General features: G+C 45.8%; 51 protein-coding genes (2 of these 51 running past the window's edge). 25 read left to right on the top strand and 26 right to left on the bottom strand.

Features of this window, described 5'->3' with window-relative positions; genetic code table 11:
• Positions 1-227 carry the 5' portion of a pentapeptide repeat-containing protein gene (locus QUA74_RS01910; RefSeq protein ID WP_333324438.1) on the bottom strand. 559 nt of this gene lie to the left of the window's left edge, so 227 of the gene's 786 nt are visible here — the first part of the coding sequence; its start codon is at positions 225-227; its stop codon lies off the left edge, out of view.
• A 148-nt stretch (positions 228-375) separates the two neighbouring features.
• Here QUA74_RS01910 and QUA74_RS01905 point away from each other — a divergent pair, with 148 nt between their 5' ends.
• Positions 376-816, top strand: coding sequence for a hypothetical protein (locus QUA74_RS01905; protein ID WP_333324436.1), 441 nt, complete (start codon positions 376-378; stop codon positions 814-816).
• 216 nt (positions 817-1,032) lie between these two features.
• Positions 1,033-1,947, top strand: a complete 915-nt coding sequence (locus tag QUA74_RS01900) for a PPC domain-containing protein (RefSeq protein ID WP_333324434.1) — start codon at positions 1,033-1,035, stop codon at positions 1,945-1,947.
• 562 nt (positions 1,948-2,509) lie between these two features.
• Here QUA74_RS01900 and QUA74_RS01895 read toward each other — a convergent pair.
• The gene (locus QUA74_RS01895; RefSeq protein ID WP_333295025.1) at positions 2,510-3,133 is read right to left on the bottom strand and encodes a DedA family protein; all 624 of its coding nucleotides are present in this window, start codon (positions 3,131-3,133) and stop codon (positions 2,510-2,512) included.
• 346 nt (positions 3,134-3,479) lie between these two features.
• On the opposite strand from QUA74_RS01895, the gene QUA74_RS01890 reads away from it, so the two are divergent.
• Positions 3,480-3,824 carry an STAS domain-containing protein gene (locus QUA74_RS01890; RefSeq protein ID WP_333324433.1) on the top strand — a complete coding sequence of 115 codons (345 nt, stop codon included), beginning with the start codon at positions 3,480-3,482 and terminating at the stop codon, positions 3,822-3,824.
• 57 nt (positions 3,825-3,881) lie between these two features.
• Here the strand turns inward: QUA74_RS01890 and QUA74_RS01885 are convergent, their stop codons facing one another.
• From QUA74_RS01885 to psbN, 7 genes are all read right to left on the bottom strand, one after another.
• Entirely contained in the window at positions 3,882-4,532 is a 651-nt protein-coding gene (locus QUA74_RS01885) for a hypothetical protein (protein ID WP_333324431.1), read from the bottom strand.
• Complete coding sequence (locus QUA74_RS01880; protein WP_333032327.1) at positions 4,525-5,079, bottom strand: Npun_F5560 family protein; 555 nt, start codon at positions 5,077-5,079, stop codon at positions 4,525-4,527. Before QUA74_RS01880 ends, QUA74_RS01885 begins: the two co-directional genes overlap by 8 nt.
• 262 nt (positions 5,080-5,341) lie before the next feature.
• A complete protein-coding gene (locus QUA74_RS01875; RefSeq protein ID WP_333324429.1) occupies positions 5,342-5,941 on the bottom strand; it encodes a class II aldolase/adducin family protein in 600 nt (199 codons plus the stop codon).
• Positions 5,942-6,810: 869 nt separating this feature from the next.
• Positions 6,811-7,734 carry a hypothetical protein gene (locus tag QUA74_RS01870; RefSeq protein WP_333311473.1) on the bottom strand — a complete coding sequence of 308 codons (924 nt, stop codon included), beginning with the start codon at positions 7,732-7,734 and terminating at the stop codon, positions 6,811-6,813.
• Between the two features lie 632 nt (positions 7,735-8,366).
• Positions 8,367-9,278 carry an MBL fold metallo-hydrolase gene (locus QUA74_RS01865; RefSeq protein WP_333048652.1) on the bottom strand — a complete coding sequence of 304 codons (912 nt, stop codon included), beginning with the start codon at positions 9,276-9,278 and terminating at the stop codon, positions 8,367-8,369.
• Between the two features lies 1 nt (position 9,279).
• Positions 9,280-10,380 carry a chorismate synthase gene (gene aroC, locus QUA74_RS01860; protein WP_190659307.1) on the bottom strand — a complete coding sequence of 367 codons (1,101 nt, stop codon included), beginning with the start codon at positions 10,378-10,380 and terminating at the stop codon, positions 9,280-9,282.
• Positions 10,381-10,624: 244 nt separating this feature from the next.
• Entirely contained in the window at positions 10,625-10,756 is a 132-nt protein-coding gene (psbN, locus tag QUA74_RS01855; protein WP_006633693.1) for a photosystem II reaction center protein PsbN, read from the bottom strand.
• 212 nt (positions 10,757-10,968) lie between these two features.
• On the opposite strand from psbN, the gene psbH reads away from it, so the two are divergent.
• From psbH to QUA74_RS01835, 4 genes are all read left to right on the top strand, one after another.
• Positions 10,969-11,172 (top strand): photosystem II reaction center phosphoprotein PsbH, encoded by a 204-nt coding sequence (gene psbH / locus QUA74_RS01850; protein ID WP_015176007.1) that lies wholly within the window; start codon positions 10,969-10,971, stop codon positions 11,170-11,172.
• Positions 11,173-11,323: 151 nt separating this feature from the next.
• On the top strand, positions 11,324-11,584 hold the full coding sequence (locus tag QUA74_RS01845) for a TatA/E family twin arginine-targeting protein translocase (protein WP_333324427.1): 261 nt from the start codon (positions 11,324-11,326) through the stop codon (positions 11,582-11,584).
• Complete coding sequence (pth, locus tag QUA74_RS01840) at positions 11,585-12,247, top strand: aminoacyl-tRNA hydrolase (RefSeq protein WP_015176009.1); 663 nt, start codon at positions 11,585-11,587, stop codon at positions 12,245-12,247. It abuts the gene before it with no gap.
• On the top strand, positions 12,244-12,510 hold the full coding sequence (locus QUA74_RS01835; RefSeq protein WP_333156302.1) for a DUF3146 family protein: 267 nt from the start codon (positions 12,244-12,246) through the stop codon (positions 12,508-12,510). The genes pth and QUA74_RS01835 overlap by 4 nt, the downstream gene beginning before the upstream one ends.
• A gap of 81 nt (positions 12,511-12,591) precedes the next feature.
• On the opposite strand, the gene QUA74_RS01830 is transcribed toward QUA74_RS01835, so the two are convergent.
• A complete protein-coding gene (locus tag QUA74_RS01830; RefSeq protein WP_333324425.1) occupies positions 12,592-12,969 on the bottom strand; it encodes an S-layer protein in 378 nt (125 codons plus the stop codon).
• Positions 12,970-13,025: 56 nt separating this feature from the next.
• On the opposite strand from QUA74_RS01830, the gene QUA74_RS01825 reads away from it, so the two are divergent.
• From QUA74_RS01825 to QUA74_RS01815, 3 genes are all read left to right on the top strand, one after another.
• The gene (locus QUA74_RS01825; RefSeq protein WP_333324423.1) at positions 13,026-14,798 is read left to right on the top strand and encodes a bifunctional serine/threonine-protein kinase/formylglycine-generating enzyme family protein; all 1,773 of its coding nucleotides are present in this window, start codon (positions 13,026-13,028) and stop codon (positions 14,796-14,798) included.
• Positions 14,799-15,217: 419 nt separating this feature from the next.
• A complete protein-coding gene (locus tag QUA74_RS01820) occupies positions 15,218-15,682 on the top strand; it encodes a hypothetical protein (RefSeq protein WP_333324421.1) in 465 nt (154 codons plus the stop codon).
• The gene (locus QUA74_RS01815) at positions 15,672-15,923 is read left to right on the top strand and encodes a hypothetical protein (RefSeq protein WP_333324419.1); all 252 of its coding nucleotides are present in this window, start codon (positions 15,672-15,674) and stop codon (positions 15,921-15,923) included. The genes QUA74_RS01820 and QUA74_RS01815 overlap by 11 nt, the downstream gene beginning before the upstream one ends.
• A gap of 245 nt (positions 15,924-16,168) precedes the next feature.
• Here the strand turns inward: QUA74_RS01815 and QUA74_RS01810 are convergent, their stop codons facing one another.
• Positions 16,169-16,999: a CPBP family intramembrane glutamic endopeptidase gene (locus tag QUA74_RS01810; protein ID WP_333324417.1), complete on the bottom strand. Its 831-nt coding sequence runs from the start codon at positions 16,997-16,999 to the stop codon at positions 16,169-16,171.
• A gap of 215 nt (positions 17,000-17,214) precedes the next feature.
• Here QUA74_RS01810 and QUA74_RS01805 point away from each other — a divergent pair, with 215 nt between their 5' ends.
• The 3 genes from QUA74_RS01805 (at position 17,215) to QUA74_RS01795 (ending at position 21,510) form a co-directional block, all read left to right on the top strand.
• Positions 17,215-19,323: a hypothetical protein gene (locus QUA74_RS01805; RefSeq protein WP_333324415.1), complete on the top strand. Its 2,109-nt coding sequence runs from the start codon at positions 17,215-17,217 to the stop codon at positions 19,321-19,323.
• A gap of 126 nt (positions 19,324-19,449) precedes the next feature.
• Complete coding sequence (locus QUA74_RS01800) at positions 19,450-19,860, top strand: hypothetical protein (protein WP_333324413.1); 411 nt, start codon at positions 19,450-19,452, stop codon at positions 19,858-19,860.
• A gap of 180 nt (positions 19,861-20,040) precedes the next feature.
• Entirely contained in the window at positions 20,041-21,510 is a 1,470-nt protein-coding gene (locus tag QUA74_RS01795) for a GTP-binding protein (protein ID WP_333324411.1), read from the top strand.
• A 124-nt stretch (positions 21,511-21,634) separates the two neighbouring features.
• On the opposite strand, the gene QUA74_RS01790 is transcribed toward QUA74_RS01795, so the two are convergent.
• Both QUA74_RS01790 and QUA74_RS01785 read right to left on the bottom strand, forming a co-directional pair.
• Entirely contained in the window at positions 21,635-21,871 is a 237-nt protein-coding gene (locus QUA74_RS01790; protein WP_333324409.1) for a hypothetical protein, read from the bottom strand.
• A gap of 154 nt (positions 21,872-22,025) precedes the next feature.
• Positions 22,026-22,964: a trypsin-like peptidase domain-containing protein gene (locus tag QUA74_RS01785; protein WP_333324407.1), complete on the bottom strand. Its 939-nt coding sequence runs from the start codon at positions 22,962-22,964 to the stop codon at positions 22,026-22,028.
• 302 nt (positions 22,965-23,266) lie between these two features.
• Between QUA74_RS01785 and QUA74_RS01780 the strand changes: the two genes are divergently transcribed.
• Both QUA74_RS01780 and QUA74_RS01775 read left to right on the top strand, forming a co-directional pair.
• Complete coding sequence (locus tag QUA74_RS01780; RefSeq protein WP_333324405.1) at positions 23,267-24,745, top strand: 3' terminal RNA ribose 2'-O-methyltransferase Hen1; 1,479 nt, start codon at positions 23,267-23,269, stop codon at positions 24,743-24,745.
• A gap of 15 nt (positions 24,746-24,760) precedes the next feature.
• Entirely contained in the window at positions 24,761-27,403 is a 2,643-nt protein-coding gene (locus tag QUA74_RS01775) for a polynucleotide kinase-phosphatase (RefSeq protein WP_333324404.1), read from the top strand.
• A 618-nt stretch (positions 27,404-28,021) separates the two neighbouring features.
• Here QUA74_RS01775 and QUA74_RS01770 read toward each other — a convergent pair.
• On the bottom strand, positions 28,022-29,230 hold the full coding sequence (locus QUA74_RS01770) for an argininosuccinate synthase (RefSeq protein WP_333324402.1): 1,209 nt from the start codon (positions 29,228-29,230) through the stop codon (positions 28,022-28,024).
• A gap of 308 nt (positions 29,231-29,538) precedes the next feature.
• Between QUA74_RS01770 and QUA74_RS01765 the strand changes: the two genes are divergently transcribed.
• The 3 genes from QUA74_RS01765 to argZ all read left to right on the top strand — a co-directional run bounded on the left by QUA74_RS01765 (position 29,539) and on the right by argZ (position 36,693).
• Entirely contained in the window at positions 29,539-30,477 is a 939-nt protein-coding gene (locus QUA74_RS01765; RefSeq protein WP_333324400.1) for a glycosyltransferase, read from the top strand.
• Between the two features lie 571 nt (positions 30,478-31,048).
• Positions 31,049-34,201, top strand: coding sequence for a PAS domain-containing protein (locus QUA74_RS01760; RefSeq protein ID WP_333324398.1), 3,153 nt, complete (start codon positions 31,049-31,051; stop codon positions 34,199-34,201).
• A gap of 377 nt (positions 34,202-34,578) precedes the next feature.
• Positions 34,579-36,693, top strand: coding sequence for a bifunctional arginine dihydrolase/ornithine cyclodeaminase (argZ, locus tag QUA74_RS01755; protein ID WP_333324397.1), 2,115 nt, complete (start codon positions 34,579-34,581; stop codon positions 36,691-36,693).
• 353 nt (positions 36,694-37,046) lie between these two features.
• Here argZ and QUA74_RS01750 read toward each other — a convergent pair whose 3' ends face one another.
• From QUA74_RS01750 to QUA74_RS01730, 5 genes are all read right to left on the bottom strand, one after another.
• The gene (locus QUA74_RS01750) at positions 37,047-38,192 is read right to left on the bottom strand and encodes a citrate synthase (protein ID WP_333324395.1); all 1,146 of its coding nucleotides are present in this window, start codon (positions 38,190-38,192) and stop codon (positions 37,047-37,049) included.
• A 233-nt stretch (positions 38,193-38,425) separates the two neighbouring features.
• Positions 38,426-38,920: a phosphohistidine phosphatase SixA gene (gene sixA, locus QUA74_RS01745; protein WP_333324393.1), complete on the bottom strand. Its 495-nt coding sequence runs from the start codon at positions 38,918-38,920 to the stop codon at positions 38,426-38,428.
• A gap of 67 nt (positions 38,921-38,987) precedes the next feature.
• A complete protein-coding gene (locus tag QUA74_RS01740; RefSeq protein ID WP_333324391.1) occupies positions 38,988-42,629 on the bottom strand; it encodes a diguanylate cyclase domain-containing protein in 3,642 nt (1,213 codons plus the stop codon).
• Positions 42,630-43,347: 718 nt separating this feature from the next.
• Positions 43,348-44,622 carry a bifunctional oligoribonuclease/PAP phosphatase NrnA gene (locus tag QUA74_RS01735; protein WP_333324389.1) on the bottom strand — a complete coding sequence of 425 codons (1,275 nt, stop codon included), beginning with the start codon at positions 44,620-44,622 and terminating at the stop codon, positions 43,348-43,350.
• Positions 44,623-44,868: 246 nt separating this feature from the next.
• Complete coding sequence (locus QUA74_RS01730; protein ID WP_333132866.1) at positions 44,869-45,366, bottom strand: HNH endonuclease; 498 nt, start codon at positions 45,364-45,366, stop codon at positions 44,869-44,871.
• 344 nt (positions 45,367-45,710) lie between these two features.
• Here QUA74_RS01730 and QUA74_RS01725 point away from each other — a divergent pair, with 344 nt between their 5' ends.
• Positions 45,711-46,175 carry a COP23 domain-containing protein gene (locus tag QUA74_RS01725; protein ID WP_333324387.1) on the top strand — a complete coding sequence of 155 codons (465 nt, stop codon included), beginning with the start codon at positions 45,711-45,713 and terminating at the stop codon, positions 46,173-46,175.
• A 72-nt stretch (positions 46,176-46,247) separates the two neighbouring features.
• Here the strand turns inward: QUA74_RS01725 and QUA74_RS01720 are convergent, their stop codons facing one another.
• Positions 46,248-48,935 carry an AAA-like domain-containing protein gene (locus QUA74_RS01720; RefSeq protein ID WP_333324385.1) on the bottom strand — a complete coding sequence of 896 codons (2,688 nt, stop codon included), beginning with the start codon at positions 48,933-48,935 and terminating at the stop codon, positions 46,248-46,250.
• 117 nt (positions 48,936-49,052) lie between these two features.
• Between QUA74_RS01720 and QUA74_RS01715 the strand changes: the two genes are divergently transcribed.
• Positions 49,053-49,811 carry a 5-formyltetrahydrofolate cyclo-ligase gene (locus QUA74_RS01715; protein WP_333324384.1) on the top strand — a complete coding sequence of 253 codons (759 nt, stop codon included), beginning with the start codon at positions 49,053-49,055 and terminating at the stop codon, positions 49,809-49,811.
• Between the two features lie 13 nt (positions 49,812-49,824).
• Here QUA74_RS01715 and QUA74_RS01710 read toward each other — a convergent pair whose 3' ends face one another.
• The gene (locus QUA74_RS01710) at positions 49,825-50,424 is read right to left on the bottom strand and encodes a Uma2 family endonuclease (RefSeq protein ID WP_333324382.1); all 600 of its coding nucleotides are present in this window, start codon (positions 50,422-50,424) and stop codon (positions 49,825-49,827) included.
• Between the two features lie 274 nt (positions 50,425-50,698).
• The gene (locus QUA74_RS01705; protein ID WP_333324381.1) at positions 50,699-52,564 is read right to left on the bottom strand and encodes an AAA-like domain-containing protein; all 1,866 of its coding nucleotides are present in this window, start codon (positions 52,562-52,564) and stop codon (positions 50,699-50,701) included.
• A 276-nt stretch (positions 52,565-52,840) separates the two neighbouring features.
• Here QUA74_RS01705 and QUA74_RS01700 point away from each other — a divergent pair, with 276 nt between their 5' ends.
• From QUA74_RS01700 to QUA74_RS01690, 3 genes are all read left to right on the top strand, one after another.
• Positions 52,841-53,014 (top strand): hypothetical protein, encoded by a 174-nt coding sequence (locus QUA74_RS01700; protein WP_006633667.1) that lies wholly within the window; start codon positions 52,841-52,843, stop codon positions 53,012-53,014.
• A 44-nt stretch (positions 53,015-53,058) separates the two neighbouring features.
• Positions 53,059-53,391 carry a hypothetical protein gene (locus QUA74_RS01695; protein WP_333324379.1) on the top strand — a complete coding sequence of 111 codons (333 nt, stop codon included), beginning with the start codon at positions 53,059-53,061 and terminating at the stop codon, positions 53,389-53,391.
• Between the two features lie 291 nt (positions 53,392-53,682).
• The gene (locus QUA74_RS01690) at positions 53,683-55,014 is read left to right on the top strand and encodes a serine hydrolase (protein WP_333324377.1); all 1,332 of its coding nucleotides are present in this window, start codon (positions 53,683-53,685) and stop codon (positions 55,012-55,014) included.
• Positions 55,015-55,100: 86 nt separating this feature from the next.
• On the opposite strand, the gene QUA74_RS01685 is transcribed toward QUA74_RS01690, so the two are convergent.
• A complete protein-coding gene (locus tag QUA74_RS01685; RefSeq protein WP_333324376.1) occupies positions 55,101-55,481 on the bottom strand; it encodes a DUF4342 domain-containing protein in 381 nt (126 codons plus the stop codon).
• Positions 55,482-55,924: 443 nt separating this feature from the next.
• Here QUA74_RS01685 and QUA74_RS01680 point away from each other — a divergent pair, with 443 nt between their 5' ends.
• Complete coding sequence (locus tag QUA74_RS01680) at positions 55,925-56,065, top strand: AraC family transcriptional regulator (protein ID WP_333324475.1); 141 nt, start codon at positions 55,925-55,927, stop codon at positions 56,063-56,065.
• Between the two features lie 84 nt (positions 56,066-56,149).
• Here QUA74_RS01680 and QUA74_RS01675 read toward each other — a convergent pair whose 3' ends face one another.
• From QUA74_RS01675 to QUA74_RS01665, 3 genes are all read right to left on the bottom strand, one after another.
• Complete coding sequence (locus QUA74_RS01675) at positions 56,150-56,428, bottom strand: nucleotidyltransferase family protein (RefSeq protein WP_333324473.1); 279 nt, start codon at positions 56,426-56,428, stop codon at positions 56,150-56,152.
• A 131-nt stretch (positions 56,429-56,559) separates the two neighbouring features.
• A complete protein-coding gene (locus QUA74_RS01670; RefSeq protein WP_333324374.1) occupies positions 56,560-56,907 on the bottom strand; it encodes a DUF5615 family PIN-like protein in 348 nt (115 codons plus the stop codon).
• Positions 56,897-57,280 carry a hypothetical protein gene (locus tag QUA74_RS01665; RefSeq protein WP_333324372.1) on the bottom strand — a complete coding sequence of 128 codons (384 nt, stop codon included), beginning with the start codon at positions 57,278-57,280 and terminating at the stop codon, positions 56,897-56,899. The genes QUA74_RS01670 and QUA74_RS01665 overlap by 11 nt, the downstream gene beginning before the upstream one ends.
• A 43-nt stretch (positions 57,281-57,323) precedes the next feature.
• Here QUA74_RS01665 and QUA74_RS01660 point away from each other — a divergent pair, with 43 nt between their 5' ends.
• Positions 57,324-57,671, top strand: the 5' portion of a protein-coding gene (locus QUA74_RS01660; RefSeq protein ID WP_333324370.1) for an RNA-binding domain-containing protein. It continues 741 nt past the right edge of the window; the window shows 348 of its 1,089 coding nt (coding positions 1-348); its start codon is at positions 57,324-57,326; the stop codon falls past the right edge of the window.

Below are 57,671 nucleotides of genomic sequence, written 5' to 3'. Positions count from 1 at the left end.
GACTTGAGATTATCTTTTTTGACTTTTTCTCCTAGTGCTTTTGAAAGTAGTTTCCATAGTTTAGCACCAGCATATTTGATATAATCATATTCATATTCAGTGCTGGCTGCAATTTCTTTATAAGACCGTCCTTCCCAGGATGGACGAAACACTATCTCTTGAACTTTGTTGAGGCGATCGTAGTTGAGGGCTGTTTCTGCGATCGTTATGGCTTCGTCAACGGTCATGTGTTAAAGTCCCTTACTAGCGGAGCGTTAAGGTAGGATTGGTACAGATTGTACCGCAACAGGGAGCTAATCTTACTTTTTGATTACTTTTTCTCACTGTTGAAGCTGCTATTAAGTCGTTATAGTTTAAAAAACTAAGGAATTTTATATGGAACCTGTAACAATGACAGCCGGGGCGATCGCAACTTTAGTATTAGTCAAAGCCACGGAGACAGCCACAGAGAAGGCTACTGAAAAGCTAGGTGAGCTAGTCGTTGAGAAAGCTGATAAGTTGCTATCACTGCTTAAAAGCAAGTCACTAAGTACAGCAACGGCTATAGAATTCTCTCAACAGCAGCCCTTAGATTATAGCAAAGCTGTTCGTGAGTTACAAGAAGCCACGGAAGACCCGGAAATCGCTAAAGCAGTCAAGGAAGTAGATACAGAAGTAGGTAAAGATGCAAAACTGGCTGAAGCCGTTAAAGCTTTGACGAATGCACTTCAGTCTCAGCCACCAAGTGTCCAGAACTTTGGGAAGATAGCAGAGGAAATTAAAGAAATGAAAACTCATATTAATGGGAATGTTTATGGTGGAATTAACTTCAACTGACTGAATCCACCCGATAGCCAAAAAATCCCAAAAGATCGTGATGACGATATAACCAAGTTAGTAATTGGTTTATTTGGTCTGGTTATATTAGGAATTATAGCACTGGTAATAGTAGCTGCACCACTCAGTTTGTCACTTCCAACACAAACAACACCTCCTCATTCTACTGAATGAAATCACGCGTTATAAAAAAAATAAAAAGGTAGTGATAAAAAAATGGGGCAATTAGTAATTGGTTTATTTGGTGTGGTTATATTAGCAATTATAGCACTGGTAATAGTAGGTTCGTCACTTCGTTTTCCACTTCCAACACAAACAACACCTCCTCCTACTAAATCAAATGCTGAGTCTTATCCATCGCCTGCCCTTAATCCTTTCCCTATAAAGGAAACTTCATCGATAGCATCACCCCCACCTTCCCCTGTAGAAATTCCTGCCGATCAGAATCCTTGCAAAGCAGAGCAAAATGGCAATACCGTTAACCTTGGTTTTTTGGAGGATTTTTGCCCATTTGTTGGTAATCTTAGCTCTAATAATCGAGAAATACGTTACCGTTTTACTATAGCTAATCCCAGTAATATAAGCCTGTTTTTAGATGACGTGAATAGCACAGTAGAAATGTATCTATATTCCGATAAAGATGGCACAGGAATAATGGGAGCTAATTATGGATATACCTCTGCTTATAAGTCTCAATCAGCAAAGATTAAAAAACAATTGGAGGAGGGTAGCTACATTGTTGTTGTGAAATTAAAAACTAGAGAGACCAAATACTCACTTCAAATTGTTAACGATACAAGTCAAGTTGAAAATGTTGGTTTTTTGGAGCAAAAGACAATTCCCAAAAATGGCATTGTTAGTTTAAAAAAACGAGAAAAGTTTTACGGTTTTCAACTAGACAATCCTAGCAGCATTAGTCTATCTTTAGATGGCGTAACTAGCGAAGTAGAAATGTATTTATACTCATCAGAAAAAGGTGGAGTAATTGGAACAAACTATGGATATACATCTGCTTCCAACTCAACGCCAGGACTAATTAAAAAACAAGAGTTGGGAGCTGGTTATTACATTGTTGTTGTGCGGTTCCAAGCTAGAGAAACCCATTACACTCTTACTATGTCGGCTCCATAAACTTACTATTTAACTCAATGCAGGAACATCCTAATACTCAGCAGAGATTGGACACTGAAAATTCATACTAGCCAACTCCAGACAGTGCCCCTCACGGTAGGGATAAAAACCCCAACGTTCGGCCACATCGCGACGGTAGCAATCCACATTCATCCCTTGTTGACCGATTAATACCTATTCTTGTAGAATTGATAGCGATCGATAAGCCGCAAATTTATCTGCTCTGTCAAAAGCCTCAGTTGTGGGAGATAAGACTTCCACTTTTTTATATGATGTTATGTTAATTACCAATAAAAATATTTGGTAGTAAGGACTTTAGTCTTTGTTGACTAATATTTTCCCTATTCATGACATAATTACTCACTACAAACTTGATGATTCTGATGGCAGAAACTATCGCTACAAACTTGATGATTTTGAGGACAGAAGTCCTGACTTATTAATAGGTGATCGCCAATCATTAGACTTTTTGCAAAAATAGATAATATCTGCGTTCATTTGCGTGTATCTGCGGTTAAAAACAGAAAATCTAGAACTCTTGCAAAAAGTCTAACCACTAATCTTACTTAGTCTTGTCCAAACTCCGCGCCTCCAACCAAATAGGAATTGCAATCCAAGCAACTGCTAACAGCAAAGCAAATACCGCAAATTGAGCAGCCCAAGCTACCAATTTCTCTAAAGACACAACTTGTCCCAAGAAGTAGGATAAACTCACCATTACAGATGCCCAGCTTGCAGCACCCAGAACATTGAACAGCGAAAATTTCCAAAAAGGCATTTCTGCAATACCTGCTAGGGGGCTAGCAAAAATTCGCAGCAATGCGATGAAACGGCCCAAAAATACGGCCTTAGCTGCATTTTTGCTAAACTGTTCTTTTAGGTCAAACAGTTGTTCTTCTCGAAAGCGGAAAAATTGTCCCAGCTTCAACAGCAGTGGCCAGCCGCCGTACCTGCCGATCGCATAACCAAAATTTCCCCCCAATGTAGCACCAGCGATCGCACTGCCGAGTACAAACCAGTAATTCAGTTCTCCGCTGCCAGCTAAAAACCCGCCAGCAATCGTAATTGTCTCGCCTGGAAGAGGAACTCCCAGATTTTCCAGCAGAATTCCCAGAAATACTGCCCAGTAGCCGTAATCACGCGCAAACTGCTGAATAGTCTCTAACGATAAAAACTCAAAAGACATTCGATACTGCCTTCGTAAACTTTTGCAAAGCTCAATACATTTATATATTGGCTCGATTCAGCCAATAGTGCAATCTTTCGCTGTGATGAAGAACACACTGTTGTCGCGATCGCTGGCCCAACTAAAAATTAGCCTTTCAGGCATACTAGATGAATAGAGAATTGTTGCGGTTGCGTTCCGCGCGATCGCTAGCGAGTTTCCTACTAAATTTATCACAACGGCTCTTCCCACCGATTCCCTAGCCCGATCTCGCATCCTAAAACATACGCTGAAATCCTCTGAGTCTCTCAAGAGAGTCAGCAAATAAACTCACTTATTCATACTTTACGATCGTAGGATAACTGCTATGGAATTTCCCAACTTCAACCCACCCATCGTCCTTCAACCTCACAACTGCCTCGACTCCCAAGCGGGCAGCCTCCTCCAGCAACAGCTAGCCGAGATTGTGCCCGATCGCCACAAACTCTGGGTAATAGACATGGCCGCCGTAGATTTTATCGACAGTTCCGGGATCTGCGCCTTAGTCGGCGGACTCAACGCCGCCCGCCACCGGGGATGCCGCCTCGTCATCTGCAACCTCTCAGCCACAGTCAAGCTAATTTTTGAAATTACTCAACTCGACCAACTCTTTGAAATCTTCGACAGTTTCGAGCAAGTTATCTCCCATGAAACTCCCGCTTTAGTTGCTTGATTAAAAAGACCTCCGAGCTCCAATCTCAAATCTCAAATCTCTAATTTGCAATCGACTTCAAGCAACCACAGAGCAAATTTGGATATCATAAATAGGTTTATTTGTCAAGCAATACCAATGACAGACAAATAAATCCGGCACTTGAGGGCCGACAGAAGCGATCGCAGGTGCAGCCGGAAAAGGCCAAAGTCGATCGAAACAAATCCTTTCCCCTACAAACCCGAACTGCATCAAATAAGTCGCCGGCGGCGCATTTAAAAGATTTAGCAAGCGGTAAGCCAACTCATACAACTGCTGCCGCCAAACATCCGACAAATGCACGGGTTGAGAGTAACTCAACTCGCCAGACAACTTGCCAGATTCCGCACCGATCGCCTCAGCATACAGTGGCCCCTTTGCCGTCAACACCACAGGCAGCCAAAAATTGCCCTCGCCGACGGGGAAAAGCAACTCCTGAGCCACTCGATCGCGCGCCGCCGAAACATTGCGGCAAAATCGATACACATCCTGACCCGGAAAAACCAGATTTTCTGGCACATCCAGCGTCAAAGGACAAACGATCGCCCCACCCAGAGCGATCGGGCCAGAATAGAGTTCAGAAACCCCACAGATATTGACTTCACTTAAAGGATTAGATTGAGCGATCGCCGCCTTGAGACTTGTGGCCGGATCTTTCTCACCACCCGCCACAATCAAAACCTTAGACATTGCCAAAGCTCGGCATTTGAATTCCTCGATCGTCCGTTTCATCTACGCTCGGCAGATCCAGGCCCTTAGCCTTGCGGCTCCGCACAGCGAGACGGTAAGTTACGCTTTGCAACTCAGTGTGCAACTGGCGGTTTTCCTTTTGCAATTGATCCAACTTTTCCTTAATTGGCTCGATGCGCTCGGCAAACTTCTGGCGGTAAACCCCTGGCAATTCCTGAACCACCTGTTCCAGCATCCGAGAGCGATCCGTCAATTCTTGCACTGACTGCCGCAGTTGGTAAACCTCAGCATCCCGCTCGGCGATTTGTTCCTGATAAAAACCCACCTGTTCTTCAACAGCTTGGAGTTGTTCCCGCATTGCCTGCATTTGAGCTTGGTGGCGATCGGAAACTTCCGGCGCCGGCACAAAACTAGAATTGCCCTTCACCAGTCTGAAAAGTTCTTGAGACAACTGCTGCACCAATTGGTCGCGCATTTGCAGCTCTTCGGTGAGACGAGATACCTCTGATTGCAATTCTTTGGAGCTTACAAGTTTAGTTTGATTCACGATGACTCTCAGCTTTTGTTATATAATTTGTTTCTCTTTAAAAATATCTTTCCCTTACCGCAGAGGCAAGAGGCACTTCAAAAGTTTTGAACCCATTAGGCTAAATCGAGCCAGCGGCAAGATGTCAAGAGTAAAGCTCAGTCTAACTCAAATCAGGCATCTACGTCATCACCTTAGTTTTTTGGCATAGACACAGGTAAAATCCTAGGTTTTTTGTCAATAAACCAGGTTTCTTAGCTTTTTCTGAGAATAGTGCAAGATATCATGTGTAACCAATCACAGCCGAAAGCACTTGGCCCGCTTCGTCCACGGTGCTGCCAAAACATATAATGCCGTCCTCGTGACCGGCCATGGCCAGAATTTGGCGCTCTGCCAACTTCTCCTCCTCAAAAAGTCTAAACATTTCTAAGGCCATCTGGGGAGTGCCGTAAGGTATTTCTTTTCTAGTAGTAGGAATCTTAAACAGCAGTTGCTGCCATACCTTAGGATTATGGACGTGAATTATCCCGCCCACATCCTCTCTCTGAAGGTACAGGGCCCCGTGAGTCAGGGACTCCGACGAAGCTTGTACGGGGCCCCGGCATCCGAGGAAATTTTGTTCTAAGTTAAATTCGGTAACAGTACAGTATGATTCTGGTCCCAGAGTTCTCAAGTGTGCAGTCTGGGTTCCCGAAATCACGAATTGGCAAGAATTGCCGAGCCTGACGCTGACGTTGCCAAACCCTATGCCATTTTCGTAGACGCCAATTAATCCCCAAGCGTGGAGCCGATCGCGCCAGTCCATCAAATCTGCTATGTTCCGGGCAGCTACAGGGTCTGCTTCTTCCCAGTCACAGCGGTACTTAACGACTCCTTCATCCATTTTTTTGTCCGATCAGACACGACTCTGACACGACAGACATGGCCCAAGCTGAGACTTAATCGAAGTTGTCAAACTGCTTTTTTTTGCTTGCTGCCTTCTGTCTCGGTGCATAAGTGCCTTAACTAATCTACATTCCAGTGTCGCCGTAATTAGCGACCGACATTAGCAAAAAGTAAGCTAGGAAAGAAGAACCAATTATTGCAAAAATCATGATTTAGCCTCTAGGTGATTACAAAAGTTCAATATGAAAATGTACGCTTTCATTCGGGGAGTTTAATTCCAGGCTTTTGCCCGATCGAGTTTCTGATGTGAAACTACATAACCTCCCTGAATCGGTTATTGCTCTATACTACAGCGTTTCTACTGAGTTTAGCTCTACCTTAATAAATATTTATGGATCAAGTACGCCTTAATCCGCTAACTCCGGTAAAAAGCAACCGTATATTTACTTATTTTTTATGATTATATCTATATTGAAGCAAGAAGCAAGCGGAACAAAAAAAATATTTCTTAGCCAGTCTGGGACGAACTTGTCCAATCTTCGGGTGTTCTACGTTAGTCAACACATCTGTCAACACCTATGTTGATCGAGCAATTTTTAGCTCCGGGGCATCCTACAAGCTAAGAAACCGGGTTGAGGGTAATATCATGTCGGCTAAAATCACGGCCACGCCAGCTCGCGTCGGCGGGTTTACCCAAAGCTGTAGTAGTAGTATAAGTTATAGATCCCGTAAACCCGCGCCTACCTAAAGGGGGATAGTCGATCGACCGAACCGGATATAAGTCCTATTAAGAAAAAAACAAGCCGATCGAGCAGTGAGGGCCCGATCGGCTAAATTTTTCTGTGAAGTGCGATCGCCCCCAGCCCTTTAAATGTGGAAGTGATACAAAATGCTGCCGTCGTCTTTAATTTCGCAATTGGCATTAAAAACTTCAGCTTGTTGGTTCAAAAAACGCTGAGCGACATCCGGCGATAGCCGCGTTTCCATCGCAAACCGCACCAGAGTTATTTCGCCGCGGCCTTCTTTGATCAGTCGGTACAAAGCACTTTGGAGCCTTTCGCTCTCTTCTCGTTGAAAAGCTGCTTTGTACTTCCAATCCGCCACCGAAGGAATCAAACCGCGGCTGACTAAAATTGCCAACAGCAAGCCAATTCCCAAAATCAGAGGCACTGTCGGATCACTCGTGGGCGTCGCCACAATTTGCGGCACTGTAGCGGCGGCCAAACTGCTAACCATTTCTTTTTCCGACGCTTGCGTATCCGCCATTGCAAGCTGAGTTTTGTTGTAAAAGTCTTGCTGAAGCTTCATTTGCTGCAACAGGCGAGCGCGCTCTCTTTCGTATTGGTCGAGTTTTTGCTGAGCTTGTTTCAGGTCTTGAGTGACTTGTGCCAAGCGTTGGTTGAGCGACTGATTGACTGATTGCCACCGATATCTGTTAATCAGGCGGCTTTTTTCAACCATGCCCTTCATCAACATATCCGCCGTTTGGATTGCTTGCTCCTGATCGAGAGAGCGATACCCAACCACAATTTGTAGGGGTTGTTCCGGCTTAGAAATCTTGACACTAGCATTTTGTCGAACTTGCTGGGGCGACAGCTTAACTGCATCTGCCACTGCTTTGACCACATTATCTGCTAGGAGAACCTCCGGGGTGAGTTGCTCTCCCTGCTTGAGAATTGTCGTGCCCGTGGTCGAAAATTTGACTGGCGGATTATTAGAAGTAAGAGTGCCTTGAGCCATGAATCCGGGGGGCGGGGCGAGGCGGTAGGCCAGGGCGCCTGAAATACCCATAATTACAGCAAAACTGCCTAAGGCAATCCATCTGTATTGATGTGCTGAAGATCTAAAACGTAAATTTCCCATTTTGATAGTCAAGTCATAACATTCGCTTGCCGCAGCTACTGCCAAACTCAAGAGCGATCGTTTCTTTCTGGTTAGTCAAATTGACTGCTGAAAATTTTCTCAGTTTGTACCTAAAAGCTATTAGCTTTTGAGAGTTGTCAATATTCATGAGCCGAAAAAACCGATCGCGCTTTTATTTGATCCGAGCTATAACTTCAGTTTTTGTCCTTAATAATTAATCTGTAACAAGGCTTCTGGAAGTCTACTGGCCTCAGACTAGCACTCAGGCGTGCGATATCCTCGCCTCCCCGTGTTTGTTGACATTCAAAACAGTCTCCTTTTCACCCTTGGCAATCCTCCAATTATCTTACGTCTTGGCGTCTTGCGGACGCGGTTGAAGAATAAAAAAAACCTTAAATAATCTGCCTAAAAACTTAACAAGCAAGAATTATACCATGCAGTTAAGAGTTTGCTGCGTATTAAAAAAAATTGTGGAGCTGGTTTCGCCCCAGATCCACATATTCACATAATAATTATGGTTCGATCGATTGATGGTTCGATCGACCGTCAGAGGCGAAGGTTCAGAAGCCGATCGGCAAAATAAGACCCTCGCGGGCCATGACAGCCTTCGGAAAAGCGATTTGCACATCTTCGGCGATGCGATCGAGAAAATCGTCAGTGTGAGCCGGATCATGGTGAAAAATCACCACTCGTTTCACCCGCGCCTCCTTAGCCATTCTCACCGCTTCCTGCCAAGTCGAGTGTCCCCAACCCACCTTCGGAGACTTGGGGTTGTGATATTCCTCATCTGTGTACATCGCGTCGTAAATCAGCACATCAGCGTCGAGGGCTAAATTGTAGACATTCTCATCTAGGCGATCGGGAAAATGCTCAGTATCCGAACAGTAAACAACAGATCGTCCTTGCCAAGTCACCCGATATCCCATAGCAGTATTGGGGTGATTCAGAGAACCCGTCCTAATCTCAATATCGTCCAGCATCATCGTCTGGTTGTGATTGAGTTCGTAGAAATTCAAATCTGCCTGCAAACCCATCAGCGGCACCGGCGAATTCGAGTGGAGCACCCGTTCAACGAAGTGCCTTTTCATGCAATCTCCATCCGGCGGAGTCGCCCCGTAAATATCAAAGCTATTGCCGCGGATGAAAGCTGGGGCGAACAGCGGGAAACCTTGAATGTGATCCCAGTGATAGTGAGTAAAAAACATATAAGCTTGCACGGGCATTTCTTGCACCAACTGGTCTCCCAGCATCCGCAAGCCTGTTCCGCCGTCAAAAATCAAGCGTTTGCCAGCGACTCGCATTTCCAAACAAGAAGTATTGCCGCCGTAGCGAACAGTTTCCTGTCCGGGTGTCGGAACACTGCCCCGCACGCCCCAGAACTGTACTACAAAATCATCTATACCTTTTATTGATTCGGAGGGTTGAGGGCAATCAAGGGGAGTTGCCGCTACTGAGGACAAGCTGATTTCCATTTTAAAATTCAGGCTTTAAGGTTCCACATTGTCCGTGATGGCGCAGCAGATGATCGCACAACACTAAAGCTACCATCGCTTCCACCATTGGCACAGCTCTTGGCAAAACGCAAGGGTCATGCCGTCCTTTGGCAGCCAGCAGGGTTTCTTCGCCCTCTCGGGTAACTGTACGCTGCTGCTGGCGAATTGTCGCAGTCGGCTTGAATGCCGCCCGCAAAATGATATTTTCGCCGTTAGCAATCCCACCCTGAATTCCGCCAGAGCGATTCGTCACTGTACGAATTACACCCTTATCATCAGTATAGTATTCATCATTATGTTCGCTGCCCTTGAGCAGAGTCCCGGCAAACCCGGAACCAATTTCAAAGCCTTTGCTGGCGGGCAAGGACATGATGGCTTTGGCCAAGTCGGCTTCTAGTTTGTCGAATACGGGCATTCCCAGGCCTTTGGGTACGTTGCGGGCGACGCATTCGACTACACCGCCGATCGAATCTCCACTGTCGCGAACTTTTTCGATCAGTTCAATCATTCTTTCGGCGCATTCGGCATCTGGACAGCGGACGATGTTGCTTTCTACTTGTTCTAAGGTAACAGTGTCCGGGTCGGCGACACATTCTAAGTCTTTGATGCGTTTGACGTAGCCGACTATTTCGACTCCTGCTGCTTGTTTGAGAATTTTTTTTGCGATCGCCCCTGCTGCTACTCTACCAATTGTCTCTCTCGCGGACGATCGACCTCCGCCTTGCCAGTTACGAATTCCGTACTTAGCATCGTAGGTAGCGTCAGCGTGAGAAGGGCGGTAGGTAGTCGCCATTTCGCCGTAATCTTGGGGGCGAGTGTCTTGATTGCGGACTAAAATTGCGATCGGCGTTCCCAAAGTTTTGCCTTCAAACACCCCCGACAGAATTTCGCAGGTATCTGCTTCTTTGCGAGGTGTGGTAATTTTGCTTTGGCCGGGGCGGCGGCGATCGAGTTCGGCTTGAATTTCCGATGCGTCGATCGACACTAAGGGCGGGCAACCGTCAATTACTACTCCCACACCGCCGCCGTGAGATTCCCCAAATGTCGATATCCGAAATAAATGCCCAAAGGTATTGCCCATGATGCTTTTCCCTGAAACTTAATAATTTTTAGCTTAAATGGAATAGAGATTTACTGTATTTCTGAAAAATATACCATTGACGAGTAGGCGACAGGCGATCGCCTCACAGCATCACTCCCTTCCCACCCCTAGAAGAATATCTACCAGGGAGAGAGGGAGAGACAGAGAATAAGAGATATCTGGAAACACACTTAAATTCATCAGTGTATCCGTGTCCGAATCCGTGTTGTGCCTTCCTTCTTCTTTAGTCTTCGTGTTCTTCAAAAGGATCTCTCAATTCCTTAGAAGGGGGACCGAAAGCGGTGTAGATCGAGAATCCGGTGATTGCCACCAGACACACGCCCAGTGAAATGCCGAGAACTGCTGCGGGTTCCATATTTTTGATCGATTATGAGTGCTCCACTCTATAATATTACAAAAAATAACAATCCGTCTGAAAGTCTCGTTATTTTAGGCGCTGTACGGTATGGCAGCCAACCCCCACTCCCCGTTTTCCGAGTCCCCCGGCAACATTTCTGAGAAATTGCGATCGCAATTAGCGGTAGAAATATGTCAAACTTTTCTGTAGAGATTCATTGCAGGTGACTTATGGCACAACGGACTTGGTTAGGAGATATACTCAAACCCCTTAACTCGGAATACGGCAAGGTAGCCCCCGGCTGGGGAACCACGCTGTTGATGAGCGTGTTCATTGGACTGTTTTTCGTGTTCTTGTTGATTATTTTGCAAATCTACAACTCTTCTCTGATTCTGGAGAGTGTGGATATGGATTGGTCGAGTCTCGGCCGCTAAAAATTGATCACAAAACAGTAAGGCTAAAAGTAAAAGCTGAGGGTTGAGGAGAAAGGGCAAAAGCTAAGTTTTCCCGTTTTTCCTTACCCTTTCCGATTACTTTTGCCATAAATAAACAAGAAGTAACTAAACAAATTGCTGGAGAAAAACCATGAATATTTTTGGCATTGGTTTGCCCGAAATGGCAGTTATTTTTACGATCGCCCTATTGGTATTTGGTCCGAAAAAATTACCTGAAATCGGTCGGAGTATGGGGAAGGCTATTCGCGGCTTTCAAGATGCTTCGCGGGATTTTGAGTCGGAGTTCACGCGGGAAGCTAAGCAGTTAGAAGAAGCAGTAGCAACTAGCAGCAAACCGGAAACTGAAAAACTCGCTACGGCTACTCCCAAGGAAGATAGCACAGACAGTTAAATGAACAACACTCAGAAGTCGGAAACACCAGCGGAGTTAGTGATTCCCCAGCTAATAGTTGGGTTGGGCAATCCCGAACCTAAATACGATCGCACCCGACACAACATCGGTTTTAATGCTGTCGATGCCTTGGCTAAATCTTGGCAGATTTCCCTGTCGGAAAATCGCAAATTTCAAGGCATATTTGGCGAGGGAAACCGGCCGCGGGGACAGAAAATCCGCTTGCTGAAACCGCTTACTTACATGAATTTGTCGGGTCAAGCGATTCGGGCGGCGACGGATTGGTACAAAATACCTGCAGAGTCGGTATTAATAGTATACGATGATATGGATTTGCCGATCGGGAAATTGAGAATGCGACTTGCCGGTTCGGCCGGCGGACACAACGGCATGAAATCGACAATTTCTCATTTAGGCACAGACAAATTTCCCCGCTTGCGGATTGGCATCGGCAAACCTCAAAACGATGCTGCTAAAAATGAGAAAGATACCATTTCCTTCGTGTTAGGAAAATTTTCCTCAGAGGAAAGTCAGTTAGTAGAGAAAGTGCTTAAACTGGTTGTAGAAGCTGTGGAACTGAGTCTGCACCAAGGAGTAGAAAAAGCCATGAGCCTTTACAATAGTCGCACAATTGCAGAAACAAACGCGGAAACAAAAAGGTGAGTTCGAGACGTTTGCCTGAAACAACTGCATATGTCCGGGTTACTGGCCAATCTTGGCAAAAAGGCACGATTGAGGGTGAAGTGACTGCCGGCAATTTTGAGTGGCAGTTTCAGTGGCGTTTCACGGCAGAAAAAACTCTGATACTTGAACCTTCTCAGGGTAGGGCCTTGATTCAGGAACCGCTGCACCGTTTTCTGGAAAAATGGGATTATCAGCTTGAACCGGGCGGGGATTATTCGTTTACGGTTCGGGCTGAGTTTTAAAATCTTGGTAATGGGAAATGGGGAAAAGGCAATCGGGAATAAAAGCTTCCTGTAGTAGGATATTCCGATTCCAGTCATTCTTTAATTAATCACGGGAAAAGGCTGTAATGGGAAATTGGGAAATGGTGATCGGGAAGGCAAACTTTCTCTAGTAGGAGGTTCCGATTCCAGTGATTCTTTAATTAAAGCAGGGTTCATCCCTTCTCGGTAAGCCCCGCAATAATACATTGTCAAAACAGCTTTGTAAGCCCAGTGATTGGAAGGTACATCGGTAAAAGGATTTGGCAGGGTTTCAGCCTGATTCTGCACGCAAGCGTTCAGAATTTGTTCGGGCGTTTGCTGCACTTGAACTAAAGAATTATTTGGCTTGAATTGTGCAGGATTTTGTGCTTGTACGGGAAATGAACAACTGGCACTAATTAGCAATATAATTGTGGAAACGATTCTGAGTTTAAGCATCTAATTTCCTCTTGTGCGACAATATATCCTAACTTCCACTGCATTCCCTGAAAACTATGCTGGGTCGTACCCTCCGCAATCGTTATCAAATCATCAAATTCTTGGGACAAGGCGCTTTTGGCGACACTTACCTAGCTAAAGATTTAGACTTACCCCGGCAGCCGCAGTGCGTCGTCAAACATCTTAAACCAAAAGATCCCAATCCCGACCATTTACTAATTGCCAAAGGCTTATTCGACAAAGAAGCCGAAACGCTGCATAAATTGGGTAAGCTACACGACCAAATCCCCAGCCTTTCCGCCCACTTTGAGGAAAATAGGGAATTTTATTTGGTGCAAGATTTTATCGAAGGACATGACCTTACGAAAGAACTGATTCTAGGTAAAAAAATCAGCGAATCCTATACTATTAAATTATTGCACGATATCTTAGAAGTTTTAGCCATTGTTCATCAGCAAAATGTGATTCATCGCGACTTGAAACCTGCTAATTTAATGCGCCGCGAAGATGGTAAAATTATCTTGATTGACTTTGGCGCTGTCAAGGAAATTAGCACAATGGTTGTTAATCCTCAAGGACAAACTAGCTTCACCGTTGGCATTGGTACTTCGGGTTATATGCCCAGCGAACAAGCGAACGGCAAACCTAAACTGTGTAGCGATATTTATGCAGTGGGGATGATTGGGATTCAAGCATTGACTGGTCAACCTCCTCATACCTTACCAGAAGATCCGCAGACGGGAGAAGTTATTTGGCGAAATCGGGCGCAAGTTAGCAATAACTTAGGGAATATTTTAGATAAAATGGTGCGCGACCATTTCAGTCAGCGCTATCAAAATGCAGGGGAAGCATTACAAGCAATTTTATCTTTGTCGCGGCCTTCCCCGCCACCACCACCGCCACCACCGCCACCGACACCAACGGTGTATCAAAGTTTGGGGAACAAATCGCCTCAACCTGTAAAAGTATTGTCAAATTCCCTAAAAACAGTTCAATTTGAAACGGTGACAGTGAATTCAAAGGGGCAAATCATCAAGCGCAGCCAAAGTCAAGCACAGGTTTTTACAGAAACTATCGCCAATGGCGTTACTTTAGAAATGGTTTCTATCCCCAAAGGCAACTTCAAAATGGGTGCACCTGCAAGTGAAGCAGAAAGCGATGACTATGAAAGACCTCAACATCAGGTGACAATCAAACCGTTTCTGATGGGGAAATACCCGATTAATCAAGCACAGTGGGCAGCAGTAGCTAAATTGCCCAAAATTCAGTATGACCTTAAACCCGACCCTTCTCACTTCAAGGGTAAAAACCTTCCTATAGAAAACGTTTCTTGGAATGATGCTGTTGAATTTTGTGTGAGATTGTCTCAGAAGACGGGTAGAAGCTATCGCCTTCCTAGTGAGGCGGAATGGGAATATGCTTGTCGGGCTGGGACAACTACTCCATTTCATTTTGGGGACACAGTTACCCCGGATTTAGTTAATTATCGTGGCAATAATTCCTACGGTTCTGCACCGAAGGGAATCTATCGTGAAACAACAACTGCTGTGGGTAGTTTTCCACCCAATAGCTTTGGACTTTATGATATGCACGGGAATGTCTGGGAATGGTGTCAAGATATTTACCACGATAATTATAACGGTGCGCCGACTGATGGAAGTGCCTGGGAAAGTGGTGGAGATAGTAATTACCCGGTGCTGCGTGGTGGCTCCTGGCTCAACTATGCGGTCAATTGCCGTAGTGCCAATCGTGGCTACAACTCGTCGGACCTCAGGTGGAGGAACTGGGGTTTTCGCGTTGCGGTAGCGTCGGTTTCTTCCTCGTCCTAGTTTTCCCCGCGAGGACTCTTCTTTGCTATTTTGCCCTTTTGCTCTTTACTCTTTTTTCTTTTTCACTTTTTTGGTCGCCTCTGGTGACTCGATTTTTTTTTGCACTCGTGGATGCACTCCCGACAAAGAAACCGGGTTTTTTACTTAATCTGTGGAGTACAGCGAAGGATATCCTCAAAAAACCCGGTTTCTGGCCACCTGTGCGTAAGTTCTGTTTGGGAAAATCACTGTCATTGTGTCAATGCTTTCTGTATAGACAAGTCTGCTGAAATAGTCTGGTTTATTTACGGAGGAGTTGATGCTGATTTAGGATGGGTTCCAGCGTAGTAAACTATTTTTTTTTTCAGATTCACCGCCGAACAGATTATAATTAGAAATATTGATTTTTCTCACGAATAGTCGCATAGGAGATTTATAAAATGAATAACCTATTAGAAGAAACTTTTGCCACCGTCTCTCAACTACCCGAAGCCGAACAAAATGCCCTAGCATCCTTAATTTTAGACAAGATATCAGCACCAAGAGTCGCGCCTTTCCTCATTTCCCAATCAGACATCGAAACCCTAGAAAAATCATACATTGTCCGACACAAGACAGAAGTCATTGACTTTATTAACCAATATCCGTTTTTACTTCCCGTTGTGCTAGAAGCACCCGTTCAAATTAGCAATTATTTCCCCGAACAAAGACTATTACTTCAAGTCATCAATGACCCGGAAATTCCTAACTATGTTCATCTGGTTCTCTCAATCATCTTGACAGACCTCGATCCCGATGAAGCAATGGATAGAGAAGACGAATTGCGTAAAAATTGGTCTAGGGGATTATCCCACGAAATTCGGGAGCATTTTTATACGATTTTGGAATATACTGATGAGTTTTGATTGGTCGCAATACCTAAATTTAGCAAAAGAACTGGCTGGTCAAGCAACTATTCCTGCTGAACAGGAGGCGCGATTGAGGGATGCTATCAGTCGTTCCTATTATGCTGCTTTTATCTTAGCGCGGAACTATTTGCGAGATAAACAAAGTCATTCCCTGCCAAAAACTAGCGATATTCACCGCTATGTTTGGCAAGAATTTGATATTAATCCTGACTCAAGATATCAAATTAATCGCCGATAATTTAGCAGTGTTGCGCCGATATCGAAATCAAGCAGACTATGACGATAATTTTCCCTTATTATCTGCGATTGCTACTATTGCGATCAAGCGTTCTCAAGAAATAATTTATAACCTAAATAATCTCTAAATATCAATTTAATCTGGTAATGCCTTTGCTAAAACAGCAGTAGTTGTAGGGTGTGTCGCCTGCGATAAATTCCTAACTAAATATCAACAATCTCATAGGGACGCACCTGATGGATATATTACAAACCTTTGGACTGTTGGGACATTTTTCGCATTCCCAAGGCCAAGACGCTCAAAAACAACAGCCCGATCGCCCCAGCTAGCGGATTGCCGTTAACTCCTGTCACCCACTCGGGAACAGATGCCGAATATCGCACTAACTGCCCGATGTTGATCATGTAATATCCCCAGACTAAACCTGCATGAAGCCCGATCGACAAACCGAGGCGATTTTGGCGCCATCTTTTTCCCCAAACCAGGATCAAACCCAGCAACAACAAACCCGGAAACTGCGGCCAACTCCCCAGCATTGCCGCGACAGGTTTGATAAAATGAGATAGGGCAAACACCAGGCTATTCGCCCACAGAGATATTCTATAATTGTAATCCCGCTGCAACTCGTCCAGCAACCAACCACGGAATACCAACTCCTCGGCAAAACCGACTCCAAGGGCGCTTAATAGCCCTTCTGCGACGATTCTAGGCAAATTATCAGAATTTTGCCACGCGACTAAGCCGAACAGCCCTTGCACCGCAAATAAGCTGAAAGTGAGCAAAAGCCCGATCGCCAATCCAATTAAAAGCTCAAAACCGTTTTTTCGGGTATTGATTAAACCATAACTTTTGAGTAATTGGGTTTGTCCGTAAACCTTTTTTCCCCAGCGCGGCACTAGGAACAGAAACTCAGTAAACAGCAATCCCATTGTCAGAATAGTTGCTGGGTTACTATCTTTAACTAACAGATAAATTGGTGCTGCTAATGGCAGCCAAATTGCTAGCAAGATTAATAGGAAAATTATTACACGTAAAGGAAATGGATAATTAGCTATTCTTTGGAATCGGTTAATCATTGGTTACAATTTACTTGCTGAGAGAGGTTAATTTTCAGTAAAAATAAACATAACATGGGTCGGACGCATGAGTGACACAGTCAACAACACTGTCGCTTCAATGAGTGACACTCAAATGGTGTAGCACAAATAAGTGTCACTCGAAAAAGCGACTGTGCACTCGCCAACACTGCCATTTATATATGGAGTATCACAATATGAAAGGATAAATAAAAATGTCTCAGCAAGATCCTACAAGTATCGATGTAATCAGTAGTGATTTTTCGTTTGGAGAAATGTCAGTTGATGACATCGCCGCGATCGCCGCAATAGAGGCGGGAATTAGCGATCCAACGCATCCCATCCAGGGCGAAACCGCACCCATACCTAGCATCCCACCACTGCCGATCGCACCGAGCCCATTTCCGATCGCCAAACGACCCGTCAGCGGGCGCTACCGCGGTACATTAGGCAGCTTTCAACTTGAACTCCGGGTAGACGTTGATCGCACTCGACCGATGAAGCGGTTAAGCGGCGACTTCTTCCAAATTAGCGGCGGTACAACCACCTATTTTGGCTCCTTTATAGTCGATGCGCCGACGATCGCCGCGACAGCCTCTCAAGTCGTCGTCAAGGGCCTCGGAAGTTTTACCTTTGCCGCCGGATCTCCGGTAATTGAGGTGACAATCCAGCGAAAGTTCATCTTCCAGCCACAGGCGCCAGCAACGGTACAATTTTTCACAAATGGCGGAGTCGCCGGAGCAACTTATATTTGCGCCTTTGAGTCTGTCTATTTCCGCAGTCTGCGACTCGAAACAGACCGGGTTTCGGATGTTGTCACTCCCGTATTCAGCAGCTACAACACCGGCTCGCTGCCGTCGGGGGGGCCAGCGCGCAACCTCAGCGTCGTCAGTTCCTATGCAGAAGCTGGGATCGAGATGATCGCAACAGCAGGAAACAACGTCATCAACATCGATGAAGCTGGTGCTGGCGCTAAATGGAGCAACTCCGAACTGCACGCTTCGATGCAGAAACACTTCACCTTGTGGCAGGATTTGCCACAGTGGGCTGTTTGGCAGGTAGTTGCTCAACTCCACGACATCGGCCCTGGGCTGTTCGGCATCATGTTTGACCAGCAAGGGAAGCAGCGGCAAGGCTGCGCCGTATTTCATCAAGGTATAGGCGGAGAAACTGCCGAAAAACTGCGGTTGCAGCTCTATACCTACGTTCACGAGCTGGGGCATAGTTTTAACTTGCTGCACTCGTGGCAAAAATCCTTGGCGACGCCCCCCGGTACGAATCGCCCCCAGGCGTTGTCTTGGATGAACTATCCTTTTAATTACCCAGCGCCGGGTGGCGAGGCTACCTACTGGAGCCAATTTGCGTTTCAGTTCGACAATGAGGAGGTCATCCATCTCCGCCATGCGTTCCGCAACAATATTATTGTGGGTGGAAACGACTTTGCTATCGGCTCTGGTCTGGGTCAGGAAGTGATGGCCGATCCAATTCGCGATGAGTCGGGACTGACTTTCAGGATCTCAACCAACCAAAAAAGCTTCGCGCTTGGTGAGCCTGTGGTACTGGAATTAATGCTGGGAACGACGTCTGCAGGCGGGCGCCGGGTGCATACTTGGCTGCATCCGAATTGCGGCTTGGTCAAAATCGTGATTCGCAAGCCTAGCGGCGCAGTCGTTACTTATGAACCGCTAATCGATCATTTAGTTGGTCAGCGAGAAAGTACGATCGCCCGCGATGATGTGATTCCTGAAAGCGCGTATATCGGCTACGGTAAAGACGGACTCTATTTCGATCAACCCGGAAATTACCGGGTACGGGCGGTCTATGGAGCTTTGGACGGTTCCGAGGTATTCTCGGATATCCTGACTATTCGCGTTCGCTATCCTGTGACGCCAATTGAGGAAGAACTGGCCGCTCTGTTTATGGGCGACGAACAGGGTTCTTTGCTTTATCTGCTGGGTTCGGATGACGAGTCATTGCGAAGCGGTAACGATGCTTTTGAGGAAGTTCTAGCAAAATATCCGAAACACGCGATGGCAAACTATGTTCGGATGGTGCAGGGTATCAACGCTAGCCGTGAGTTTAAAACGATCACGGACGATCGTGAAAACCGGGTGATTGTACGCCCAGCGAAGTTGGAGGAAAGCGCCAAGTTGCTGACAGCAGTCGCCGATTCCAAGATTCTCGATCCTGTTTCGGCACAGATGTCTCTTTCGTGTTTAGCTGAGGTTCAGGCTAAAAGCGGGGATGAGGATGCGGTCAACAAAACGTTGAGCCAAATCTCAGCAATGGAAGTCAAGACAGTGCGATCGGCCGACAAGAAGTAAACATTAAATTGGTGAATCACCCTGAAGATTGCTTTACTTTATTCTAAACTAAATAAGTAAAGCAATTTTTGTTAGTTTGTACAAAACACTACCGACAAAAACCTCACAGCATTAAGGATAAGTCTGTTGTTGGTTCGACACCTGATAATTTTGTTGGCAATTTTGGCGATCGGGTCTACCTGCGTACCCGATCGCGCCCAAGCCGAGATTTTTACCTCTTACAAATACCAAGCGAGTACCACTATGCGTTTATCTGTCAAACTTCGCGACGGTTTCAGCAATAACACCGTGACTGTAGAAGTGAATGAAAAGGAAGTCTATCGTAAGTCTGGGGTGAGTACGGATTTGACGATTTCCTTCGCGGATGCCGTGGAAATTTCTGTGGAGGAATCCATAGTTAAGTTGAAGGTTGCGGTGGAGGGTGGTGAGACGGAAACAAAGGAAGTGCGGGTGCAAGAGACTCCTTTTGTTGATGTCTGGATTGTTGGCGGGAAAATGGAGTTGCGAGCATCAAAGGAAGAGATGCCGATGCTTTAGCAACTCGCCGATTCCACAGGAAATTCAACATTGACATCTTGCGGTTATTTCCTAATTGTCAAAAACCGATTTTTTGGCGCGGCCAACTGGTGCGGGGTGTACGAAGCCGACAGAAACAGCTACAATGGCATTGTATCGGTTGCAAATTTAGATATAACCAAGCTATAAAACAAGGTGACAATGACTGAAGCCTCGGATTTTTCCAATGTCGATCGAGAATTAGATGACACAATTTTAAGCTTCGCAGACATTCAGGCAGAACTCAACCTGCGCCACGCTAAAGATGCTCTGCGAGATATAGTAGAAAATCTCGACTTGACACTTCAAGAGCGAACTGGACTGGAACCGGAAATTGGCGGGTTGGAGAAAATGCTCGACAAGCTAGAGCGCGCTTGCGTGCAAATCGCTGTGTTTGGGATGGTGGGAAGGGGAAAATCTTCGGTTTTGAACGCGCTGCTAGGTCAAAATGTGTTTGAAACTGGCCCGACTCACGGGGTGACTCGCACGACGACTATAGGCCAATGGGATGTCGGAGACGGTATTGATGAGAATTTGCCCGATGGCTTACGCCCCGCTACGCTACGACTTTCGCCAGTTATTTACCGTTTGTCGCAAGTAGAATTAATTGACACTCCGGGAATAGATGAAGTTGACGGCGAAACTCGCGAACTTTTAGCCCGCCGCGTTGCTAAACAAGCAGATTTGATTTTGTTTGTAGTTGCTGGGGACATTACAAAGGTGGAATACGCAGCACTTTCGCAGTTGCGGGAAGCCGGAAAACCGATGTTATTAGTGTTTAATAAAATTGACCAGTATCCTGATGCAGACAGGCTGGCAATTTATCATAAAATTCGAGATGACCGCGTCAGAGAATTGTTGTCTGCCGATGAAATTGTGATGGCGGCAGCTTCGCCTTTGACGGCGAGGGCGGTGCGCCGTCCTGACGGAAGTATGGGCGTGCAAATGACTCGCAGTTTGCCACAAGTGCAAGATTTAAAATTAAAGATTTTGGAGATTTTAGACCGAGAAGGCAAATCTTTGGTCGCGCTGAATACGATGCTCTGTGCGGGGGATATTAACGAGCAGTTGGTGCAGCGAAAGATGGAGATTCGAGATGACGCGGCTAATCGAATTATCTGGAACGGGGTAATGACTAAAGCTGTGGCGATCGCACTTAATCCAATTACTGTAGTTGATATTCTTAGTGGTGCAGTAATTGATGTGGTGATGATATTAACTTTATCTAAAGTTTACGGCATTGCGATGACGGAAGCGGGCGCGGTGGAATTGCTGCAAAAGATTGCGATTAGTATGGGGGGAATTACTGCGGGTGAATTGCTGGCTAATTTTGGTTTGAGCTCGTTGAAAGGATTGTTGGGTTTGGCGACGCCAGCGACGGGGGGTTTGGCTTTAGGGCCTTATTTGTCTGTGGCCGTGACGCAAGCTGCGATCGCGGGGGTTTCTTCCTACGGAATCGGTCAAGTTACTAAGGCTTATTTGGCTAATGGTGCTTCTTGGGGAGATGACGGGCCAAAGGCTGTGGTGAGCAAGATTTTGTCTTCTTTGGATGAGGATTCTATTTTAAATCGGATTAAGGAGGAGTTGCGGGCTAAGTTGGATTTGGGCAGTGTGGAAAAACAGAAATCTTAGCGAGAAGAAGGAAGAAGGAGCAATCTCAACCGAGAACAAGACTTGATCCGTGGTTTAACTTCCATTGGTGGCCAAGAACTCTTGCTGCTACTGATTGCGATCGCACCTGCACCATGCAACAAAGCTATTCCAAAACCTCGATCGCCTCAGCATTCATAGCCAGAGGATTTGAACTAGAGACTTGACCTCCGATCCTAACTGGTAAATCAGGGCGTAAGCTACCTGGATTGACCTCTTTTCCCTGCTGAGTAATTTGAGTGTCTGAACGAAGTACAACATGATAGAGAGCTGTCTGAGTCTGCACTGTCAACTGCAAAGGCCAGCTTTCCATAACCGTCATAATCTTGCCTTCAATTTCCATAGCTGTTTAAGTACATACTTTCGTCAAGTTATGATATCAAATCTGCGCTTGATCGGAATTCTCAAATCTAGTTAACTGTCAACTGTTAACAGTCAACAGTTAACTATCTTAAGAGCGATCAGGAATTTCTGGATATCTCTAATCAAGTTCCCTACTAGAACCCGAGATTTCGCCAAGCCAGCATATTGTCAAATACTGGTTTAATAATTCTAGTCGCTGAGTTAGGACAGCCACCATAAGCATGGATGCCAACCCCATGTCGTTCGCCATTCAAGAAACGCCATACTGGGCTACCACTTTGTCCACCATAGGTGTCAACCATGTAATAGATTTTACGATCGGTAACTTTAGTGATACTACCAGCATTGAACCACTGAGTGCCAAATGGCTTGTCACCTGGATAGCCAGAATTATTCACTGTGAGGTTTTTTAGTCCGCTGTCTGCTACATTCGCAAACCCAAAGTAGCCAACCCGATTACCTAGGTCATTATTCGGCAGAATAATCGCCCCATAGTCAAAGTTAGGATCGGCGCTGTCTGTCCAGCCTTTCACACTGCGGAAGGCAGTACCAACCTGCGATCCGAAAGGACGACTGGCACTATCCATGCCAGGAATGACTTCAATCTTCTGCGCCCATCCTCCAGCACCTTTGCTGTAAACGCAGTGTCCTGCCGTCATCACGGTTCGTGGGCCAATAAACCATCCTGTTCCACGAACCGATCCCCCAGGGAATGTGATCAGGAGTTGGCATATCCATCGCCAAGGGAGGTTAGTAGCAGGTGACATCCGAACGCGATCGTCTTGACCGCAGACTGTTTCTGGTTCTAAAAATTCCAAAGTGGCAGCATCTTGCAATGCTTCGAGTTCTGTTGTAATTGGTACTTCTTCTGCTTCAGTGCCTTCTCGTAATGCTCGAGCAGGATCGAAACCAGCTACTGACTCAATCTCGCCTATACCAGCAGTTCCTGCGAACTCGGCAACAAATAGATCATCTGCCATTTCTTGTGACTCAGGCTCACTTGAAACCGCTTCGTGTCCTGGTTGTTCTGTGTTCTGTCTGCTTTCGGATGAGACGCTTTCATGGTTCGACATATTAATCTCCTTTTGAATAAGAAATTGGGGCCTTGCTAAATCAGGGGATGAATTGATGACTGTAAATCGTAAACTCTCGTTCAAAACCAGACCAAATCATCCCGTAACTGATCTAATAATCCTCAAAATAAACTTAGGAAACAATACGACGATCCGCGTATATGATTATGAAGAACTTGCAACAAATTACCCTTGGTTGCCAAAGTTTGTAGTTATATAGCCGGAGTCAGGATTCAGAAGTATAATGCTTAACGATTAAGACTTTCAGTATAGCCTTCCTCAAATAGATGAGGTACAATATTATGTTATTAACTATTTCTACAACTCGCGTACCTGCTACGGATTTGGGCTATTTGCTGCACAAACATCCCGATCGCCATCAATCCTTTCCGATGACTTTCGGGCAAGCCAGCGTGTTTTATCCAGAGGCAAATGCAGAAAGGTGCACGGCGGCTTTACTCTTAGATGTCGATCCGGTTGGTTTGGTGCGGGGCAAGTCGAAATCGGGCGATCGCCCTCTCGAACAATACGTGAACGATCGCCCTTACGTTGCCTCTTCTTTTCTGTCTGTCGCCCTCGCCAAAGTCTTTAGTACAGCTCTATCCGGTCGCTGCAAAGACCGCCCAGAACTCGCAGAAACAGCTATTCCTTTGACAGTTAAGCTGGCGGTTTTGCCCTGTCGTGGCGGCGAAAAGTTTCTGCGCGAAATGTTTGAGCCGCTTGGCTATCAAGTCGCAGCAAAACCCCTGATTCTTGACGAGCAATTTCCTGAGTGGGGCGCGAGTCCTTACTTTTCTGTGGAACTGCAAAATACAGTTCGTTTGGCGGATTTGTTAAGCCATCTTTACGTGCTAATTCCGGTGTTGGATGACGACAAACATTATTGGGTGGGCGATGATGAAATCGAGAAGTTATTGCGTCACGGCGAAGGTTGGCTAAACGCGCATCCCGCCCGCGAACAAATTGCCAACCGCTATCTGAAACGCCAGCGCCGTCTGACGCGAATTGCTGTAGCACAATTAGCAGAAGAAGATAATATTGACCCGGAGGATCAGGAAGTTTCTCAGGCTTTAGAAGAGGAAGTTTTAGAACAGCGAATCAGCTTGAACGAACAGCGTTTGGAAGCTGTAACGGAGGTTTTAAAGCAAAGTGGTGCTAAGCGAGTGGTAGATTTGGGCTGCGGGGAGGGAAAACTGCTGAAATTGCTTTTGAAAGAAAGCTCGATCGAACAAATTACAGGCGTCGATGTGTCCTTTCGTGCATTAGAAATTGCCAGGGAACGTTTGCAAATCGATCGATTGTCTCCCGCGCAACAATCTCGCATTCAACTAATTCAAAGTTCGCTGATTTATCGGGACAGCCGCTTGACTGATTTTGATGCGGCGGCGGTAATTGAAGTGATCGAACATCTGGATTTAGAACGGTTAGCTGCTTTTGAGCGGGTTTTGTTTGAATTTATCCGACCCAAAAGTGCGATCGTCACAACTCCAAATATTGAATATAATGTTCGCTTTGAAAACTTGCCAGCGGGCCAATTTCGCCACCGGGAGCACCGCTTTGAGTGGACAAGGGCCGAATTTCAAACTTGGGCGAAAGGGGTTGCCGAACGGTTTGGCTGTGGGGTAGAGTTTCGTTGTGTGGGAACCGAAGATTTAGAAGTAGGTTCGCCTACGCAAATGGCAATATTCACCATTCGTGCAGGCCTAAAACCGCGTGCAGGCTGGGAGGAAGCGTTTGCAAAAATGGCAGAGCAAAATGATGATGTCCTGCTTGATGAATAATAATATTATTAAACAATGAAAATTACCATTCCAGAACTATCCCTAGTCGTTCTAATTGGTGCATCCGGTTCCGGCAAATCTACCTTTGCCCACCAACATTTCCTACCTACAGAAATCATTTCCTCGGATTACTGCCGCGGTCTGGTTTCCGACGACGAAAACAATCAAGCGGCTACCGCTGATGCTTTTGAAGTATTGCATTTAATCGCTGCTAAACGTCTGGCCGCGGGTAAGCTAACTGTGATTGATGCCACCAACGTTCAGCCGGAAAGCCGCAAATCTTTGTTGGAATTAGCCCGAAAATACCATTGCTTTTTGGTTGCTATTGTGCTAGATTTACCAGAAAAATTGTGTGGTGATCGCAATCAACAACGTCCAAACCGCAATTTCGGAAATCATGTAATTCGCCGCCACGTTCAGAATTTAAAGCGATCGCTCAAATCTCTAGATAGGGAAGGATTTCGCTACGTTTACGTCCTCCGTTCCCCAGAGGAAATCGACGCCGTAGAAGTCGAGAGACAACCTTTGTGGAACAATCGCAAAGGCGACTGCGGCCCTTTTGACATCATAGGCGACGTTCACGGATGCTGCGACGAATTGGAACAATTGCTGCAACAGTTGGGCTATCAAATTATCGAAAAATCCAGCGAATCCGATTTGGAGAATTTTCCCACCTACGCGCACCCAGAAGGGCGCAAAGCCGTGTTTTTGGGCGATTTGGTCGATCGGGGCCCGCGCATTCTCGACACCCTCAAACTCGTGCGAAACATGGTACTCGCAGAAACAGCTTTGTGCGTACCTGGAAATCACGACATCAAACTGCTGCGAAAACTCAACGGCAAAAATGTCAAAATCAACCACGGACTCGAACAAACCTTAGCAGAAATTGCCGCTTTACCGGATGAATTGCGCGAATCAGCAGTACGAGAAATTCGCCAATTTTTAGATAGTTTGATTGGGCATTACGTCCTCGATGGCGGAAAATTAGTCGTCGCCCACGCCGGGATGAAAGCTGAATTTCAGGGACGCGCATCGGGCCGCATTCGAGATTTCGCCTTGTACGGAGAAACAACTGGCGAAATCGATGAATTCGGCTTGCCCGTCCGCTACAATTGGGCCGCCGAATATCGAGGTCAGGCAGCAGTTGTTTACGGACACAGCCCCGTTCCAGAAACAGAATGGTTGAACAATACTGTTGATATTGACACCGGCTGCGTTTTCGGGGGCAAACTAACAGCTTTGCGGTATCCCGAAAGAGAATTTGTCAGCGTTCCTGCTGCTAGAATTTACTGCGAGCCTGCCAAACTGATCCTCTTTCAAGACAGCCCAACTCCACTTAACAATAGAGACATTAATTCACCCGCGCTCAATAGCGGTTTTGCGGCAGTAAATCTCACCGCCCAACAGCAGTTTGATGACGTACTGGACATTAGCGACGTACTCGGAAAGCGCATCATTTCAACTCGCCTGCAAAGTAACATTACGATTAAAGAAGAAAATGCGATCGCAGCCCTAGAAGTAATGAGTCGGTTTGCCGCCAATCCCAAATGGCTGATTTATTTGCCGCCCACGATGTCTCCCGCTGCTACCTCCAAAGAACCTGGACTTTTAGAACATCCAGCCGAAGCATTTAGCTACTACCAACAGCAGGGCATATCGACAGTTGTGTGCGAAGAAAAGCACATGGGTTCCCGTGCAGTTGTAATTGTTTGCCGCGACGCATCGGCAGCTTTACGCCGCTTTGGCATTCTCAGCGAGAGTATGGGCATTTGCTACACCCGCACGGGACGGCATTTTTTCGATAATTCTACCTTAGAAACAGAATTTTTAGCGCGGGTAAATGTCGCTCTCACTGCCAGCAATTTTTGGGAGAAATTTCAAACCGATTGGGTGTGTTTGGACTGCGAATTAATGCCTTGGTCAGCTAAAGCTCAAGGTTTATTAAAAGAGCAATACGCCGCCGTGGGGACAGCATCTCGTCACGGGTTTGCGGAGGCAATTAAGAACTTAGAACAGGCCAACCAGCGGGGAGTTGAAATTAATTCTTTGCTGACTAGCTACCAAGAGCGAGCCGAACTAGCCGATCGCTATGTTCATGCCTATCAGCGCTACTGCTGGCCAGTAAAATCGCTCTTTGACCTCAAATTAGCACCTTTCCACATCTTGGCAACCGAGGGAACTGTTCACACTGACAAAAATCACTGTTGGCACATGGAACACAGTTCACAAATTTGTAAAGCTGACCCTGAATTGCTGTTAGCTACTGAATACAAAATAGTTGAAACAGCAGATTTTGACAGCCAATTGGCGGGGATTCAATGGTGGGAAAAAATGACTGATTCAGGAGGCGAAGGAATGGTTGTTAAACCAATGGATTTTATTGTGAAAAATAGCAAAGGACTCGTACAGCCTGCGGTAAAATGTCGCGGTAAAGAGTATTTGCGGATTATTTACGGTCTTGAATATTCTTTGCCGGAACATTTAGAAAAACTGCGATCGCGCGGACTTTCCGGCAAGCGTTCTTTGGCGTTGCGAGAGTTTGCTCTCGGTGTAGAAGCATTGGAGAGATTTGTTGCGGGTGCTCCTTTGAGACAAGTTCACGAGTGCGTTTTCGGAGTTTTAGCGATGGAGAGCGAACCTGTCGATCCGAGGCTGTAATTTGAAGGTACAAAGCAGGCGATCGCTCATTCATTTCCTCCTACTAATCGCTGTACTTCCAATGTCGATAAATTCATCATTTGTGCCACTTATTCTAAATTCATACCCGAATTTAACAGTTGAGAAACAAGCTCGCGCAAGGCTGATTCGGCCGCCAGCCGTGCTAGTTCGGATTGCTGGTAAGTCTTGAGAAACTCTAGTATTTGAGGATTCCTAAACCTCAACCCCCAACTCCGACGGACAACAGCCGCAGGGAGACAAAACCAAGAAGCTGACTTTCCGATCTTCCACCAAAAAAAGATCGGGATACTGAAAATAGACAGTGAATCCTGCTATCAAAACGCAACAGAAGATGAAATGCGCGATCGGCTTTTGATAGATTCTGGCATCTGTCTTGTCAAACATTACGACGCTACCCGATGCAGCGAACAACCGAATCTACTGGTGCAAGATTTTTTGGAAATATTCAGTCAGGCATAGGTAGAAAAGAGCGATGCGCGCCCACTTTTAATCCACGAAACAGGTGGGCAAAGCCCACCCTGCTCTTAGTTAACATCGAATTTTTCATCCGAATTCGATTCGGCGGGTTAATATCAAGTTTTTAACCCTAATTCGCTCCTATTTATAACCTCTATTTTTCTCCGACCAAATGCGGGTTGGTAGCCCCCAAACATAGACAAATCCTTCGGCAGCTTTGTGATCGAATTCGTCCTCTGCGCCGTAGGTTGCCAAGTCGAAACTGTACAGAGAATTGTCAGATTTGCGGCCAACAATTGTCGCATTGCCTTTGAATAGTTTGAGCCGCACGGTTCCAGTTACTCGCTTTTGTGTGTCCTGAATAAATGCGTCTAAAGCAGTTTTCAAAGGATTGTACCAAAGGCCGTTGTAAATCATTTGGCTGTAGGTTTCTTCGATGCCGCGCTTGTACCGCGTCACATCTGCTGTCAACGTCAAACTTTCTAAGTCTCGGTGCGCGTGCATCAAAACTAAAATCGCTGGTGTTTCGTAAATTTCCCGCGATTTAATCCCGACTAAGCGGTTTTCAATCATGTCAATTCGGCCGACTCCGTGGTTTCCAACTATTTCGTTTAGTTGGGAAATTAAGGCGACTGGTGATAAATCTTTGCCGTTCAAACTGACAGGATTTCCGCACTCGAAACCGATTTCTATGTATTCGGGTGTGTCGGGAGTTTGTTCGATCGCCTTTGTCATCAAATACACCTCTTCCGGCGGTTCCGCCCACGGATCTTCGAGGATTCCGGCTTCGATTGCCATTCCCAATAAGTTGCGATCGATACTGTAAGGAGAAGACTTTTTCACCGGGGACGGAATGCCGCATCTCTCGCCGTATGCGATCGTTTCCTCGCGGCTCATTTTCCACTCCCGCGCGGGTGCTAAAATCTTAATCTTGGGGTTGAGCGCGCCGATCGACACATCGAACCGCACCTGATCGTTTCCTTTACCTGTGCAACCATGGGCGATCGCATCTGCACCGTATTTTTCCGCAGCTTCTACTAACAATTTAGCAATCAGCGGGCGAGCCAGGGCAGTCGAAAGGGGATAACGGTTTTCGTAAAGTGCGTTAGCTTGAATCGCTGGAAACGCATAGTCTTTGACAAATTCTTCGGTAGCATCAATAACTAAAGATTCCGAAGCACCGGATGCTAAAGCTTTTTTGCGGATCGGTTCTAATTCGTCTCCCTGTCCCAAATCCGCAGCCAGAGTAATTACCTCTTCCACACCCCACTCGTTTTTGAGGTAAGGAATGCAGACGGAGGTATCGACTCCGCCGGAATATGCTAGCACAACTTTTTTAGCGCGACTCATTGCTATTTACATCCTGAATTTAACTGACATCTTGCACCCTTGTCACTAAGCTTTTCAGGGCGGGCCAGATGCCCACACCACAAAAAAATATCATTTTTGTGGAACAGGCATCTTGCCTGTTCTTGAGAATGGTGCCTAATGTGAGGTTTAACCGACTTTTCATTATGCACCTAATTGAGATCGATTCTTGTCAGAAATAGTACAGATTTATATATTCTTTTTTTGCTAAACTTGGCTATTTACCGGGGGAGTTGCTGCGAAAAATCTGCTACCGTGGGATACGGTAACTGTGGCGATGGGGAAAAACCGTGTTTTTTAGTGTTGTGATTCCGACGTATAATCGTAAACCGATTTTGGCAAAATGTCTACAGGCTTTGGAAAATCAGCAGTTCAGTGAGATTGTCAGAGAGTATGAAGTAATAGTCGTGGACGACGGCTCGACGGACGGGACGCTGGAGTGGTTGGCTGCAGATGCCGACTTATTGCCTCATGTGCGATCGATCGCCCAATGTCACCAAGGCCCCGCCGCTGCCCGGAATTTGGGCGTTGAAGATGCTAAGGGCGATACGATTATTTTTATTGACAGCGATTTGGTCGTAACAGAGCATTTTTTGCAAGCACACGCAGATGCTTTGCTACAGGGTTACAAAGATACTGATGCGGTTTTTACTTACGGCAGCGTGATTAATACTTGCAATTTCGAGAATCCTACTTCGGAACCTTACAAAATAACGGATTTTTCTGCTGCTTATTTTGCTACGGGAAATGTGGCGATCGCGCGCCACTGGCTGCTGGCTGCTGGACTCTTTGACACTCGCTTTCAACTGTATGGATGGGAAGATTTAGAGTTGGGAGTTAGGTTGAAAAATTTAGGTTTAAAACTCATTAAATGTCCGGCTGCTGTCGGCTATCACTGGCATCCACCTTTTAGTTTAGAGCAAATTCCGGGCATGATTGACCGAGAAATTCAGCGCGGGAGAATGGGAGTTTTGTTTTATCAAAAGCACCCTAATTGGGAAGTGCGGATGATGATTCAAATGACTTTTTTGCACCAAATCCTGTGGGGATTTTTATCATTGGGTGGGATGCTGAACGAGCGAACGATGACTCCTTTTTTGCAGTGGTTGATTGACCAAGGCAAGCCGCAGTTAGCTTTAGAAATTGCTCGGATTTTTCTGAATTGGTATAACGTGAAAGCCGTGTACGCCGCTTGTGGGGAATTGCAGGCCGAGACAAAGATACCATAAATCAGCCGGACGGTGCAAATAAAATATAAGATATTTTAGGAGTGTTTCAGGGCCCATTGGTGTCAACTTAAGCTCAAATGTAGTAACGGTATACTGGTTGACACTTATGCCTAAATCCTCCTAGCCTTGCTTAAGGAAGGGGATTTACGGGACTCAAGACTTGGATACAAACCAGAGAAACAAAGGATTTTAGTCTTAAGTTGACACCACTGGTCAGGCGGTGTTTTAGTTGTCATTTCGACTAAGGATATTTGCTTAGAAAACACAATAGCGAGCCACCAGGTAAAGGCAGGCGAAACCCGGTTCTAGACATTGTAAAAATTTTACCTTTAATGAAAGTTGCTTGCTTAGCCTGTGATTTGAGGAATCTCGGCTGTTTTCTTGAGCGACTGCGATAATTAGAACTCCACACATTTTCAAACTATCCTTATTTTTGATATAATTAGAGATAATTTAGGAGTGTGCTATCTACCCAATAGTTGTGCTGGTTTACCGGAGAGTGTTAGCTACAAACGGTTAATGACTTAAAAATATTCCCACATATACAAATTGAATAGTTTGAGGGTCTGCTGTGAATACAACTGACAATAAAAATCCAAGACTAGAAACACTTAGACTTCAAAACACTGTCTTACAAGAAAATATTTTAATGCTGGACGACCATCCAGAAAGCTTGCGGCTTTTATCCCAGCTTTTGTCTAAGCGGGGATATAAAGTGCGGCCGACACGAAATGGCAAATTGGCTCTCAACTTTGCTCTATCGAGTCCACCGGATTTGATTTTGCTGGACATCATGATGCCCGGTATGGATGGCTATCAAGTCTGCGAACAGCTAAAAGCCTGTCCGCAAACCAAAGATATTCCTGTGATTTTTATCAGCTCTTTAAATGAAGTTTTTGATAAAGTCAAAGCTTTCTCGTTGGGGGCGGTAGACTACATTACTAAACCGTTTGAAATAGAAGAAGTCGTGGCTCGCGTCGAAAATCAACTGCTACTCAGTCGGCTTTCTAAGGAACTTTTAGCCAAAAATGCGCTGCTAGAAGCTGAAATAGAAGAACGCAAGCGGATCGAAGCACAACTACGAGAAAGCCAGCACTGGCTGTCGGCAGTAATTAAAACGAATCCTAATCTATTGTACGTTTACGATTTGATAGAAGAGAGAAGTCTCTACGTCAACCGCGAAATCTATAGCGATATTGGCTACACGTTTGAAGAAATACAGGAGATGGCAGCCACATTTATTCCTAAGTTAATACACCCTGACGATATCCCTGCATTCTCCGAACAAAGAAAAAAATTTGAGACAGCAAAAGATGGCGAAAGCTTTGATTTTGAATACCGAATACAGCACAAGAATGGTGAATATCGGTGGTTTTGCAGCCGGGAGAGCGTGTTTGCCAGAACAGCGCAGGGCAAACCGTGGAAAATTTTGGGAACTGCTGCTGAAATTAGCGATCGCAAACAAGCAGAACTCGAACTTAAAACAGCTTTAGCTGCTTTGGAACGGCAAATCAAGCAAAGATTTCTGCTAGAAACAATTACTCTCGAAATCCGCTACAGCTTAAATCCAGATCAAGTTTTTCAAACAGCGACGGCCCAAATAGGTCGAATTTTTAATGCCGATTGCTGCTTGATTCACACCTACACAGAAAACCCTGTTCCCCGAATTTTTAATGTCGCTGAGTACAGAAAAGCCGCATCAACATCGCTTTTAGATTTAGAAATATCCGTAAAGGGCAATCCTCACGTTCAGTTTTTATTGTCCCAAGATCAAGCTGTAGTTTCTGACGATGTTTTGGCCGAACCCCTGCTAGAAAACGTCAGAGATTTGTACTGTCAAATAGGTTTGAAGTCGATGATCTCCATACGCACCTCCTATCAGGGAAAAGCCAACGGAATGATATGCTTGCACCAGTACGATCGTCCCCGCCACTGGACGCAAGATGAGATCGGATTATTGAAAACTGTGGCTGCACAAATAGGAATTGCGATCGCTCAAGCCAATCTTCTCGAACAAGATAAACAACAGCGACTTAAACTTCAGCACAGCGAAGCTAGTCTAGCAGCAGCCCAAAAAATTGCCCATATCGGCAGTTGGGAATTTGATGTCGTCACAAATAAAAGTATTTGGTCAGAAGAAGTATTCCGCATTTTTGGTCTTGACTCAAGTGCACCTGAACCGACATCTGCCCAACTTTTAAAGATGTGTCATCGCGACGACAGAGACTTGTTTCAAGAAACTGTCACCCTCGCTATCTCACAAGGAATTTCCTACAAAAAAGAGTTCCGATTTTTGCATCCCAGCGGTCAAATCCTATACGTGGAAGGAAGGGGAGAAGCTGTTTTTAACGAAACCGGGGAAGTAATCAAACTGTTGGGAACAGTCATGGATATTAGCGATCGCAAACAAGCCGAAGCAGCTTTGCTTCTTAGCGAAGAACGTTTTTATCTGGCATTTGAAGGCAGTGCGATGGGATTGTGGGATTGGAATCTTGCCACGGGAGAAGTCTATTTTAATCCGCGGTGGAAAATGATGCTGGGATATGAAGTAGAGGAAATAGCAAATAGTTTTGCATCCTGGGAGCAACTGGTACATCCAAAGGATTTGTCTCCGGCTAAAGCAGCGTTAAATGCTCACCTGGAAGGCAAAAATCCTACTTACGAAGTGGAATTTAGGATGCTGACAAAATCCGGCGAGTGGAAGTGGATTTTAGCTCAAGCGAAGGTGATGGAACGCGACGCTTCGGGAAATCCTTTGCGGATGACGGGCACGCATATTGATATTAGCGATCGCAAACAAGCACAAGTAGATTTGCAATTTAGCGAACAGCGAGAACGAGAAAAATCGAAACAGTTAGAAAAAACTGTGGCTGACTTAAAAAAGGCTCAATCTCAGCTCATTCAAGCCGAAAAAATGTCAAGTATCGGGCAAATGGTAGCGGGAGTTGCCCACGAAATTAATAACCCCGTCAACTTTATCTACGGCAATATTATTCCCGCAGCACAGTACGCTCGCGATTTGGTAAAATTGCTTGGTCTTTATCAGCAACACTATTCCGAACCAGTTCCCGAAATTGCCCAAGAACTGGCAGAAGTCGAGGTAGATTTTATCGCTGAAGATTTCCCAAAAATCATGGCTTCAATGGAAGAAGGTGCTAACCGAATTAAGCAGATCGTGCTGTCTTTGCGAAACTTTTCGAGACTCGACGAAAAAGAGTGCAAAGTAATAGACATTCATGAAGGGATAGAGAGCACTTTGGTTATCTTGCAGCACAGATTTCAGTCACAGCCAAAGCGTCGGGAAATTGAACTTATTAAAACTTACGGCACACTGCCAAAAGTCGAGTGTTATCCGGCTCAATTAAACCAGGTATTTATGAATTTGTTGTTGAATGCGATCGACGCTGTGGAAGAGTCATCAGCAAACTGTACTTGCAAAGTTAACCAGATTCGCATTGTTACTGAAGTCAGCCGAGAAAATCAAGTGTGTGTGCGGATTTCTGACACCGGGCCCGGTATCCGTCCCGAAGTTCAGTCAAGAATATTTGACCCGTTTTTTACTACCAAACCGATCGGCAGTGGCACGGGTTTGGGATTGTCGATTAGTTACCAAATTGTTAAAGACACCCACGGTGGTAAGTTGGAGTGTTATTCCGAAGTTGGCCGGGGAACAGAATTTGCGATCGAACTGCCGATTTCGCAAGAGTTAAAAGTTAAAAGTTAGGATAAGCTGTGAAATCATGGGCGGTAAATTAACGATAATTCTTGTGGGGACCGGTTCACCAACAATCTTTAATATAGACCAGAGAAGAGCGTAAACCCGCCCCGACCGGAAGATGGGGGGCAATTCAACGGATATCATATTAATCGTCTATCAGAACCTATTTTAGAGTGCGTCATAACCTGACATTTTCTCCCGTATTTCCTGCGAACGGTCTGTCATTTAGTGTAATCTCATCTTAAACATGATATAATCAAGAGTTAGCCTTTTGAGGCTCCAGAGGTTGGGCTGCTAAAATTAGTAGTGAATATTACAGTTGCTATTATACAAACTCTGTCAACATACGTCTGCTGTAGCGTCTACCACATTTTAACTGAATTATGACTGACTCAATTCGCTTCCTCATGTGTGCTCCTGACCACTACGATGTGGATTACGTGATTAATCCGTGGATGGAGGGAAATGTCCACAAATCATCGCGCGATCGCGCCGTCGAACAGTGGGAAAAACTTTACCACGTCCTCAAAGACAACGCCGTTGTAGACCTCGTACCGCCCGAAAAAGGCTGGCCGGATATGGTTTTCACCGCCAACGCAGGCTTACTTTTAGGCAATACCTTCGTCCTCAGCCGTTTCTATCACAAAGAACGCCAAGGCGAAGAACCCTATTTCAAAGCATGGTTTGAAAGCAAAGGTTTCACCGTGCACGAACTTCCGAAAGACTTGCCGTTTGAGGGCGCTGGCGATGCTTTGCTCGATCGGGAAGGACGCTGGTTGTGGGCCGGATACGGCTTCCGTTCCGAACTCGACTCGCACCCGTTACTAGCAAAATGGCTCAACATAGAAGTGCTTTCGCTGCGTTTAGTAGACGAACGTTTCTATCACCTAGACACCTGTTTTTGTCCCTTGACAGGCGGCTATTTGCTCTACTATCCAGCAGCATTTGACTCCTACTCCAACCGCTTAATTGAAATGCGAGTGGCGCCGGAAAAACGCATTGCCATTGAAGAAGCCGATGCCGCAAATTTTGCCTGCAATGCCGTCAATATTGACAAAGTTGTGGTAATGAACAAGGTTAGCGAAGCCTTGAAAACGCGCATTACTAAGGCAGGTTTTCAAGTAATTGAAACGCCGATGAGCGAATTTCTGAAAGCGGGGGGCGCCTGTAAGTGTTTGACGCTGCGGGTAACGGAACCGGTGCAAGAAGATCGATCGGCAAATGTCATGGTAGAAAGCCGCACAATTCGCATGGACGGCCACCTGCTCGATGCTGGTTTAATCAGCCGCGCTTTAGACTTAATTATCGAAAACGGCGGCAGTTTCCAAGTGCTCAATTTCAATTTAGGAGAGCAGCGGCAAAGCACATCATCTGCCGACGTTAAAGTTTCGGCTCCTTCCCACGATGTGATGGAAGAAATGATGGGAATGTTGATTGACTTGGGTGCAGTTCCCCCGCCACAAGAAATTTGCGACGCTATTTTAGAACCCGTAGTGCAAGAGGGTGTCGGCCCGGACGACTTTTATGTGAGTACAATTTATCCCACGGAAGTGCGGGTAAATGGTCAGTGGGTGAAAGCGCAAAATCAGCGGATGGACGGTGCCGTTGCTATTACTGAAACTGCTGATGGCCCAGTGGCTAAATGCAAATTATTGCGCGATTTAAAAGTAGGAGAAAAAGTCGTTGTTGATGTGGTCGGCATCCGCACTATCCGCAAAACGGAATCGCGGGAACAGCGCAATTCTCAAGAATTCAGCTTTATGTCTGGCAGCGTTTCTAGCGAGCGCCGTGTAGAATTGGTGGTGGAACAAGTAGCGTGGGAATTGCGCCAAATTCGCGATCGCGGTGGCAAAGTTGTAGTTACGGCGGGGCCTGTTGTTATCCACACCGGCGGTGGCGAACATTTAGCGCACTTAATTCGTGAAGGTTACGTACAAGCGCTTTTAGGTGGAAATGCGATCGCGGTTCACGACATGGAACAATCGAATATGGGAACCTCTTTAGGGGTTGACATGAAACGCGGTGTTGCTGTGCGTGGCGGACACCGGCACCACTTGAAAATAATTAACACTGTGCGGCGTTACGGGAGTATTGCAAAAGCTGTTGAAGCCGGGCTGGTTACTAACGGTGTCATGTACGAGTGCGTGAAGCATAATATCCCGTTTTCCCTAGCAGGTTCGATCCGCGATGATGGGCCACTTCCCGACACGCAAATGGATTTAGTTAAGGCTCAAGAAGAATATACTGAGCTGTTACGCGGTGCGGATATGGTGTTAATGCTGTCGTCTATGCTGCACTCAATTGGTGTGGGAAATATGACGCCGGCGGGTGTGAAGATGGTGTGTGTGGACATTAATCCGGCGGTGGTGACGAAATTGAGCGATCGGGGTTCGATCGAATCTACTGGAGTTGTTACCGATGTGGGATTGTTCCTAAGTTTGTTGGTGAATCAATTGGATAAATTGACTAGCCGCCATCATGTAACTCAATCTGTTTAGATTTAGCTAGTCTACTCGTTACCAGGCTCTTCCTGGTAACGCCGATGCGGAGGCTCTGCCTCCAATTTTACCTACTTGGTGAATTCGCCCCTAAATCGGCTGCAACTTTGATATTCCAATAAAAAGCCTCAGACCCGCAAGCCTGAGGACCGGAGTTCCTGAAAATCGTCACTTCTTACTATTGTCGCCAACAAACAGCACAACCTACAAGAGGGGTGCAACCCAGCACGGCAGCTTTTGGTAGACAGAGATTGCTTCCTGACTCCCAACGCGAAAGCAATTTTTAATTCAACACTTCACGAAAGCAAAACAATTCCTCTCGCCATTGTCATATCTGGGTTGATCATTGTGCTTTAGGATGGGAGCCTGTCCTCGATCGCAATATAAGGAGCACCGTGAGTCCCCGTATATATTTGAGTCGGGCGGTAAATGCGGTTTGCCTCTAGTTGTTCCTTCCAGTGGGCCAGCCAGCCGGAAACGCGGGCGATCGCAAAAACCGGCGTAAACAAGTCGAGCGGAATTCCCATTTTTCGGTAAACCAGACCAGAATAGAAATCTACATTTGCATAAATTCCTTTGTGACCCAATTTCTCCTCAACCACTTCTTCCAACTTGACAGCAATGTCGTAATAATCGTCGTGGCCGAAGTTCTCAAACAACTGTTCCGCTAACCTCTGAAGAATAGTTGCTCTCGGATCTTTCACCTTGTAAACTCGGTGACCGAAGCCCATGATTTTGTCCTTATTTGCAACGCTCTTCTCGACAAAAGCCCGCACATTTTCTACCGAACCAATTTGCTCCAACATATCAATCACTTCTTCATTAGCTCCCCCGTGCAGTGGCCCCGCCAAAGTGCCAACTGCTGAAGCAATCACTCCGTAAGGGTCTGTCAGCGTCGAAGCTGTTACCATTGCCGAAAATGTAGAGGCATTAATTGTATGTTCGGCGTGGAGAGTCAGACAAGTGTCAAAAATGCTAGCTAACAGCGGATCGGGTTCTTGCTCGTTGAGCATATAAAGAAAGTTAGCCGAGTAGTCCAAGTCATCCCTCGGCCGCACCGGGTCATTTCCCCGTCGCATTTGCTGGAACGCTGCTACCATTGTGGGAATCTTAGCTAGCAGCCGCACGACAGCTTCTCTAATGTATGCTGGGTTAGCCAAAGCTCTGCGGGAGTAGAACAAGCCCAAGGCTGCCGCTGAAGCTTGCAGGGCGTCCATTGGATGTCCTCTTTCAGGAAAGCATTTCATCATGTCCCGGATGCGATATTTGATCCGGCGGTGATAGCGAATTTCATGCTCGAAAGCTTCTAGTTCTTCCTTTGTCGGAAGTACCCCCCAGATTAATAAATATGAAGTTTCGAGAAAGGAACTTTTCAGTGCCAGTTCCTCGATGCTAATCCCGCGATATTCCAGCAACCCTTTTTGTCCATCGACGTAGCTAATGCTGGACAAGGTGGCGGGAACACCTTCTAAACCTGGTTTGAATTCGCCGACGACCATTGCGATACCGTTTTGTGTGAGTTCAATCTACTAAAAGTACATTACCAGAAACGAAGATAGTGTCACAGTCTTGACAAATAATCCTTTAATGGCGGTTCAAACACCGAGTTTTTCAACATAGAGCCCGATCGCACCGCTGCGTATTGTCGCCCCTTTTTCCCGGTTTCGCCTTACCAGAATGCCGTTTTAAGAGGGCTGGCGCGTCCTGTTAATGTCGGGCCTGTTCGCGGTTTCTAGGGGAGTAAAAACTTGGGTGGAGTCAGCCAGAACATTTGGCTGCGGCCTACCGGGGAGCCTATTTCGGGAAGGATTAAGCCGATGATGCCTGCTTTTTTGAGGATGAGGGCATCTTGCGATCGACCCCAAAGCAAAGTTTCTGCCCAGTTGCCCAAGTCTGGTTGATGGCCCACCAGGGCCAAGTTGCGACTACCTGTTTCCTGCCACTCCTTGTACCACTTCAGCCAGTTCCCAATGTCTCCTGAAGGTGCGAGGGCGGGGGATTCTTCTATTTGGGAACTCAAACCTACTGTTTGCAGGATTTGGGCGGTTTGCTGCGCCCGCAGTAGGGGACTGGTGAGAATCAGGTCAAACTGAATTTCGAGTTCGTACAGCCGCTGGGCAATTTTCCGGGTTTTACGATCGCCCTCTTTAGTCAGCGGTCGTTCTGAGTCTGTATCATATTCTTCGGGTGCGGCTGCGATACCGTGACGGATCAGGTAAATAACCATATATCAATACTTCCAGGAATTTTATCCCGTTTTTCTAGGAGCGGTCTACGAGCTACCTAGCTTTTGCCTATTCTACAACTGGATTGACCTCAGGCGCCGTCATGCGGTTGGCGCTTATGTAGCGATCGCGCCCTTGTCGTTTCGCATCATATAATGCTCGATCGGCGAGGGCAACGAGTTCATCCGGTGATGTTTCCGCAGTGGGAATAACAGTCGCAATTCCCATGCTAACGGTAACGATCACGCTCACATCAGATTGCTCGTGAGGAATTGCCAAATCTCGAATTGCCTGACGCATCGACTCAGCAACCGCGATCGCCCCTGCAGCATCCGTAGTCGGCAGGATAGCAGCAAATTCTTCGCCCCCGTAACGTGCAAACAGATCCGATGAACGTTTAACCGCTTGTGCAGCCGATGAAGCCACTTGCACCAAACAAGTATCCCCAGCTTGATGTCCGTAGCAATCGTTATATCGCTTGAAATAATCTACATCCAACATAATCAACGAAAGCTGTTGTTTCCCCTGCATTAGCCGGTGCCATTCCGACTGCAATCGCTCATCAAAACAGCGGCGGTTTGCTACTTGTGTTAACCCATCTGTCGTAGCAATTAATCTTTCTTGTTCCGCCCGGTGTCTGAGCATCTCCTCGGCCCGCTTGCGTTCTGTAATATCAGCAAAAGTCGTCACTACTGCATAGGGTTGAGACTGATTCATTTGGAACAGCGGTTGCGAATTAATCGAAATCCAAGTCAGCGTTTTATCCGATTTGTGAATGCCCATCACCACATTTGATACGGGTTTTCCCGTCCGTAGGGTGATCATTGCCGGATGCTGTTCGCTGGGGAAGGGAGAGCCATCTTCTTGAACGATTCGCCACTCTAAATCTCTGGATGTACGCCCCATCATTTGTTCGGGTGTCAACCCTATAATCCTTTCGGCACTAGCATTACAGGTAGTAATTTGTCCGTTTGCTAGCTGAAGTATGACGCCTTCAGTCATGCTTGTAATCACAGAACGATACCGTTCCTCACTTTCCTGCAATTGACTCAGGAGAATGTTTTTAGCATCAAACTCTGAAGCCAGATGCAGGCTACCCGCCAAAAACCCGGCCATCAGTTGTAAGGTATGAATATCTGACTCTGTAAAGGCACAGGGTCTAGCTGAAACAACTTTTAAGACGCCAACCCGATCGTCCTGATAGAACAAGGGAACAACCACCAGTGACCGGATACCAATGCGCTGACAGACAGACTGCTCCACCCGTGCATCGGTTTGTGAATCATCGCAAAGCATAATTTGGCCGGTCGCAATACATTTTCCCGATAAACTTGTCCCTACTTTGATCCGTAATCCAACATAGGCGCTGGCGATACCGCTGGCTGCCCGATACACCAATTCATCCCCTTCCAGGATTTCAATCACTGCCCCATCGGCGCCGATCAATTTTTGAGTTCGATCGGTAATCACCGCCATCACTGCATCTAGGTTAGGATTGCGGATGGCGATTTCCTGTTGGGTGGCAATCACCACAGCCAGACGCTCGAACTCTTGTTGCAATGCTGCTTCTGCTTGCTTGCGATCGGTGATATCCTTCATAAAGCAGTGATTCCCGATCGATCGCTCCTGCGAGTCGTAAGCTGCCAACATCACCAATTGCTTGTAAAAAATCGAGCCATCTTTTCGGATACCACGGGCCTCAACCTCGACTCGGCCCTCGGCTAGCATTTTTTGATAAGCCGTCATCATCCTGTGGCAGTCGTCGGGATGAACTGTTTTCTGCCAATTCATACCAACCATTTCTTCAGGCTGATAACCCGCTATATTGGCGTAGGCTTGATTAACGGTGATGTAGCGTCCGAAAACATCCAGCCGCGAGATGCCTTCGACGGCATTAGCAAGAGCTGTACTCATTTCTCTGAGTTCTGTTTCCGCCTTGACAAGATCCGTAATGTCTTGGGATGTACCAAACAACCGAAGGACTTGTCCCTCTGCATTAAGTTCGGCTTGTCCTCGCGCTTCGGTATAGCGGATAGAACCATTCGGGCGCAGGATTTTGAGCCGCAATAGATAAGGCTGCCCGTGAGTGAGTGCTCGTTGAACTAGCAGGTGTAGCTGTTTGGCACTTTCGGGATGGTAAATCCGCAGGTTTTCTTCATAGGTAGGTTCGCCCAGGGCCCGGTCGCGTCCCAAAATCTCGAAGAGTTCGGGAGACCAGGTAATTTTACCCGTAATCACGTCCCATTCCCAGTTACCGATGTGGGCAACCTGCTGGGCTTCTGACAAGCGGGTTTGACTCTTTTGCAGGGCTGTTTCTGTCTGCTGGCGGTCGGTAATGTCTTTTTCGTTCACGAGCAACATCGGGTTGCCTGTTACCGGGTCTTTGGTACAGCGCACGTCCATCCCGTGCCAGCGAATTCCCGCCAGAGTCATCACTTGAGCCTCCGTGCTAAATACCTCACCGGACTTAAGAACTGCCATTGCTCGCTCTGCTACCTGAGAGTCAACAAAGTGACTCACAAAAGCATTATCGGTCGCAGAGCCAGGATGCAGCGCATCCCCGTAACAGCGCAAGGCAGCCGGGTTTTGCAGCAGCGGCACACCTTCGAGAGTGTACAGTGAAACCATCAGCGTAGTGTGTCGGATTGCCTCGATCGATCGCAGGGTTTCCGGTTCGATTTGATGAGCGGTTTCGACCTTACCCTCCACCAGGATTGCCAAACGCCCGCTCTCAATCCTGATGCCAGAGCACCGACAGCAGACAGAAACGGGCTCACCGCCCGGATAAAACGTCCACTGTTCGGACAAGGTTTGACCTTGCTCCAACTGCTGCACATAGGTCTGCAAGCGAATCCGAGTAGACTCTGACAACATATCCCTAAAGTTGCGGCTCGCGAGTTGCTGCGGCGTGGAAGCATCCCACAGGTACAAAGATGCTTGGTTTGCCCACCGGATTTGCCAATCCTCAATATCAAATATCCAGATCGGGTTTTGTAACAAGTCAAAGGCTTTGAGGTGGACAATATCGCCGGTCAGGGAACAGGCAAACTCTGGTGGTAGACAATTTTGATGATTGACTCTTGGCGCGCTTTCTGTATTGGGATCAGTTTGATTCGGTGCTGTTTCGAGTTCCGGCGGTTGGTTTAGCTCCTGCACCGGGGGGTGAGATTCCAGATGCCGCATCCTCAACCCGATGTGCACTGCAACCTGTTGCAGGATCTGAATGTCGAGAGGTTCCCACTGACGCGGACTTCGGCATTGATGAGCAATCAACAGTCCCCAAAGCTTCGGAGATTGCTGCTGTTTGCCATCTAGCAAGATTGGCACAACTAAATTTGCCTGAACTTGGATGCGATCGAGCAATTCGACATCACAAGCTTGAAGATCACTAGCGTGAATATCAGAAATGGCACTCGTTTGTCCCTGGCTGTAACGTTCTACCCAGGTGGCTTCAAAGCAAGAATCATAAATCTGTTTTCCTAGGATTCGCGGCCACTGGGCATCAACCGATTCGGCAAATACTACACCATTTCCTTTTGCTAGGAAGCGATAAATAATCACGCGATCGGTTTGCAGCAGTACCCTGGTTTCTTCTACCGCACATTGCAAAATTGTCTCCCGATCCACGAACTCGTTGAGTTGAAGTGCAATTTCTGAAATTTTTTCTAGGATTTTCTCTAACGACCAAGAGAAAGTCTGTTTTGTAGACATCTCCGTGTTCCTTTTTTCGTGAAGCTATTTTATCCTATTCTAACCGGCGACCAATAAATATAATAATTTCTTTTAAGTCTTAGTAACTGGTTGTTTTGTTGAGTAACGAAACCAACACTTTATGTTGGAATCAAGACTTTTTTGAAATCTACAATTCCTTTTTATGTTAGTTAGCCAAAAATTTATGTTTTTCCCTCTCTATTTTGCTTATTCTACGGCGCTTTTTTATAAAAAATTATCGAAGTTATCCTGCACCAACTCGAACAATTTGTGATTTATTTAGCGAACTTATAGGGGAATATAAAAAAACTAACCATGTAGAATTGTTATAATTTAAGAATTATGTTGTGAAGTTTAGTAAACTTTATAAAACTAAGTTTTCCCCGAAACCTGGGTTTTTTACCAAAATACTTCGTTGCCTCCCTTGACAATAGTTAAAAAAAACGGTTTCTTGGGTGTGAATTTTTGGGAAAATTGGGATAAAATTTATTATTGTTAGTCCTGGACGGCTCAAGCGGGTTTTTTAACCCCCTTACTTCGCTCCAACCCTCAATAAGAGGAAAAAAACCCGGTTGATGAGAGTTAGGGTGCGTCGATGACTGATTGTAAAGTTGAAATTTTGCCCGAAACGAGAAAAAAACGCGGCAAAACCTCGTAGCAACCGCAGGCAGAATCCATGCTCTTGCTGGAATCAAGACCGCACCTAAAAACTCCAGAGTTAATGATCGTAAACAGGATTGTCTTTAGGACTAATTAAATTCAGCAATTTTTGCTTGATTTGAGCATCGAATACTTCCCATTTGTGCCTTGCATAATCGCTGTTTTCATTCCCGCCGGAAAGAAAGCCCACGGGAATTTCAAAACCTCCAGCTTGACTTCTGCCACCGCCAAAAAAGCGTCCTTGAGCATCTTGGCCGAAGGCTTCTTTAATAAATTCGTCGGGGTCTAGAGTAAGTTTATTAGTTCGTAGCGAGCCAATTACTACTTCAATTTCTTCGTCTTTGTCGTGAACAATTGCGTAGACAACTGCTGTGTGTACGTTCTCTTCTGTTACTAAAAAGTCCGCCGCTTGGGGAATAGAATCCCGATCGTCATAGCGGAGGTAGCCGATGCCGGCGATCGAAAAATTGTTCTGGACGGTGCGGTGTTTGAGCGATCGCTCGATCGCGTCCATCACCCACTTAGAACGAGACGACTGCAACACCGCATTCAGCAACTGCGGGTCGTAAAATCGGCTCAAATAAGCCGCAGCTAAAAAGTCCTCCTCCTGAGCTTGTCTGAGGGCGTTCGTATCCGATCGCAAACCGTGCATCAAAGCTGTAGCGCACTTGATGTGCAGACTGACGCTGCCGTCAAGAGTTAGGAGTCCAGCCTGTAAATACTCGGCAAAAATCGTGGCTGTAGCGCGGATTTGAGGGCGCAAATCGATAAATTCTGCGTTCATTTCCCCCTGCAAATTGTGATGGTCGATGACGGCAGCGATCGGAACTCCAGCCGCTAAAATAAACTCGGTTAAGCTACAAGTCGTCCCTTGGTTGTCGATGAAAGCGCAGCCCTGAAATACCGACAAATCCTTAGTTTTTACTGTTTCCAGCGTCCACCGCTGCAACGGCAACCCTGTCAATTTAACTAAGGCAATATTTTCTTGGTGGCTGAGGGCGCCGGCGTAGATCATCTCGCATTGGATATCGTACTGTTCGGCGATTAATTTGTAAGTCCAAGCGCTTGAAAGTGCATCGGGATCTGGAAAATCTTGGAGCAATAGTAACTGGCGAGTGCCTTTGTGGCGATCGAACATTTGGCGCAACTGCTCGACTTTGCGATCGTGCAATTCCTCCCGGAGACGGCCGCGATTCTCTTCGGAAGCAACTTCGGCTTTACTGCGGCGTTTGGCAGGCGCACTCACTGCGGGTACAACCTCGCTGCTGGAATCAAGCTCAGCTTCGCGGTTGCCAGATGTTTCATCGGAATTGGTAGGGGAATGGTCTTTCATCGTTAAAGATTAACAATTTAACTCTTTCAGGATTTGCACGGCATTCGCTCTTAAACCCGGTTTCTTTGTAGATGCCTTGTTGTCAAAGCCCATACTTCTTACGAGAAACCTGATTTAAGAGCGTAAATTCTCTATTTAACTGTTTAACTTTTTAACTCATGCAGAGAGTGTGCGTTCCCAGGAACGAAGCAATCTCAGGACTTAGAACTTCCGCAAAAAACCCCCGCGCTTGCGCTGACAGGGGTTTTAAAGGCCTATTACATATTTTTGCCATTCTTTGTGCATACCGCTCTTAACGTGTTTAGTCACTTCAAAATAAAGACCGCTGTGAGGTTTCCGAGGCGGATAGCGCAGTGGCATTCCCGCTTCTTTTGGCGTGCGGCTGCCTTTATTCACATTGCAGCGCACGCAGGCGGTGACGAGGTTTTCCCAAGTGTCGCCTCCTCCGCGCGATCGGGGAATCACATGATCGAGGGTTAAATCGTCCCCCGTATAACTACAGTATTGACAAGAGTGTGCGTCCCGGTGCAAGATGTTCCGGCGGGTAAGCGGAATATCCTTATAGGGAACTCGGACATAATGCCGCAGTCGGATCACAGTTGGTAGCGGGAAGTTTGGCGCAATAAATTTCCCGTTGTGTTCTACCTGTTCTGCTTTTCCTTTCAGCAACAAAACTACCGCCCTTCGCCAATTGGTGATGTTAAGGGGTTCGTAGGAGGCGTTCAGCACCAGAACATTGCCCATTGTTGATTATTAAAGAGAATATTTTTTTCGATGTTAACACAGGTTCCAGTTTAGGTGGGACGGCATCAAGAACAGCGAGGCTCAGCAAAAAACGGTGCAAAACCACTCCTTTACCCTATACCTTCGCGCCTGCGCCCCCTCTGGCTTCACGTATTTTCTGCCGTCGGTGTTTGTCAGCGAGCTTTTTTCCCTGAGTTTAGGCCTATGTGAGGCCAGTGGGTGCGATCGCAAAAATTTGCAGAATAAATTTTATTTTTTTCTCTAAATGCCTAATCTTCCCGGCAACAAACAGTTTAACTTTTTAGACTATTAGTAACCTTAAATGAACAAGCTTATTACTGCTCATGAAATTTCGGCTCTTCAAGTCTGCTTTTAGCGCGTCCATTATTGCCCTTGTTGCTCCGATTTTAGCAAACAGTCCCGCCTTTGCCCAAGCGCCTTCATTCTTCTGCGGCGCTGCTGGCGGCCGCCCAGCTACAATCGCTGTCCAACAAGGCAAAAATATTCCCGTTATTTTGTGGGTAGCTGATAACTATTTCAATGAATCAGGAGAAGACGCGATTACTCGGTGCACCCGAGTCTCAGGAATTCTCAACAACTCGCAACCGCAAGGAAGCTGGGAGAATGTTGTCACAGCAGGTGCATCGACCACTGGTCAACTAATTATTTGTGCAGCTAATCCTCAAGACGGTTCCTGTAGATTATTATATCAAGTACCCAAAGGCCAAAATCCAGAACAAGCCCGACAAGAACTCTTAAAAAGAGTTACAAATCCTAATGTAAGTGTTTCGCCTGTTAAAGTAAATTGATAGTAATAACTCATTAGCTACGGGTAGGACATGGCAATGCCGTGTCCTACTTGCTAAAGTCATGTATGCACCCTACTTGCAGATGGTTGAAACTCTTGTAAAATACTTCGGTTGAGTGGTGAAAAAATTGCAGCTTTGCTTCAGCAATTCTTCTAACCCTTCAACCTGCCTCAGCCAGACAGTGCCGTTGCTTCCAGCTACAGCAATTTGCTTTCCGTCTCGACTCCAACTGACACTAACAACATTCTCCTCAAACTCAAATTGAGCCACCTGCCGCCCCGCTAAATTCCACAGCCGTACAGTCTTGTCAATTCCCACTGTAGCAAGCCGTTCTCCGTCGGGACTAAAACTAATTGATTTCGCATCAAAATGCAAGGTTTGAAATTCCTTAACTAATTCTTTTTCTGACAGATTCCACAGCCCAACTTTGCCATTCAATGTTACTGTAGCAAAGTGAGACTGGTGTGGAGCGGGAGTGAAACTGAGCCCAATTACCTGAAGGGGAAGTGTTTTTTTCAGTTTTCCAGACAAATTCCAAATTCGCACTGTAGAGTTGCCATCTAAAGTCGTTATAAAATCGCCGTTTGGGCTAAAATTTACGCTTCTCACTAAGCCGTTGTGACCCGGGAGTTTCACGCGAGACGATATTGATTTTGGCAGTTTTGACAATTTCCAAATTGCAGCATTGCTGTCTATTCCTGCGGCCGCCAACAACTTTCCTTCGGGACTAAAACTGATGCTAGTAACTGAGCCTTGAATCCCTTTGAAGTTAGAAATATTTTTTCCTGATAAATTCCATATTTTAACTGTGCTGTCCCTTCCTGCGGTCGCTAAAAAATTACCGTTTGGGCTAAAGCTTACCATATTAACTGACTGCTGCAAAGCTTTCCATTCAGCAATTTTTCGCCCAGAAAAGTTCCAAAGCTGAACTCTATCATCTATTCCTGCGGTTGCTAATATGTTCCTGGTGGGGCTAAAACTGATGCTGGTAACTGCACCTGTATGAGCTTGCCAATTTATCTTAGTTTGGGGAAGTGATGATGTTTTTATCTGCTGTTTTTCGCTAATTTTATCAAGAATTATTTGTAAGGCTAACAGCGGTCTAGTTGCCGGATATTTTTCTAGGTTATCTTGGTTTTCAACTAAGGCTTTTAATCTTTTTCCGGAGGCGATAGCCCTCAGTAAAGCTTCTGATAAAGCTTCGGTGTTTTCGTTTTTTTGAGATACTGCTAAAAGTAAAGCATCGCTGCCAGTTTGTTCGATTTCGATACTTGCTTGTGCTAGTTTAAACCGCTCGTAAGCGAGAGTTGAAAAGCCGATCGCCCCCACTAACGATGCTGCCAGTACCACTGAACCGATGCCGATCCACTGTTTGGCTTTTTGTTTGGCAGAGTCAGCTTCACTCCAAGCTTTTTCTGCATCACGCACAGCTTTTTTGGTTTCTAGTGTAGCTGACTGCAGCAGTTGATTTTGGTCGCTCAAAATAACTTTTTGGCTGGCAGTCAAAAACTGAAAATCTTCGTTTCTCAAGCTTTTATCGGCCGCCCAAACTAATGCTGACTGCAAATCATTACCTCGCAACAGTTGGGAATCATCTTCAGAGTTAGAATTTAGCCAGAGTTTGATAGCTTCCGAGTAAGGCGAGAGTTTTTCTAATTTTTGTTCGATTAACTCTTTGTTAAATACAGCTTCATAAATAGGGTTAGAAATTGTTAATTTTTCCCGGCGTTTAACGATTAATCCGCTCAATCGTAATTCCATTTGTTCGGCACTGCCATCGGGGACAATTTCAGCTTGTTCTAAAATTTGCTGATACAATCCGAGTCTCCTGACAATGCGCTGGTTTTCTTTGAAAAGCCGATCGCGAATTGTGGACAAATGTTCGGGTACATCTTGAGTTTCCCAATTCTCCACGATTTTCAAGCGGACTACTTTCTCCACCCACTCTTTGGAATTTTGGACTAATTTGGCATTTTCAAAGAGAAGTTTGCACAGCTTTTGAGTCAAAAAAGGCTGCCCGCCAGTCCAATACAAAACCTCTCTCACAACTTCATGAGGGCTGTCTGTAAGCTCTGCCAACCCCGCTGCTAGCGGTTGAGCTTCTGTTTCGTCAAAACCAGTTAATTCGATCGCCTTGCCAATATTAAAAGGGGTGTTGCTGCTGGCATTTTGCTCGCGGCACAAATCCGTCGGCGATGCTACGCCTAAGAGGGCCCAAGTTAGGCGATCGAACTCTGAATTGTTGGCGCGCTTGTTGTAGCACGATCGAATTAAGGCTAAAAAATCATCGGCGGGAAAATCTAGGGCGAGAATGCTGTCGATTTCGTCAATAAAAATGACAATATTGCTGGAAATGTTGGCTAAGAGTATGGTTTCGATGAATTCGCTCAATCTTTGAACCGGACTTAAAAAATTGCGATCGCGCCACCAAGTCCGCACGTTGACAATATCGGACAGGTTAAAGTTATTTTCGAGAATGCGTAGCAAACCAGCATACCACTGTTCGGGAGTGACGCCGCGGTTGCCAATTTCCGAAATGTCGATCGCAGCACAAGCAATTCCTTCATTTCTCAGCCGCTGAATTGTCCGCACCTGCAAGCTAGATTTGCCCATTTGCCGGGAATTCAAAACATAACAAAATTCCCCGGCTTTCAATCCGTTATAGAAATCCTCGTCTGCTTGTCGCTTCACATAATTGGGAGCGTTATTTGTGAGACTGCCGCCGACTTGATAGTAACTGGGCTTTGTAGTAAAATTCATATAAGTTATTCGGCGGTTGAAACCGCTACTACAGAAACAAAGTCCGCCTTCGCGGACTGAAGAAATGAGGCGGTATTAAAGCATAATTCTGTATGATAAATTCTAACACAATACAGTATGAAAACTGATTGGACTGGATATAACGACAACAAAGACCATTTAAGAGCTGAAATTTGGTCTTTGCTGAAGCATCAAGCCGCATCTATTGGCGATCCGTTTGGCCATATTCCCAACTTTGTCGGTGCTGAGTGGGCTGCGAAAAGATTGGCAACTTTACCAATATGGCAACAAGCAAACACGATTAAGTGCAATCCAGATTCGGCGCAAATTCCGGTGCGGATGCAAGCTTTGCAAGATGGAAAACGCCTGTATATGGCAGTACCGCGATTGACAGACGATCGCTGTTTTGTTGAGTTGACTGCTGGGGATTTGCAGCGGCAAAACGTATCTATTGCCGAAAGTGCGATCGCCCGCAAAGCACTGACTTGCGGAAAATTAGTAAGTTTTGCAGAAATGGAGCCGATTGATTTAGTAATAGTCGGCTGCGTAGCAGCAGGGCCGGGCGGTGGAAGAACCGGGAAAGGTGCAGGTTTTGCAGATTTGGAATTGGCTATGTTGAAGGAATTCGGGTTAGTACAAATCGATACGCCAATTGTCACAACAGTGCATCCTTTGCAAATAGTCGAAGATTCCCGTTTACCAATGCAAGCTCACGATTGGGCCCTGAATTGGATTGTTACTGCCCAGGAGGTAATTGAAACTAATACAAGTTATCCGCGTCCAATGGGGTTAAACTGGGATAGTATACGGCCGAAACAGTTGGAAGAAATTCCAATTTTGCGAAAGTTGAGAGAGCAATTAACCAATAACAAATAGCTTTCAATCAAAATCAAGGCAAAAGAGCATCTACAGCGAGCGCCCCAATTTCTATCCCTTCAATAATAATCGGTACAACAGCCGATCGCCCAAAATCCAACCTTTGACTGTAATCTGGCTGCTCAACTTCCACAAGAGGTTGAGAGTACACCTCAAGCAGTCCTTCAACAAGATTCACAATCCAATAAATCGCAATTCCGGCGCGGGCATAAATCTGTTTTTTGACAGTGCGATCGCGCTGAAGCGTCGTATCTGATACTTCAATAATCAGGGCAATATCTTCCGCACCCGGATGCCGATCGAGATACTGTCGCGTATCTCCTCGGACAACCACTATATCAGGTTCAGGTTCGCTATTGGATAGCGTGATGGGTTCTTGAGAATCGACATACCAACCAGGGGGTAAAATATTCTCTAAAGCTGTTCTGACAAGACGAGTTGTGACTCGATGCGGTGGATTTTTGGGCTTTTTGAAAACCAGCCAACCTTCCAGCAATTCTACAGAGTCATCATCCGTGAGAATGCCAGCTTGAATTATCGCATGATACTGCTCGATGCTCAAGCGCAAAATCAGATCGTTGGGAATTGCTGCAACACTTTCGACGGGCGGCATAACTGTAGGGGGGAGTTGATTATTGTCTTATTTTACCGTTTCTTTAACGAACCGCGAAGGCGCGAAGGACGTAAAGTAAGAAAGAAAAAGAGGAAGAAGGTAATTTCATAATATATCTACTTTGTGGTGAACACGCGCCATGCAATGAAAGCTGTAAAAGCTAGATAACCAAATACGGCTATCCAATCTAGCCAATTATCGGAAGTTATCAAAAAAATATCGTTCATGGCTATCATTCACCTGATTATTACTTACCGCAGTTACTGACCAAATTTTACCCGATCGCGCTCAAGTGGGATCGAAAATATTGTCGATACAGTTCGCACCTCGGCACGCACTCGTTCCCCTGCAACTTCACCAACCCCAAACTGTCTAATTTAAAAGCCTGCATTGCCTTTAATTGCACCGGAGAGTCCGCCGCCACAATCTCTCTCATCCCCTGCGCTAACTCAGGATATTCTTCCAAATTCCACAACTGCCGCCGCAAATGGTCGCTGTAAATTCCCGCATCTGCGATCGCAGTTTCTTTTAATTCATTCAGTGTCAAATCCGATCGCGAAATGTGATATAATGCAACTCGCACTAAATACGGATGACCGCCGACAATTGCCATCAAGTTTTCAACTTCTGCATCCGACCAATTCAAGTTGTGGCGCGCTGCTAAATCTTGTATTTGCTGAGAGTTGAATTCGGGCAAATCTACGGGCAGTCCGACGTTGAAAGGCGATTGATTGATGTTCATCGGGATGTAAACTTCGGTGGAGTGAACTACAATTAATCGCAGTTTTTTCCAGATGTCGCGCCGCTTCGATTCTTCGTGCCACGCCCGCAGCAGTCCTAAAAAGTCTTCGGCAATGTCGGGATATTGGAAAACGCGATCGATCTCGTCTAATCCTAAAATTAAAGGACTGTCGATTTGTGGTAAAATGTATTTTTCAAAGTAATCTTTGCAGTTGACTTTGCTGCCAAAAATCTCGTCCCAATAATCATCTAATTGATTGGGTAAGTGCAACTCGCGGCCCACGTAAGCGCAAAACCATTTTAAGAATTTATCTAAGTTGGCAAATACGCCTTTATCTACTAACTGAAAAGTTAGCGGCACTGTGCAATAACCTTGACGGGTTCCGTGATGCAAAATTCTTGCCATCAATGAAGTTTTGCCCATTTGTCTCGGCGCTTTGATTCTAATTAACGCGCTGGGCTGCACAATAGTTTGATAACAGCGTTCTTCGATGGGCGGGCGTTCTACATAAAATTGAGAAGCAACATCTACTTGTCCTCCCGGTAATTCCGGTTCAGCGGCGGGTAGAGGTATTTCGTCGCTGCTAATTTCTAATAGCTGTTTTTGTGTTAAATTTTCCGTTTCTTCGGTAACTGGTGCGGGTTCTTCTGCTAGTAAATTCAGAACTTCTTCGATAATAATTGGAGTGTCGGCGGTGGTTTTCCATTCCCTCTGTTTGATGCGGTACAGATAGCCACGCAAGTCGTGATTTAGAGGCGCGTTCAGGGGAAAACCGACGCGGATGGGGAGAATTATTGGTTTTCTGTCAGGGCGGGAGTCTTGCAGTTCTTTTGCTTGCTGAACTTGGTATGTTAGTAGTTCGCTTTGGTTTCCCGTTGGCGGCAACAGTAGTAGCAAATAATCGCATTCTTGGAGGAAGAAATTAATGCGATCGAACCAATTATCTCCCAATCTAATGCTATTTTCTGTGGTAAAGACTGTATGCCCGATCGCGCTTAAGGCTATTTCCAACTGTTTTCCCAACTCGCGATCCGGTTCGGCGCTGCGATAACTGACAAATACTTTAACAATTCTGCTGCTGGCTGTATCTTCCGCTGCCGGCGAATTGTCCAGCTCGTCTAAATTTGTCGGTTCCTCAAGTTTAGCCGATCGGTGGTCGCTAGCAGCCAGAGTCATTTCAAAAGCCGCGAACAACTGTCGAATTTTACTCAAATCCGCACCTTCTCTACCCTGCTTAATTTTGCTGACTGTATCCGCACCAACGCCAGACTCAGCCTCGATTTCAGTCAGAGTACCTCTAATGTTATGTCGGTCAGACCATTCTTGGAGCGCCTCGTTAAGTTTCTTTAAGCCAGAGGCAGTGAGAATGCGACCGCGATCGCGTGTTGACTTGAGCACTTCGCTTGCAGTGAAAGGGGAACGAATCTAGAAAGTTTAACGCCTTAAGTACCCATTTTAGGCGATTTTAAGGAAGATAATCAGCCAGCCGGAATTTAAGGAATTTTACTTGGGGAGGTTTTTTTGGCGATCGACTCCTGAAACTCTGTCCTGATAACGGCTTCAACAGTTGAATATATTTTAGGATAAAAAGTTTTTCTTAAGTCCCCAATCTCCGCCGCTAATCACCACTTAACTTTTTAGAGTAGATACACCAAGCAAAAAAGGAGCAGCCAAATGAGCAAAATCTTACACAGACTGGCAATGGCCGCTTTGGGAACCGCCGCCATTTTCACAATTAATACACTTAATAATTTAACAGAAGCATCCGCCGCTGGTAAATTTGACCAACCAGAAATTTATCAAAACACAGTTTTTCCACTTGGCGTACCGGGTCAGTTCCATAAATAGGGCAATTCATTGATTGATTGATTTAATTGAATTAAGGAGAAATTATGAAGTCTACACTGTGTTCGCCACAACCTATAGCTACCAAATGTGACTCCGTTGACGCTGAGGCTATCGATGCCTGCACTGCACTTGCGTGGGTGGAATTGGTAGCATTAGATGCCAGCGCTCTCACGGGGGATGATTGGCTGGCTTTGTGCGATGATATAGATAGCGGAGAAATCTACCGCTGCTGGTTTTTGTGGTGCGATCGCGAAGTTAGCGGTAATTGGGAAGCTTACGATCCTTTGAGCGATCGCCGATTTGTTGCTAAAGGAAAAGTGTTTCTCAAAGCCGCGATTGACTCGCTAGAAGATGCTAGAAATCGAGAAGTCGCCTAACTTGAATTCATCTCAAGTGACTAAAATTTTGGCCGACAAAACAATAATTCTCCCAAGAGAATCTGCCCGTGTACAAAGTTTTGTCTGCCTGCGCGAGACTGGAAGAAAAAGGGGTAATAGAACCGGATTTGAGAGCAGTCCCGGAAACGGAATACTCTCAAAGCAAATAAAAAAATTACGGCTGCGGGCAAGAGTTGACTGTATGATGCTAGGTGCTTCGTCTCGAAAGCGGTTGCAAACGTTTTTCCAGCCGCTTTCTCGTTGCAGCCGTTAAACTCTTTCTTTTTAAACATGACTCTAAAACTGCAATGGCTGTTGCCGGCCGCCCTTAGTCTTTTCTCGATCGCCCTGCCCGCAAAAGCTGATACACTAACATCTTGGCACTTCGAGGCGAGCAAAAATCAGCTCAATTTAACAACAGATTCAGGAGTTCAGCCGGAAGTTAAACTAATTGCTAATCCCACGCGCTTAATAATTGATTTACCGGGAATAGTCTTGGAATATCCCGAAACTCCTCAAAGCTACAACTCAGCTATTCAACAAATTAGAGTCGGGCAATTTGACACCGGAACTACCAGGTTAGTGATACAATTAACTCCCGGTTATAAGTTAGATCCGCAAAAAGTCCGAGTCATTAGAGAATCTTCCACTCGCTGGTCGTTTCAGTTGCCTAATCCCGAGCAAATAGCGGGGAACGAGTCTTTGATCCCAACAGCTATTACCCGCATAGAACAAGCAGCAGGTCAAGTTACGCCCACTGTTTCGCCGGGAAATCAGAGAAACTATTCCGCTGATTTGGGGATGTCAACAGGCTTGGAAATGACAGCCATCAAGCCTCAAATCGAAAGTGCGATCGCACAGTATAGATCCCTCAGCGCCGGAATGTTTTTTCTGGATTTAGATACAGGAAACTATTTGGATATCAAGGGCGATCGAGTATTTCCGGCCGCCAGTACCATCAAATTACCTATTCTGATTGCTTTTTATCAAGATGTAGACGCAGGCAAAGTTAGCCTAGACGAAACATTAGTTATGAAGTCCGACTTAGTTGCCAGCGGTTCTGGAACTATGCAAGACAGACCAAATGGCACTCGGTTTAGCATCAGAGAAACCGTAGATAAAATGATTACCATCAGCGATAATACAGCCACCAACATGATTATTGAACGTTTGGGGGGAATTACTAAACTCAACGAGCGTTTTCGCAGTTGGGGATTAACTGATACGAGAATTCGCAATTGGCTCGGCGATTTTCAAGGAACAAATACCACAAGTTCTGTTGATATGGTAAAGCTGCTGGCGATGCTGTCTCGCGATAAATTAGTTTCTGAATCGAGCCGGGAACAAGCTTTAGAATTACTGCGGCACACAACAACTAGAACGCTTTTGCCTTCCGGTTTGGGCCCAGGAGCCGTGATTGCTGACAAAACCGGAGATATCGGCTTTGTAGTTGGCGATGCGGGAATTATTGATATGCCCAACGGTAAGCGTTATTTAGCGGCGATATTTGTCAAGCGTCCTTACAATGACCCGATTGTGAGAGATTTTGTGCGTCGGATTTCGCGGATTGTTTACAATTATTTAGACCAACCTGCGGCGAGAGTACCGGAGAAGTTACGTTGATCAGACAATTCGGCGATTGAAATCGCTACTAAACAAACAAAGTCCGCCTTCGCGGACTTGAAGAGAAGATTTTTAATTACTAATGACTATTCTTTGCGCTCGATTGCTACAGTCAAATGAGCCGCAACTGCCCCCACTGTAGCAAGTACAGCAGCAATTGGAAAGACTACTGAGCCGGCAACGCCGCCTACCAATCCAGCCATCAGCGGAATGTCTGCCAAAGTCCGCCCTTGCGAGTTTTTGATGACGAGGCGGCGGAGTTTTCCTTGCTGAATTAGTTCTTTGACTTTAGCAATTAAACTATCGGCGCTAATCTTAAATTCTTCCACTCTGACTTTTTCCTCTGTTACAAATTCTGAGGCGAATACATGAGTTTCAACTGTTGCGTTGGCTGAATTCCCGGCCGCTGCTGTTTCGTCTTGCAGAATCGTTACTTGTTCTTCTGTGCGATTTACTTGTGAGTTCATTTTTTGTAAGGGCGGGCGAAAACCAGCCGTTTAATTTCTATACTCCGATCTTCGGCGATCGCACTTAGGAATGACAGGCAAGGAAACCCTACAATCTGCATTCGTACTTTCCACCCCCGCCTTTTTACTCACAACATTATTTTTGTGGCGTTAGATCAGAGCGGGTTTACCTCTTCCTAAAGGTAGAGATAATATTGTTTAAACAACCCGTCTCTAGATACAAGTAAGGTGCGTACTGCCAGCTATGCCAAGGTGGCTGCTGTCTGTTGAATCTTTAAATTGGACACCAAGCGAAGTAAAGTCAGGGAAAATAATTAAAATTAAAACTTTATATTTCTACAATGACTTCAAAAGTGATTGCTATCTAGGCACAATCAAGCTATGGCTTGCAATGCCAGTTCTCAAAAGCATCCCAGAGATAGCGATCGCACTGGCGAAGGACAATAAAATCAGAAACGCAAGCCGAGTACATCAACGAACATCTGAATCAAGATATTAAGCTTGCAGATCTAGCTCAATTGCTGGGCATGAGTCAATTTCATTTCAGCCATCTGTTGAAGCAGTTGATAGGCACATCTCCCTAACAATATTCGATCGCGCAACGGGTAAAACGGGAGAAGCAGTTGTTGAAATAAAAAGAGCGATCGATTAAGGAAGCGTGATCGCGGCTATTTGACATAAATAGTTTGAGCAGTAGAGAGAATTTCTTGACGGCGAATCCACTTGGAACTGCGATCGATCGCCCGTTTACTGATTAGATCGACTGCTCTACTTAGCAGTGCTTCGAGTTCTTCCTGCATTTGGGCGCGATCGAGTAGACCCCAGTTGGCTGTGGGGGCAAAAGCAACTAGGATATCGATGTCGCTGTCTGCATGAAAGTCGTCGCGAAGGATCGAACCAAAGAGGGAGAGTTCGATGATTTGCCACTGTTGGCAGAATTTGGTGATTTGGTCAATTGGTAGGGCGATCGCGGTTTTGATTCAGCCTCCTTGGTCTAGGAGCAACTAGATTTCGACAAGATTGTATAATAGCAGGTAACAATGAGACTTCTATTTTGCATTTTTACATAAATTTCTCATTAATAACTCCATAGATTGAGAACCACAAACTGATTATTGAGTTCATATTCGGCTGTTTCTAAATTATCAATTGCCTTCACTATCGCCTGATAACTCATATTCTTAGAAGCTTCAGAATCTTGATAAACTGCCAAAATTCCTGAATGTTCTGGGTTCGCTTGATGCAATTGCTGAAAGTCATCACAATTGCGTGTAAGCAGCACTCTCTCATTTTCTCTGGCAGCGTTTAGCACGACTGAATCTGGATGATTCATTAAATCCAATGTATTGACTGTAGCTACATCGTGACCGGCTGCCTGAAGAAGATTGACTAAATACTTTGCTTGAGAATCTTCGTCAAGCAGCATTCGTAGACTCAACTTGGACTCCTTTTACTTCCAATCGATAGCGTTCCTCGTCTGCTTCTAATTTTAAAAGTTCTTGATGATTTTCACAGTAATCAATCACCTCATAGATAGCAGACAGAGGTAAATCCCAATTTTCGGCAGCTTCTTCGGGTGACATCCCATTAGCAGTCATGTCTCGCCAAATAGTCGATGCCAGTAATTTACGTCCCTTAATGTAAAGTTGTTTGCGCCAAGCATGAGGACGTGCAATTAAATATTGCCAATTCTCGATTTCTGGTGTACTTTGCAGGGATTGAACGATCGCACTTAGCAGGGCAAGGCGATCGCTGACTGATAGTTGGCTGGCTTTTTCTTTAAGCTCTTGCAAGGACATAAAAAAATACTCCAACAAAGGTTGGTATCTTAATTATAGTACAATGCGATCGAAATGGCAAATTGCCACAACATTGAAACTAGAGTTTATGCCCACACATATGACACAGCAGATCAACTTTGTGCAAGGAGAAATTTTTAATCAAGAAGAAGGAGCTTCTGTTGAATTTAAGGAGATTAACTCACCGGATCCAGTTAATAGGATTAAGAAGATTGTAGACCATGCTGAAAAGTATGTAGTTGGATTCCTGAATGCCCAAATAGAGGGATATCTCTATTTGGGCATAGATGACTCCGGGATCATTCAGGGGGTCACTCTCGATCGAAATGACAGAGACGAGATTAGTAGAAGTATTCCTGATAAATTAAGAAGGACTGATCCGGCTATTCCT

Source organism: Microcoleus sp. LAD1_D3 (assembly GCF_036702135.1).
Lineage (GTDB): Bacteria > Cyanobacteriota > Cyanobacteriia > Cyanobacteriales > Microcoleaceae > Microcoleus.
The sequence above is the reverse complement of the archived record's forward strand: the minus strand, read 5'-3'. Positions and strand labels throughout refer to the sequence as shown.

Coding starts and splice junctions, on each gene's coding strand:
- QUA74_RS01690 (WP_333324377.1), top strand. CDS start 53,683: ATGACTCTAAAACTGCAATGGCTGTTGCCGGCCGCCCTTAGTCTTTTC.
- QUA74_RS01795 (WP_333324411.1), top strand. CDS start 20,041: ATGACTGAAGCCTCGGATTTTTCCAATGTCGATCGAGAATTAGATGAC.
- pth (WP_015176009.1), top strand. CDS start 11,585: ATGAACAACACTCAGAAGTCGGAAACACCAGCGGAGTTAGTGATTCCC.
- psbH (WP_015176007.1), top strand. CDS start 10,969: ATGGCACAACGGACTTGGTTAGGAGATATACTCAAACCCCTTAACTCG.
- QUA74_RS01770 (WP_333324402.1), bottom strand. CDS start 29,230: ATGAGTCGCGCTAAAAAAGTTGTGCTAGCATATTCCGGCGGAGTCGAT.
- QUA74_RS01870 (WP_333311473.1), bottom strand. CDS start 7,734: ATGGGTATTTCAGGCGCCCTGGCCTACCGCCTCGCCCCGCCCCCCGGA.
- QUA74_RS01720 (WP_333324385.1), bottom strand. CDS start 48,935: ATGAATTTTACTACAAAGCCCAGTTACTATCAAGTCGGCGGCAGTCTC.
- QUA74_RS01750 (WP_333324395.1), bottom strand. CDS start 38,192: ATGGTCGTCGGCGAATTCAAACCAGGTTTAGAAGGTGTTCCCGCCACC.
- QUA74_RS01805 (WP_333324415.1), top strand. CDS start 17,215: ATGTCTCAGCAAGATCCTACAAGTATCGATGTAATCAGTAGTGATTTT.
- QUA74_RS01905 (WP_333324436.1), top strand. CDS start 376: ATGGAACCTGTAACAATGACAGCCGGGGCGATCGCAACTTTAGTATTA.
- QUA74_RS01700 (WP_006633667.1), top strand. CDS start 52,841: ATGAGCAAAATCTTACACAGACTGGCAATGGCCGCTTTGGGAACCGCC.
- QUA74_RS01865 (WP_333048652.1), bottom strand. CDS start 9,278: ATGGAAATCAGCTTGTCCTCAGTAGCGGCAACTCCCCTTGATTGCCCT.
- QUA74_RS01790 (WP_333324409.1), bottom strand. CDS start 21,871: ATGGAAATTGAAGGCAAGATTATGACGGTTATGGAAAGCTGGCCTTTG.
- QUA74_RS01685 (WP_333324376.1), bottom strand. CDS start 55,481: ATGAACTCACAAGTAAATCGCACAGAAGAACAAGTAACGATTCTGCAA.
- QUA74_RS01715 (WP_333324384.1), top strand. CDS start 49,053: ATGAAAACTGATTGGACTGGATATAACGACAACAAAGACCATTTAAGA.
- QUA74_RS01815 (WP_333324419.1), top strand. CDS start 15,672: ATGAGTTTTGATTGGTCGCAATACCTAAATTTAGCAAAAGAACTGGCT.
- QUA74_RS01670 (WP_333324374.1), bottom strand. CDS start 56,907: ATGCTGCTTGACGAAGATTCTCAAGCAAAGTATTTAGTCAATCTTCTT.
- QUA74_RS01665 (WP_333324372.1), bottom strand. CDS start 57,280: ATGTCCTTGCAAGAGCTTAAAGAAAAAGCCAGCCAACTATCAGTCAGC.
- QUA74_RS01775 (WP_333324404.1), top strand. CDS start 24,761: ATGAAAATTACCATTCCAGAACTATCCCTAGTCGTTCTAATTGGTGCA.
- QUA74_RS01830 (WP_333324425.1), bottom strand. CDS start 12,969: ATGCTTAAACTCAGAATCGTTTCCACAATTATATTGCTAATTAGTGCC.
- aroC (WP_190659307.1), bottom strand. CDS start 10,380: ATGGGCAATACCTTTGGGCATTTATTTCGGATATCGACATTTGGGGAA.
- QUA74_RS01900 (WP_333324434.1), top strand. CDS start 1,033: ATGGGGCAATTAGTAATTGGTTTATTTGGTGTGGTTATATTAGCAATT.
- QUA74_RS01780 (WP_333324405.1), top strand. CDS start 23,267: ATGTTATTAACTATTTCTACAACTCGCGTACCTGCTACGGATTTGGGC.
- QUA74_RS01730 (WP_333132866.1), bottom strand. CDS start 45,366: ATGGGCAATGTTCTGGTGCTGAACGCCTCCTACGAACCCCTTAACATC.
- QUA74_RS01710 (WP_333324382.1), bottom strand. CDS start 50,424: ATGCCGCCCGTCGAAAGTGTTGCAGCAATTCCCAACGATCTGATTTTG.
- QUA74_RS01695 (WP_333324379.1), top strand. CDS start 53,059: ATGAAGTCTACACTGTGTTCGCCACAACCTATAGCTACCAAATGTGAC.
- QUA74_RS01885 (WP_333324431.1), bottom strand. CDS start 4,532: ATGTCTAAGGTTTTGATTGTGGCGGGTGGTGAGAAAGATCCGGCCACA.
- QUA74_RS01725 (WP_333324387.1), top strand. CDS start 45,711: ATGAAATTTCGGCTCTTCAAGTCTGCTTTTAGCGCGTCCATTATTGCC.
- argZ (WP_333324397.1), top strand. CDS start 34,579: ATGACTGACTCAATTCGCTTCCTCATGTGTGCTCCTGACCACTACGAT.
- psbN (WP_006633693.1), bottom strand. CDS start 10,756: ATGGAACCCGCAGCAGTTCTCGGCATTTCACTGGGCGTGTGTCTGGTG.
- QUA74_RS01890 (WP_333324433.1), top strand. CDS start 3,480: ATGGAATTTCCCAACTTCAACCCACCCATCGTCCTTCAACCTCACAAC.
- QUA74_RS01810 (WP_333324417.1), bottom strand. CDS start 16,999: ATGATTAACCGATTCCAAAGAATAGCTAATTATCCATTTCCTTTACGT.
- QUA74_RS01740 (WP_333324391.1), bottom strand. CDS start 42,629: ATGTCTACAAAACAGACTTTCTCTTGGTCGTTAGAGAAAATCCTAGAA.
- QUA74_RS01825 (WP_333324423.1), top strand. CDS start 13,026: ATGCTGGGTCGTACCCTCCGCAATCGTTATCAAATCATCAAATTCTTG.
- QUA74_RS01895 (WP_333295025.1), bottom strand. CDS start 3,133: ATGTCTTTTGAGTTTTTATCGTTAGAGACTATTCAGCAGTTTGCGCGT.
- QUA74_RS01820 (WP_333324421.1), top strand. CDS start 15,218: ATGAATAACCTATTAGAAGAAACTTTTGCCACCGTCTCTCAACTACCC.
- QUA74_RS01735 (WP_333324389.1), bottom strand. CDS start 44,622: ATGAAAGACCATTCCCCTACCAATTCCGATGAAACATCTGGCAACCGC.
- QUA74_RS01845 (WP_333324427.1), top strand. CDS start 11,324: ATGAATATTTTTGGCATTGGTTTGCCCGAAATGGCAGTTATTTTTACG.
- sixA (WP_333324393.1), bottom strand. CDS start 38,920: ATGGTTATTTACCTGATCCGTCACGGTATCGCAGCCGCACCCGAAGAA.
- QUA74_RS01875 (WP_333324429.1), bottom strand. CDS start 5,941: ATGGATGAAGGAGTCGTTAAGTACCGCTGTGACTGGGAAGAAGCAGAC.
- QUA74_RS01785 (WP_333324407.1), bottom strand. CDS start 22,964: ATGTCGAACCATGAAAGCGTCTCATCCGAAAGCAGACAGAACACAGAA.